53 protein-coding genes, 5 tRNA genes, 6 pseudogenes and 1 riboswitch (1 of these 65 running past the window's edge) are annotated in these 57,671 nt (G+C 39.4%); of the genes and pseudogenes, 31 read left to right on the top strand and 33 right to left on the bottom strand.

Annotated features, from left to right (window positions below; translation table 11 throughout):
* Positions 1-308 precede the first annotated feature (308 nt).
* Positions 309-1,487: a YbfB/YjiJ family MFS transporter gene (locus HLH14_RS10315; protein WP_067724168.1), complete on the top strand. Its 1,179-nt coding sequence runs from the start codon at positions 309-311 to the stop codon at positions 1,485-1,487.
* Positions 1,488-1,502: 15 nt separating this feature from the next.
* On the opposite strand, the gene HLH14_RS10320 is transcribed toward HLH14_RS10315, so the two are convergent.
* Together HLH14_RS10320 and icd are read right to left on the bottom strand one after the other, a co-directional pair.
* The gene (locus HLH14_RS10320) at positions 1,503-2,048 is read right to left on the bottom strand and encodes a M23 family metallopeptidase (RefSeq protein ID WP_067724210.1); all 546 of its coding nucleotides are present in this window, start codon (positions 2,046-2,048) and stop codon (positions 1,503-1,505) included.
* A gap of 155 nt (positions 2,049-2,203) precedes the next feature.
* The gene (icd, locus tag HLH14_RS10325; protein WP_067724167.1) at positions 2,204-3,457 is read right to left on the bottom strand and encodes an NADP-dependent isocitrate dehydrogenase; all 1,254 of its coding nucleotides are present in this window, start codon (positions 3,455-3,457) and stop codon (positions 2,204-2,206) included.
* 201 nt (positions 3,458-3,658) lie between these two features.
* Here icd and HLH14_RS10330 point away from each other — a divergent pair, with 201 nt between their 5' ends.
* Positions 3,659-4,483 (top strand): rRNA large subunit pseudouridine synthase E, encoded by an 825-nt coding sequence (locus tag HLH14_RS10330; protein WP_067724166.1) that lies wholly within the window; start codon positions 3,659-3,661, stop codon positions 4,481-4,483.
* A 133-nt stretch (positions 4,484-4,616) separates the two neighbouring features.
* On the opposite strand, the gene HLH14_RS10335 is transcribed toward HLH14_RS10330, so the two are convergent.
* Positions 4,617-6,848 (bottom strand): NADP-dependent isocitrate dehydrogenase, encoded by a 2,232-nt coding sequence (locus tag HLH14_RS10335; protein WP_171533037.1) that lies wholly within the window; start codon positions 6,846-6,848, stop codon positions 4,617-4,619.
* Between the two features lie 601 nt (positions 6,849-7,449).
* On the opposite strand from HLH14_RS10335, the pseudogene HLH14_RS10340 reads away from it, so the two are divergent.
* A pseudogene (locus tag HLH14_RS10340) lies at positions 7,450-7,575 on the top strand (hydroxyisourate hydrolase); the annotation flags it as partial.
* 473 nt (positions 7,576-8,048) lie between these two features.
* Here the strand turns inward: HLH14_RS10340 and HLH14_RS16320 are convergent.
* Positions 8,049-8,389, bottom strand: a pseudogene (locus tag HLH14_RS16320) (hypothetical protein); the annotation flags it as partial.
* Positions 8,390-8,454: 65 nt separating this feature from the next.
* Positions 8,455-10,158: a M61 family metallopeptidase gene (locus HLH14_RS10350; RefSeq protein WP_067724162.1), complete on the bottom strand. Its 1,704-nt coding sequence runs from the start codon at positions 10,156-10,158 to the stop codon at positions 8,455-8,457.
* A gap of 179 nt (positions 10,159-10,337) precedes the next feature.
* Between HLH14_RS10350 and HLH14_RS10355 the strand changes: the two genes are divergently transcribed.
* From HLH14_RS10355 to slyD, 3 genes are all read left to right on the top strand, one after another.
* Complete coding sequence (locus HLH14_RS10355) at positions 10,338-11,648, top strand: D-alanyl-D-alanine carboxypeptidase PBP6B (protein WP_067724161.1); 1,311 nt, start codon at positions 10,338-10,340, stop codon at positions 11,646-11,648.
* Positions 11,649-11,771: 123 nt separating this feature from the next.
* Positions 11,772-13,058 carry an NAD(P)/FAD-dependent oxidoreductase gene (locus tag HLH14_RS10360; RefSeq protein WP_067724160.1) on the top strand — a complete coding sequence of 429 codons (1,287 nt, stop codon included), beginning with the start codon at positions 11,772-11,774 and terminating at the stop codon, positions 13,056-13,058.
* 135 nt (positions 13,059-13,193) lie between these two features.
* Positions 13,194-13,676: a peptidylprolyl isomerase gene (gene slyD / locus HLH14_RS10365; protein ID WP_067724159.1), complete on the top strand. Its 483-nt coding sequence runs from the start codon at positions 13,194-13,196 to the stop codon at positions 13,674-13,676.
* Between the two features lie 120 nt (positions 13,677-13,796).
* Here the strand turns inward: slyD and HLH14_RS10370 are convergent, their stop codons facing one another.
* The 5 genes from HLH14_RS10370 to HLH14_RS10390 form a co-directional block, all read right to left on the bottom strand.
* Positions 13,797-14,495, bottom strand: a complete 699-nt coding sequence (locus HLH14_RS10370; RefSeq protein WP_067724158.1) for a Crp/Fnr family transcriptional regulator — start codon at positions 14,493-14,495, stop codon at positions 13,797-13,799.
* Positions 14,496-14,644: 149 nt separating this feature from the next.
* Positions 14,645-15,616, bottom strand: a complete 972-nt coding sequence (locus tag HLH14_RS10375; protein ID WP_081406220.1) for a TauD/TfdA dioxygenase family protein — start codon at positions 15,614-15,616, stop codon at positions 14,645-14,647.
* 244 nt (positions 15,617-15,860) lie between these two features.
* The gene (rnk, locus tag HLH14_RS10380) at positions 15,861-16,265 is read right to left on the bottom strand and encodes a nucleoside diphosphate kinase regulator (protein ID WP_067724157.1); all 405 of its coding nucleotides are present in this window, start codon (positions 16,263-16,265) and stop codon (positions 15,861-15,863) included.
* A gap of 167 nt (positions 16,266-16,432) precedes the next feature.
* Entirely contained in the window at positions 16,433-17,686 is a 1,254-nt protein-coding gene (glyA, locus tag HLH14_RS10385) for a serine hydroxymethyltransferase (RefSeq protein ID WP_067724156.1), read from the bottom strand.
* A gap of 255 nt (positions 17,687-17,941) precedes the next feature.
* Complete coding sequence (locus tag HLH14_RS10390; protein WP_067724155.1) at positions 17,942-19,168, bottom strand: alpha/beta hydrolase; 1,227 nt, start codon at positions 19,166-19,168, stop codon at positions 17,942-17,944.
* A 211-nt stretch (positions 19,169-19,379) separates the two neighbouring features.
* Here HLH14_RS10390 and HLH14_RS10395 point away from each other — a divergent pair, with 211 nt between their 5' ends.
* From HLH14_RS10395 to HLH14_RS10410, 4 genes are all read left to right on the top strand, one after another.
* A complete protein-coding gene (locus HLH14_RS10395) occupies positions 19,380-19,820 on the top strand; it encodes a hypothetical protein (RefSeq protein ID WP_067724154.1) in 441 nt (146 codons plus the stop codon).
* 95 nt (positions 19,821-19,915) lie between these two features.
* Positions 19,916-20,614, top strand: coding sequence for an exonuclease domain-containing protein (locus HLH14_RS10400; protein WP_067724153.1), 699 nt, complete (start codon positions 19,916-19,918; stop codon positions 20,612-20,614).
* Positions 20,615-20,701: 87 nt separating this feature from the next.
* Positions 20,702-21,343 (top strand): hypothetical protein, encoded by a 642-nt coding sequence (locus HLH14_RS10405; RefSeq protein WP_067724152.1) that lies wholly within the window; start codon positions 20,702-20,704, stop codon positions 21,341-21,343.
* A 213-nt stretch (positions 21,344-21,556) separates the two neighbouring features.
* Positions 21,557-21,907, top strand: coding sequence for a hypothetical protein (locus HLH14_RS10410; protein WP_067724151.1), 351 nt, complete (start codon positions 21,557-21,559; stop codon positions 21,905-21,907).
* A 183-nt stretch (positions 21,908-22,090) separates the two neighbouring features.
* Here the strand turns inward: HLH14_RS10410 and HLH14_RS10415 are convergent, their stop codons facing one another.
* Complete coding sequence (locus tag HLH14_RS10415; protein ID WP_067724150.1) at positions 22,091-22,309, bottom strand: hypothetical protein; 219 nt, start codon at positions 22,307-22,309, stop codon at positions 22,091-22,093.
* A gap of 552 nt (positions 22,310-22,861) precedes the next feature.
* On the opposite strand from HLH14_RS10415, the gene HLH14_RS10420 reads away from it, so the two are divergent.
* Positions 22,862-23,410, top strand: a complete 549-nt coding sequence (locus tag HLH14_RS10420; RefSeq protein WP_067724149.1) for a serine O-acetyltransferase — start codon at positions 22,862-22,864, stop codon at positions 23,408-23,410.
* A 245-nt stretch (positions 23,411-23,655) separates the two neighbouring features.
* Here the strand turns inward: HLH14_RS10420 and HLH14_RS10425 are convergent, their stop codons facing one another.
* From HLH14_RS10425 to HLH14_RS16200, 3 genes and pseudogenes are all read right to left on the bottom strand, one after another.
* The gene (locus tag HLH14_RS10425) at positions 23,656-25,281 is read right to left on the bottom strand and encodes a ShlB/FhaC/HecB family hemolysin secretion/activation protein (protein ID WP_228139733.1); all 1,626 of its coding nucleotides are present in this window, start codon (positions 25,279-25,281) and stop codon (positions 23,656-23,658) included.
* A gap of 346 nt (positions 25,282-25,627) precedes the next feature.
* Positions 25,628-26,773, bottom strand: a complete 1,146-nt coding sequence (locus HLH14_RS10430) for a two-partner secretion domain-containing protein (protein ID WP_328703814.1) — start codon at positions 26,771-26,773, stop codon at positions 25,628-25,630.
* A gap of 57 nt (positions 26,774-26,830) precedes the next feature.
* Positions 26,831-26,932, bottom strand: a pseudogene (locus HLH14_RS16200) (ESPR domain-containing protein); the annotation flags it as partial.
* 1,658 nt (positions 26,933-28,590) lie between these two features.
* On the opposite strand from HLH14_RS16200, the pseudogene HLH14_RS16250 reads away from it, so the two are divergent.
* Positions 28,591-28,758 (top strand): annotated as a pseudogene (locus HLH14_RS16250) (epoxyqueuosine reductase QueH); the annotation flags it as partial.
* Position 28,759: 1 nt separating this feature from the next.
* Here HLH14_RS16250 and HLH14_RS10435 read toward each other — a convergent pair.
* From HLH14_RS10435 to HLH14_RS10465, 7 genes and pseudogenes are all read right to left on the bottom strand, one after another.
* The gene (locus HLH14_RS10435) at positions 28,760-30,157 is read right to left on the bottom strand and encodes a methylenetetrahydrofolate reductase C-terminal domain-containing protein (RefSeq protein ID WP_067724146.1); all 1,398 of its coding nucleotides are present in this window, start codon (positions 30,155-30,157) and stop codon (positions 28,760-28,762) included.
* Positions 30,158-30,277: 120 nt separating this feature from the next.
* Entirely contained in the window at positions 30,278-31,411 is a 1,134-nt protein-coding gene (locus tag HLH14_RS10440) for a 5-methyltetrahydropteroyltriglutamate--homocysteine S-methyltransferase (protein WP_171533039.1), read from the bottom strand.
* Between the two features lie 232 nt (positions 31,412-31,643).
* Positions 31,644-32,474, bottom strand: a complete 831-nt coding sequence (locus tag HLH14_RS16205; RefSeq protein ID WP_171533040.1) for a YadA C-terminal domain-containing protein — start codon at positions 32,472-32,474, stop codon at positions 31,644-31,646.
* Positions 32,461-32,874, bottom strand: a complete 414-nt coding sequence (locus HLH14_RS10450) for a hypothetical protein (RefSeq protein WP_171533041.1) — start codon at positions 32,872-32,874, stop codon at positions 32,461-32,463. Before HLH14_RS10450 ends, HLH14_RS16205 begins: the two co-directional genes overlap by 14 nt.
* Before the next feature lie 90 nt (positions 32,875-32,964).
* A pseudogene (locus HLH14_RS16255) lies at positions 32,965-33,111 on the bottom strand (hypothetical protein); the annotation flags it as partial.
* Positions 33,112-33,237: 126 nt separating this feature from the next.
* Positions 33,238-33,388: riboswitch (cobalamin riboswitch) on the bottom strand.
* Between the two features lie 103 nt (positions 33,389-33,491).
* Complete coding sequence (locus HLH14_RS16260; RefSeq protein WP_171533081.1) at positions 33,492-33,707, bottom strand: Arm DNA-binding domain-containing protein; 216 nt, start codon at positions 33,705-33,707, stop codon at positions 33,492-33,494.
* A 235-nt stretch (positions 33,708-33,942) separates the two neighbouring features.
* Positions 33,943-34,018: transfer RNA gene (locus HLH14_RS10465), tRNA-Arg, on the bottom strand.
* Positions 34,019-34,196: 178 nt separating this feature from the next.
* On the opposite strand from HLH14_RS10465, the gene HLH14_RS10470 reads away from it, so the two are divergent.
* The 8 genes from HLH14_RS10470 to HLH14_RS10505 all read left to right on the top strand — a co-directional run bounded on the left by HLH14_RS10470 (position 34,197) and on the right by HLH14_RS10505 (position 42,828).
* Positions 34,197-35,132 (top strand): ABC transporter ATP-binding protein, encoded by a 936-nt coding sequence (locus HLH14_RS10470; protein WP_086192208.1) that lies wholly within the window; start codon positions 34,197-34,199, stop codon positions 35,130-35,132.
* Entirely contained in the window at positions 35,129-35,902 is a 774-nt protein-coding gene (locus tag HLH14_RS10475) for an ABC transporter permease (RefSeq protein WP_171533043.1), read from the top strand. The genes HLH14_RS10470 and HLH14_RS10475 overlap by 4 nt, the downstream gene beginning before the upstream one ends.
* Positions 35,902-36,717: an NADPH-dependent 7-cyano-7-deazaguanine reductase QueF gene (gene queF, locus HLH14_RS10480; protein ID WP_171533044.1), complete on the top strand. Its 816-nt coding sequence runs from the start codon at positions 35,902-35,904 to the stop codon at positions 36,715-36,717. The genes HLH14_RS10475 and queF overlap by 1 nt, the downstream gene beginning before the upstream one ends.
* Positions 36,718-36,743: 26 nt before the next feature.
* Positions 36,744-37,394, top strand: coding sequence for a hypothetical protein (locus HLH14_RS10485; RefSeq protein ID WP_131270095.1), 651 nt, complete (start codon positions 36,744-36,746; stop codon positions 37,392-37,394).
* A gap of 974 nt (positions 37,395-38,368) precedes the next feature.
* Positions 38,369-39,370, top strand: coding sequence for a lytic murein transglycosylase B (gene mltB, locus HLH14_RS10490; protein WP_171533045.1), 1,002 nt, complete (start codon positions 38,369-38,371; stop codon positions 39,368-39,370).
* A 286-nt stretch (positions 39,371-39,656) separates the two neighbouring features.
* Positions 39,657-40,265 carry a septal ring lytic transglycosylase RlpA family protein gene (locus HLH14_RS10495; RefSeq protein ID WP_067724135.1) on the top strand — a complete coding sequence of 203 codons (609 nt, stop codon included), beginning with the start codon at positions 39,657-39,659 and terminating at the stop codon, positions 40,263-40,265.
* 216 nt (positions 40,266-40,481) lie between these two features.
* On the top strand, positions 40,482-42,215 hold the full coding sequence (locus tag HLH14_RS10500; protein ID WP_378320637.1) for an amidohydrolase: 1,734 nt from the start codon (positions 40,482-40,484) through the stop codon (positions 42,213-42,215).
* A 157-nt stretch (positions 42,216-42,372) separates the two neighbouring features.
* Positions 42,373-42,828, top strand: coding sequence for an Mpo1 family 2-hydroxy fatty acid dioxygenase (locus HLH14_RS10505; protein ID WP_067724133.1), 456 nt, complete (start codon positions 42,373-42,375; stop codon positions 42,826-42,828).
* A 33-nt stretch (positions 42,829-42,861) separates the two neighbouring features.
* Here HLH14_RS10505 and HLH14_RS10510 read toward each other — a convergent pair whose 3' ends face one another.
* The 3 genes from HLH14_RS10510 to rpsB form a co-directional block, all read right to left on the bottom strand.
* Positions 42,862-43,395, bottom strand: coding sequence for a DUF3465 domain-containing protein (locus HLH14_RS10510; RefSeq protein WP_067724132.1), 534 nt, complete (start codon positions 43,393-43,395; stop codon positions 42,862-42,864).
* Between the two features lie 89 nt (positions 43,396-43,484).
* A complete protein-coding gene (gene tsf / locus HLH14_RS10515; protein ID WP_067724131.1) occupies positions 43,485-44,360 on the bottom strand; it encodes a translation elongation factor Ts in 876 nt (291 codons plus the stop codon).
* Positions 44,361-44,500: 140 nt separating this feature from the next.
* Positions 44,501-45,250 (bottom strand): 30S ribosomal protein S2, encoded by a 750-nt coding sequence (rpsB, locus tag HLH14_RS10520; protein ID WP_067724130.1) that lies wholly within the window; start codon positions 45,248-45,250, stop codon positions 44,501-44,503.
* A 209-nt stretch (positions 45,251-45,459) separates the two neighbouring features.
* Between rpsB and map the strand changes: the two genes are divergently transcribed.
* Positions 45,460-46,284, top strand: coding sequence for a type I methionyl aminopeptidase (map, locus tag HLH14_RS10525; RefSeq protein ID WP_067724129.1), 825 nt, complete (start codon positions 45,460-45,462; stop codon positions 46,282-46,284).
* Positions 46,285-46,592: 308 nt separating this feature from the next.
* Complete coding sequence (locus tag HLH14_RS10530) at positions 46,593-47,819, top strand: pyridoxal phosphate-dependent aminotransferase (protein WP_067724128.1); 1,227 nt, start codon at positions 46,593-46,595, stop codon at positions 47,817-47,819.
* Between the two features lie 84 nt (positions 47,820-47,903).
* On the opposite strand, the gene HLH14_RS10535 is transcribed toward HLH14_RS10530, so the two are convergent.
* Positions 47,904-48,746 (bottom strand): DMT family transporter, encoded by an 843-nt coding sequence (locus tag HLH14_RS10535; protein ID WP_067724127.1) that lies wholly within the window; start codon positions 48,744-48,746, stop codon positions 47,904-47,906.
* 152 nt (positions 48,747-48,898) lie between these two features.
* The gene (locus HLH14_RS10540; RefSeq protein ID WP_171533047.1) at positions 48,899-49,315 is read right to left on the bottom strand and encodes a GFA family protein; all 417 of its coding nucleotides are present in this window, start codon (positions 49,313-49,315) and stop codon (positions 48,899-48,901) included.
* Between the two features lie 160 nt (positions 49,316-49,475).
* Here HLH14_RS10540 and HLH14_RS10545 point away from each other — a divergent pair, with 160 nt between their 5' ends.
* On the top strand, positions 49,476-49,907 hold the full coding sequence (locus HLH14_RS10545) for a PaaI family thioesterase (protein ID WP_067724125.1): 432 nt from the start codon (positions 49,476-49,478) through the stop codon (positions 49,905-49,907).
* A gap of 81 nt (positions 49,908-49,988) precedes the next feature.
* On the opposite strand, the gene HLH14_RS10550 is transcribed toward HLH14_RS10545, so the two are convergent.
* On the bottom strand, positions 49,989-50,447 hold the full coding sequence (locus HLH14_RS10550; RefSeq protein ID WP_067724124.1) for a hypothetical protein: 459 nt from the start codon (positions 50,445-50,447) through the stop codon (positions 49,989-49,991).
* Between the two features lie 238 nt (positions 50,448-50,685).
* On the opposite strand from HLH14_RS10550, the gene HLH14_RS10555 reads away from it, so the two are divergent.
* Positions 50,686-50,761, top strand: a tRNA-Asn gene (locus HLH14_RS10555).
* A 277-nt stretch (positions 50,762-51,038) separates the two neighbouring features.
* Here HLH14_RS10555 and HLH14_RS10560 read toward each other — a convergent pair.
* A complete protein-coding gene (locus HLH14_RS10560) occupies positions 51,039-52,217 on the bottom strand; it encodes a trypsin-like peptidase domain-containing protein (RefSeq protein WP_067724209.1) in 1,179 nt (392 codons plus the stop codon).
* A 171-nt stretch (positions 52,218-52,388) separates the two neighbouring features.
* On the opposite strand from HLH14_RS10560, the gene HLH14_RS10565 reads away from it, so the two are divergent.
* The 7 genes from HLH14_RS10565 (at position 52,389) to HLH14_RS10595 (ending at position 55,429) form a co-directional block, all read left to right on the top strand.
* A complete protein-coding gene (locus HLH14_RS10565; RefSeq protein WP_171533048.1) occupies positions 52,389-53,147 on the top strand; it encodes a Nif3-like dinuclear metal center hexameric protein in 759 nt (252 codons plus the stop codon).
* 153 nt (positions 53,148-53,300) lie between these two features.
* Complete coding sequence (locus HLH14_RS10570; protein ID WP_171533049.1) at positions 53,301-53,927, top strand: superoxide dismutase; 627 nt, start codon at positions 53,301-53,303, stop codon at positions 53,925-53,927.
* Positions 53,928-54,085: 158 nt separating this feature from the next.
* Positions 54,086-54,161 (top strand) — tRNA-Asn (locus HLH14_RS10575).
* A 5-nt stretch (positions 54,162-54,166) separates the two neighbouring features.
* Positions 54,167-54,242, top strand: a tRNA-Asn gene (locus HLH14_RS10580).
* 256 nt (positions 54,243-54,498) lie between these two features.
* Positions 54,499-54,750 carry a hypothetical protein gene (locus HLH14_RS10585; RefSeq protein WP_228139732.1) on the top strand — a complete coding sequence of 84 codons (252 nt, stop codon included), beginning with the start codon at positions 54,499-54,501 and terminating at the stop codon, positions 54,748-54,750.
* 103 nt (positions 54,751-54,853) lie between these two features.
* Positions 54,854-54,929, top strand: a tRNA-Asn gene (locus tag HLH14_RS10590).
* Between the two features lie 56 nt (positions 54,930-54,985).
* The gene (locus tag HLH14_RS10595; protein WP_131270112.1) at positions 54,986-55,429 is read left to right on the top strand and encodes a DUF2726 domain-containing protein; all 444 of its coding nucleotides are present in this window, start codon (positions 54,986-54,988) and stop codon (positions 55,427-55,429) included.
* An 8-nt stretch (positions 55,430-55,437) separates the two neighbouring features.
* Here HLH14_RS10595 and HLH14_RS15975 read toward each other — a convergent pair.
* From HLH14_RS15975 to glnA, 5 genes and pseudogenes are all read right to left on the bottom strand, one after another.
* Positions 55,438-55,560: pseudogene (locus HLH14_RS15975) on the bottom strand (ABC transporter permease); the annotation flags it as partial.
* A gap of 176 nt (positions 55,561-55,736) precedes the next feature.
* Positions 55,737-56,615 (bottom strand): 4-hydroxybenzoate octaprenyltransferase, encoded by an 879-nt coding sequence (ubiA, locus tag HLH14_RS10600; RefSeq protein ID WP_171533050.1) that lies wholly within the window; start codon positions 56,613-56,615, stop codon positions 55,737-55,739.
* A 32-nt stretch (positions 56,616-56,647) separates the two neighbouring features.
* The gene (locus tag HLH14_RS10605; protein ID WP_171533051.1) at positions 56,648-57,148 is read right to left on the bottom strand and encodes a chorismate--pyruvate lyase family protein; all 501 of its coding nucleotides are present in this window, start codon (positions 57,146-57,148) and stop codon (positions 56,648-56,650) included.
* Positions 57,149-57,262: 114 nt separating this feature from the next.
* Positions 57,263-57,538, bottom strand: coding sequence for a hypothetical protein (locus HLH14_RS10610; RefSeq protein WP_171533052.1), 276 nt, complete (start codon positions 57,536-57,538; stop codon positions 57,263-57,265).
* Positions 57,539-57,625: 87 nt separating this feature from the next.
* A protein-coding gene (glnA, locus tag HLH14_RS10615; RefSeq protein ID WP_171255171.1) for a type I glutamate--ammonia ligase crosses the window boundary here: on the bottom strand, positions 57,626-57,671 show its 3' portion. It continues 1,370 nt past the right edge of the window; the window shows 46 of its 1,416 coding nt (coding positions 1,371-1,416); its start codon lies beyond the right edge, outside the window; it ends in the stop codon at positions 57,626-57,628.

Below are 57,671 nucleotides of genomic sequence, written 5' to 3' on the forward strand. Positions count from 1 at the left end.
GTTTGAATCGATGTATTTCATCCGCAGATTATGCACGAATGCTAAGAAATCCGGAGTGCAAATATTAACCAAAAAGAAGATCATTTTTTGATTTATGAAAGAGGTCTATTGTAGGCCTTTATTCAAAAAACTCAATTTGCAAAATAAAGGGGGAATATCATTCAATGTTATAAGAGCAGTCTTAAATATTACTTAATGACTCAAACATTGATTTTTTTGTAGCGTTTGTAAGTTCTGATCCTATTCATTGTTGGAGACTCATGCTATTTATTGAGATGAATCAATAATAAATAGCTGCGAGTACATGGATGTCCTCAAACAATATCAAGCTCAGTCTGTTTTTATGCCTCAGTATGTGCTTAGGGATTGGTATTTTACGTTTTTCTTATACCGCACTGTTACCCAGCACACGTGAAGCATTTGACTGGTCAATAGGTTTTGCCAGTCTTTTAGGCAGTGCAAATTTACTCGGTTATCTGATGGGCGCTTTTGCAGCCATGCGACTGCCTCAAAACAAAAGCATGACCCTATACATCCAGATTGCCGCAATCGCCGGCATGTTCAGTTTAATGTGCTGTGCTTTTGCAAATTTCCCTCAAGCTTGGTATATCTGCTGGCGTGTGATTTCAGGAATCAGCGGTGGTCTACTAATGATTCTATCGCCTAGTGTGGTTGCGCAGTGCTGTGATATTCAGGATCGCTTTAAAATTAATTTTATTGGCTTTAGCGGAATTGGTCTTGGGGTTTTATTGGCTACGCTTTTCTTGCCTTATCTGGATCAGATTTCGATCCAGACAGCCTGGCTTATTTTATGTGGATTTGCGCTGATTATTTGTGTTTGCTTAAGTGTTTTACTGCAACAATTTAAGCATCATTTGTCTGCGCAAACCGTTGTGACCTCCAGTAAAGTAACACTCAATACACTCTTTTATAGCGTGCTGACCGTTTATGCTTGCAGTGCATTTGCCTATATTCCGCATTCATTGTTTTGGATTGACTATCTCAGCTATGAACTGGGGCTGAATCTATTCTGGATCAACTTTAACTGGATTCTTTATGGCGTAGGTAGTGCTTTAGGGGCTTTTTCTGCTTATTCATTAGCCAAAAGATTCGGCAACCTGAATGCTCTTAAAATACTTTATAGTCTCTATATCATGGCTATTTTTATTGCGACTTTAAGTGCAAATCCAGTCCTGACTTTTGCTTCTTCCTTTTTTACCGGAATGCTCAATCCAGCAGTGGTCTTTCTGACTTCATATACCATTTTACAACTCTATGGTCTTGCCTATAAAAAGCTGTGGAGCATCGCAACACTCTGTTTTGCATCTGTGCAGCTGATTGGTGGATTAAGTTTTAGTACCCTGCAACATTTTGGCGTGACTTATCATCAACAGTTTATCTTGGCTGCGGTGGTTTTATTATTAGGAACTTTACAATTGGCTTGGTATACCCGCTCGGATCAATGTCACAGGATTAGAGAAATCTGATTTATTTTGATATTTTTAAGAATCTGGAACCAGATAAGGATAAGGGTTGATTGCACCTTGCCCTTCCACATAGATTCCATAATGTAAATGTGGCGGGGTATTTTTGGCGTTGCCGGTATTACCGACATAACCAATGACCTCACCTGCTTCTACCCAGTCGCCTTCTTGAATCTGATCAGCATAATCATCTAAATGTGCATAATAATGTCGGCTTAAATCCGGACCGATAATCCAGACCACTTTTCCACCTAAATTATTGGTTCCGACTCGAGTAACAATCCCTTGTGTTGCACTAAGTACAGGTGTTCCTTGCTTGGCGAAAATATCAATGCCTTCATGTTTCCGTCCTTCGCTACGGACTGCACCCCAAGTATCTTGTATTTGTCGAGGTTTAATATTTTCAACCGGCATTGCAAGCTGTGCAGGCATATCCATTTGTTGTAATTGCATATATAAAATGGGATAACGAATACCTGTGGCTTCACCCGAGGGTGGCGGATGACAGCCTGAAAGCAGCATGAATGCAATCATTAAACTCAGGCAGGAAATTTTTGTGAACATTTTTCGATGCTGATGCATTAATTTCAAGAATTAAAGTGATTGAATCAATTTCATCTTAAAATTTTAAATCCATTAAATAAAACATGCTTTGTGTAAAAACAAAAAAACCCGCAACGAGTGGCGGGTTTTTCAAACACAAGGTTTAAGTCTTAGACTTATTCCATGTTGTTGATGACTGCTTGACCAAATTCCGAACAACGTAACAAAGTCGCGTCAGGCATTAAACGCTCGAAATCATAAGTGACCGTTTTTGCAGTAATTGCACCAGAAACACCTTTAATGATCAAGTCGGCAGCTTCAGTCCAGCCCATGTCACGAAGCATCATTTCAGCAGAAAGGATAATTGAACCCGGGTTTACTTTGTCTTGACCTGCATATTTAGGCGCAGTACCGTGAGTGGCTTCGTACATCTGGATTGCACCACCGATGTTTGCACCAGGCGCGATCCCGATACCGCCCACTTCCGCTGCAAGCGCATCAGAAATGTAGTCACCGTTCAGGTTAAGCGTCGCGATAACTGAATATTCAGAAGGACGCATCAGGATTTGTTGCAAGAACGCATCAGCAATCACATCTTTAATAATGATGTCTTTGCCGTTTTTAGGATTCTTGATGGTCACCCATGGGCCACCGTCAAGAAGCTCACCACCAAAACGCTCAAGAGCGACTTCATAGCCCCATTCTTTGAACGCACCTTCGGTGTACTTCATGATGTTGCCTTTGTGAACTAAAGTCACGCTTGGCTTGTCATTGTCGATTGCAAATTGAATAGCTTTACGAACCAGACGTTGAGTCCCTTCTTTAGATACCGGTTTAATGCCAATACCACAGTTTTCTTCGAAACGGATTTTGGTTACACCCATTTCTTCTTTAAGGAATTTGATAACTTTTTTAGCTTCTGGTGAATCTGCTTTCCATTCAATCCCTGCATAGATATCTTCCGAGTTTTCACGAAAAATCACCATGTCAGTCAGTTCAGGATGATGAACTGGAGAAGGAACACCTTCAAACCAACGCACAGGACGCACACAGACGTAAAGGTCTAATTCTTGACGTAAAGCGACATTGAGAGAACGAATACCACCGCCAACAGGGGTGGTTAATGGACCTTTAATAGAAACGACAAACTCACGAAGAACTTCGAAAGTTTCTTCTGGCATATAAGTACCATAGATTTTATCTGCTTTTTCACCGCAGTAGACTTCCATCCACTCGATCGAACGTTTGCCAGCGTAAGCTTTTTGAACTGCAGCATCTACCACTGCTTTCATTGCTGGTGTAATATCCACACCAATACCGTCGCCTTCAATGAAAGGAATGATGGGATTGTTAGGAACATTCAGTGACAAGTCTGCATTTACGGTAATTTTGCTACCATCTACAGGCACTACAATCTTCTGATAACCCATTATACTTGTGCTCCCTATTGTTATTCTATCTGGCGAATCTAAAAAATAATTGCCAATATGCAATACTTTCAACTTATCTTAACGCATAATATTGTAATCCAATTTAAGTGTTTTTGAGATTTACAGGGGAAATAACGCCATTTCCCCATAAAATAAAACTCAACGTTCCAGTATTTATCATTATCAAAGTAGTTATTTTCTATGAAAATCGTCATTCTTAATAAACCTTATGACGTTCTCTCCCAGTTCCGTGCCGATGAGAAACATCAAACCATGGCTGATTTCACTCAAGACCCTGATCTTCGTATCGCCGGTCGTCTTGATTTAGATTCAGAAGGCTTAATGTTTTTAACCGATCATGGTGGTTTGAACCAGTTCATTACCAACCCTGCCAGCAAAAAGTTTAAAACTTATGTGGTACAGGTCGATGGTGACATCACCGAAGAAGCTTTAGAGCAACTTCGTAAAGGTGTTGAGCTTAAAGACGGCATCACACTGCCTGCTCAAGCCAAAAAAATTGATGAGCCGGACTGGTTATGGGAACGTACGCCACCTGTACGCTTCCGTGCTAGCGTTCCAACATCATGGGTAGAAATTCAAATTTGTGAAGGTCGTAACCGTCAGGTTCGTCGCATGACTTCTGCGGTAGGCTTTCCAACTTTACGTTTGATTCGCACTCAAATTGGTAGCATCAGCATTGTAAAACTGGGCTTACAACCTGGTGAGCAAGTCGAGATCGAACCTTTACTTTACCCAGACTTTAAAGATGTTCCTGCGGACAAACCGTATGAAGGTCGTTCTTTTGCGAAAAAGACCCCGACCAAGAAACAGCATTTCTCGGTGGCTAAAGATAAAGCACGTGAAGAAAAAGGCGAAGCACCATTCAAAGGCAAGAAAAAAGCCAGTGGTGGTACAACGCGTATCTGGCAAATGGATGATGCGGATAAACCACGTCGTAAAACCAATGGTACGACACGCCCGAATAATAAAGCACCTCGTGGTCGTGGGCGTAGTAGCGGTCGTTAAGACTTAGTTTAAATAAGTCCCTATTGGGGGAATGTTTGTGCCGTAGAAATTGCGGACGAAAAAAAGCCGGTGCATATGCACCGGCTTTTCTTTGCATCACCGGCTGAGTCGCCGGCTTTGCATTAAATTAAGCTTAAACAGAAGCAAGTGCTGCGTTTAATGTTGCGCTTGGACGCATCACAGCATTTACTTTCTCTTGATCAAGAGCGTAGTAACCGCCGATATCAACCGACTTACCTTGAACGGAAGCAAGTTCAGCAACGATTTTGTCTTCGTTTTCAGCCAATGCTTTAGCAAGCGGAGCGAACTTCTCTTTAAGCTCAGCATTTTCGTCTTGCTCAGCCAACGCTTCAGCCCAGTATTTCGCTAGGTAGAAGTGGCTGCCACGGTTATCAATCTCGCCAGTACGACGTGATGGTGACTTGTCATTGTCGAGCAATTTGCCAGTCGCTTGGTCTAATGTTTTAGCCAATAACTTCACAGCAGGATTGTCTTGTTTGATGCCCATTTCTTCTAGAGAAACAGCAAGCGCCATGAACTCACCCAGTGAATCCCAACGCAAGTGGTTTTCTTCAACCAACTGTTGTACGTGTTTAGGAGCAGAACCGCCTGCACCTGTTTCGTACATACCACCACCCGCCATTAACGGCACGATAGAAAGCATTTTCGCAGACGTACCCAACTCCATGATTGGGAATAAGTCTGTCAGGTAGTCACGTAAGATGTTACCTGTTACAGAGATTGTATCTAGACCACGAGCAACACGTTCAAGCGTATAACGCATAGCACGTACTTGAGACATGATTTGGATATCAAGACCAGTCGTGTCATGATCTTTCAAGTATTTTTCAACTTTCTTGATCAATTCATTTTCGTGTGGACGGTACGGGTCAAGCCAGAAGATTGCCGGCATGCCAGAGTTACGTGCGCGAGTTACCGCAAGTTTCACCCAGTCACGGATCGGTGCATCTTTCACCTGACACATACGCCAGATATCGCCTTCCTCAACGTTTTGCGACATCAACACTTCACCAGTTTCAAGATCAGTGATGTTGGCAATACCCGCTTCAGGAATTTCGAAAGTTTTGTCGTGTGAACCGTATTCTTCAGCTTTTTGCGCCATCAAGCCAACGTTAGGTACAGTACCCATCGTTTTTGGATCGAAGTTGCCATTCCACTTACAGAAATTGATCATTTCTTGGTAGATACGTGCGAAAGTCGATTCAGGCATTACAGCTTTACAGTCGTAAGGTTTGCCGTCAGCGCCCCACATTTTACCGCCACCACGAATCATTGCAGGCATAGAAGCATCTACAATAACGTCGTTTGGTGAATGGAAGTTGGTGATGCCTTTTGCTGAATCAACCATCGCAAGTGCTGGACGGTGTTCTTGACAAGCATGTAAATCAGCAATGATTTCTTCACGTACAGATGTTGGTAAAGTTTCCAGCTTCTCGTAAAGACTCGCCATACCATTATTGATGTTGACACCTAACTCATCAAATAACTTGCCATGCTTCTCAAATGCGTCTTTGTAGTAAATTTTCACACAGTGACCGAATACGATCGGGTGTGAAACTTTCATCATGGTTGCTTTAACGTGTAAAGAGAACAAAATGCCTGCTTCACGACAGTCTTCAAGTTCTTTCTCGTAGAAGTCGCAAAGTGCTTTTTTGCTCATGAACATTGAGTCGATGATTTCGCCATCTTTCAATGCAACTTTTGGTTTAAGAACAATGGTTTCGCCACTTTTTGTGATTAATTCCATTTTCACGTCACGCGCACGGTCAAGTGTCATTGACTTTTCGCCGTGGTAGAAGTCACCTTCATTCATGTGCGAAACGTGAGTTTGTGACCACTGTTTCCACTCGCTCATTGAATGCGGGTGTTTCTTAACGTAGTTTTTCACTGCAGCAGGCGCACGACGGTCAGAGTTACCTTCACGTAATACTGGGTTTACAGCAGAACCTAAGCACTTGCCATAACGAACCTTGATTGACTTTTCTTCTTCAGTGGTTGGGTTTTCCGGATAATCCGGGATTGCATAGCCTTTCGACTGAAGTTCTTTAATACACGCTGTTAGCTGACCAACAGAGGCACTGATATTTGGAAGTTTGATAATGTTGGTATCTGGATCTTGTGTAAGATGACCTAGCTCCGCGAGGATATCGGGAACTTTCTGCTCTTCATTTAGGTAGTCTGAAAATTCTGCGAGCACGCGAACGGCTACAGAGATGTCACTTTTGACAATCTCGATGCCGGCCGGCTTAGTAAAGGTCTCAATGATCGGCAGCAGCGAATAAGTCGCCAACAATGGCGCCTCGTCAGTCAGAGTGTAAATGATAGTTGACTTTCCACCAGCCATATATAGCCCCTTGCGTTGGATTGAGTTTTGAGAACCGAGCTTTTGGCCCAGCCCTGCGAACCGGTTTGCTTAAATAAAACATCGAAAGTATCGGTGCTCATTGCACCTCAGCTAAACAACAATATCTTTTCATTTTGCTGTTTGGCTGAAAATTCGTATATATCGGTGTTGTTCACCAATGTTTCTATTCTACTTGAAATTTCGACTTTTTTCGAATATGAGCAGTCTTAGCCGGTCTCTATGGCTACATTCACATACCTAATTACAGGGGCGATAATTCAGGACTCAAACAACACATAGCTAATATTTATCAATACTTTAGCTTATTTACACCCCGGATTACTGATCAAAATTCAAACTAATCAATTTACTGTTTTACAACCCAATTACTTAAAACATGTTGGGTATCATGCAAATAAATCATTCATAAAGGAATACGATGCAAATTTTGTCCCAATAAGTCGAAAAAGTTATCATTGTGAAGTCTGCGCTCCTCACTTAAGTTTTACTAAACTTTAAAGGCTTTCGAGCGGTAATTTTCAACGGAATATTGTGAGAGAATCCAAGATATAAATGTTGTCCTTAAAGCTCGATAAGGTGAAAAATAGGTGAATTGTTTAAAATAAAAAATCAGCATTCATATTTTCCTGAAGTTCCTGTTATTTTTATGATTGATGATAGTTTTGAGCATTATCATATTATACTACTATTAGTTAAGTGTTTATAATTATTAGATTTATCGGGTTAATTAAGCTTTCTGATTAATAAAAAGCTCACATCTGTGAGCTTTTTATTAAAGAATCTCTCAAAAGTGGTTTTAAAACTTTAATATCACCAGTTTTGTATCTATGAATTCTATATAAATAAGTATTTTCTGTTTCTAATCCATAAATATTTTGAAATTTAACCTTAAATCGAATTTCACATTCATTCTTCTTTTCTTGTAAAAAATCATTAATCAGCTTATCGCCCAACATATCTAAACATATCTAATGGAAGAGTAAATTTTATCTCTTCTTTGGCGGAAATACTTTTCACTTGTTGATAAATCTTTTCATCCATTGTCATCAATAGAACAAATCTGGATTCATTATTAGCAGAACGAATATAAAATACCAATGAACAAAGTTTTTCAGGATTACCTGTCAATAAATCGTTCACATGCTGAATATTCAATATTGGCGAATAGAGTTCAAGATAAGGCTTATGCGCATTATGAGTCATTTTAATTTGTTCTGACTGTAATGCAGCAAGCTTTCCTTGCTGCATTACACTTTCCTTCATTTCCTCAATCTGAAGCTGTAAAGCTCTTTCTTGTTGCTCTAATGCTTTGGTATTTTGTTCTAGCTGCTTCCCTTGTTGGACATAACCCAAAATCAACCAAAAGAAAGCCACAGGTGCGAATAACCTGCCAGAAAATCACCTAAAGAATTCAAATCCTTATTTGAAAAAGAAAATTCATTTATTGAACAAAAAAGATAAATTCCAACAAACCAAACAATAGTTGTGATGATTCCAATGATTAAACTTTTTTGATTCATATTCTTCTAATAAAAAAAACCGACGCCTAAGCATCGGTTTTACATGGTTTTTTATACTATGAAAATTAAGCTTTAAGCCACTTCTCTGCTTTCGCTTGATCTTCAACTTTCAATTCAACCGTGGTCAAATCAATTGCCCCCCCTTGAACTTCAAACTGAATAAATTCATCACGGCGGAATGCAAATACAGTGAAAGTACCTTCTTGTTTTGAATATATCTCAAGAAGTTTTTCAGACGCTTTTAAACCATCAATGGCAACAATCACATCATTGGCAGAAAGACCTGCTTTCGCCCCAGCACTGTCACGACGAACCTGCTGAATCACCACACCTTCAGGTTTATCTGCAACTTTGAGGCCGAATGGCAAAGCTTTTTCATTTTTCAATTTAAAACTTAGACCAAATTCAGGGAACAATTGATCCAGTGGCAATTCGTCTGTGGTATTGATCAAATGATTAATTTGCTCAAGCCAACTTTGACCCGTCAATTCCTGACATAAATCGAAGATGGTACGTTCATTCACCTGAATGCCCTTTTGCGCATTTTCATACAGCTTACGCATGAGTGCATCAAGGCTTGAACCTTTAAGACGCAATCCTAAATCCAGACACAGCGCTACCAAACAACCTTTGTTGTAATAGCTTGTACCTGCATTATTCGAGTTTTCATCCTGACGGTAGAATTTCACCCATGCATCAAAACTTGATTCCGCCACAGTTTGAATCGCATGACCTGGATTTTGCAGGTAACGATCAATCTGCACTTTTAATAAGGCAATATACGATTCTTGATTAATCACACCGCTACGCAGCAAAATCAGATCATCGTAATAAGAGGTAAAGCCTTCAAAGATCCAAAGAAGTGAGGTATAGCCTTCTCTGTTCAAATCATAATTAACAAAGTTTTCCGGACGAATAAATTTCACCAGCCAAGAGTGGAAATATTCGTGACTGCATAAACCCAAGAAACGTTGATAGTCTTTCGATGGTTCAACAGGTTCATCCACTTTTGGCAGGTCATCACGCGGCGTAATCAGGCTTGTGCTATTCGAATGCTCCAAACCACCATAACTATTGCCAGTTGCCATCGTCATGAAAGTGTAGTTTTCAAATGGTGCTGAACCAAACATTGAAATTTCTGTGCTACAGATTTTTTCAATGTCTTTCTGCATACGCTGTGCATTCATGGCGTGTTTGCCTGAAACTACGAACTCATGCGGAATACCATTGGCTTCAAAACTAAACCGGGTTTGATCTGCCAGTTCAAATGGCGAATCAATCAGCTGCGCATAATTTTGAGCTTTTAAGGTATAACGACCTTTAACCAAGCTCTTATTTTCCAAACCTGTAGCCAATTGGAAATGTTTCAGTTCTGGCGGCAAGAACACTTCAACTTCAATGGCTTTATCTTCCTGACCTTCTAGTCCCAAGCATGCACAGGCTGGATTCACATATAAACGTGTTTGATCAACATATGCACCGCGAACGGACAGGTCATAGGCATAAACATCATATTCAACTGTAATCAGTTCATGATCGGTATTGAATAAACGCCATTTGTTCTTTTCAAATTTTTGAATCTGTAAAATGCGGCCATCTTCATCATATGCTTTGACCGACTCAAGATGCTTTGAAAACTCGCGAATCAAATAGCTTCCCGGAATCCAGGTCGGTAAAGAAAGTACTTGGGTAGGATTTGCTAAAAAGCGAAGTGTCACGTGAACTAGATGCTGACGATAATCGTCAAATTCGATTTGATAATGCAACATAATGGGCAATACAAAATAAAAAAAGGTAACTTGGCAATTAGCTTAGCATTTTTTTACAAAGCAATGCGAACTGTCGCAATTGTCTGCAATTCTGACTAGCCATTGCTAAAAAAAAAGCATAGCATGCCCATGATTTTTTGCATTTTAAAGTCAACGGATTGGCAAATAAAGGAACATCATTGAAAGCTGTTATCTACATCCTCGCATCTCTTAGTTTATTGTGCTCCACGATAGTCAATGCTGCGTTACTGAACCTCGTCCCTGAAAGCGTTGAAGCTCCTGCATGGACCATTCTTGATACCCAATCCGGACAAGTGATTGCGGAGCACAATAGCCATGAGCAACGTGCACCGGCATCCATGACCAAAATGATGGTTGCGTATATCGCGCTCAAAGAAATTGAAGCGGGTCATTTAAAAAAGGATGAAATCATCACTGCAACACCGGTAGTCAAAATGGTGCAGTGGGATGAATCACAAATGTACCTGAAAGAAGGTGAACAGATCTCTGTTGATCAGCTGCTGGCAGGTTTGATCGTGATGTCAGCCAATGATGCTGCGGTGACTTTAGCGGAACGTATTTCAGGCACTGTTCCAGCTTTCATTGAACGCATGAATAAAGAAGCCAAAGCCTTAGGAATGAACGATACGCATTTTGCCAATGCACCCGGCATTACCATGCCAGATCATTTTTCATCTGCGCACGACATGGCACTTCTCGGTCAAGCACTCGCATTACAGACACCTGAATATTTACATTATTCAGTGATGCCGAGTTTCAGTTATAACCAGCGTTTTCACCGTGCAACTAACTTGGCGCTCAAATTTGACCCCACTGTTGATGGTTTAAAAACCGGTTTTACCAAGGCGGCAGGTTATAACCTGGCACTGACTGCACACCGTCCTACCGGTAATCCGGCACTTCCTGAACGTCGCCTTATTGTCGTGGTCATGGGCACAAAAAATGCTTTAAAACGTGCTGAAGTTGCCCACACTCTTCTGAACATGGCTTATACCTATACGCGCAATGAAGTGGCGATTAAGGACAAGCAGCTGATTGCTGAATTGCCGGTGATTAAATCCACTTTAAAAATGTTTAAACTGGAAACCAGCAAACCGCAAATTGTGACCACTTCTTTATATGACCAGCCTTATGCGATTGATCTGCAAACCTATGACACCGTGAATCAGCGCATTATGTTGAATACAGGCAATGGTACGATTCAGGTGATCGATCCATTACAAGAAACAAAAACCCACTTAAATGTAGAAATCAAAGAAAAATTCCTGACTGCCCCATTAGCTAAAGTGATGGAATTGGCAACGGTACAGGTTTATCAAAACAACCAGTTGATTCGAACCATTGCCATTGAAAATGATGTGCACATTGAAGAAGCCAATTTCTTCCAGAAAATCGCAATTTGGTTTAAACAGCTTTTTACTTTTTTCTCCAGTGATGACGTTGAAGTCAAAACTTATCCACTAGGCTAATTGCGTGACATTTCTTTAAGTTATGTAAGCTGTATAACAATCTAATCAAAAGCAATGAATTGAAGATGGCATATTGATGCCATCTTCTTTTTTTCGTCTTTAAAATAACAAATAGGTTTAAAAATGAGTAATCTACATAAAATTGTCATTGTGGGTGGTGGTGCAGGTGGTTTAGAGCTTGCGACTCAACTGGGCAATAGTTTAGGTAAAACCCATAAAGCGAAAATCACTTTAGTCGATCAAAAACTGACACATATCTGGAAACCGCTTTTACATGAAATTGCAGCGGGCACAATCAATCCGCATGCCGAAGAAACCAATTATTTCGCCCATGCATCAAAACATCATTATGAATTTGTCTTAGGCAGCTTGATTGATCTCGATCAAACCACCAAACAAATCATTCTTGAAACAGCGCAGTTATCTAGACCCGAGCAGACTCAAAAGAATCTTCGTTTGGATTACGACACACTGATTATTGCCGTGGGTTCAACATCGAATGACTTTAATACCGAAGGCGTAAAACAGCACTGTCATTTCCTCGATAATCGTAAACAGGCTGACCTGTTTCAGCAAGATTTACTGCATTTATATCTAGAAGCCCAAAACCATGAAACCGCACGCGCATTGAATATTGCGATTATTGGCGCAGGTGCAACAGGGATAGAACTTGCAGCTGAGCTGTTTCAAGCCAAGCAGACGTTCTTTAAATATGGCTTAAATAAAATTGACCCGAAAAATGTCAATATTACTGTCATTGAAGCGGCTGACCGTATCTTGCCTGCGCTTTCCGAAACCATCGCCAAGCATACCAGCCATCAATTAGCGCAATTTGGAATTCAGGTACTGACAAAGCATCGGGTTGCCAAAGTCGATGACGACAAAGTCTATTTTGCCGATGGAACATCGCTTGATGCAGAACTGAAAGTCTGGGCGGCAGGAATTAAAGCCCCTGCTGTGCTAGAAAAATTAACCGGCTTTGAAAAGGACAATCTTCACCGCCTCAAAGTCTATGCAACGCTGCAAACCCTATCCGATCCAAATATTTTTGTTTGTGGTGACTGTGCCCATTGCCAACCTACTGCTGACGAACCTGTACTTGGTCCACGCGCTCAAGTCGCCAGCCAACAAGCCAGTTTCCTGGTCGATGCAATGAAAGCTCGCATTCAAGGCAAACCACAACCGATGTTCAAATTTTCAGACAAAGGCTCACTGGTGTCATTAAGCCACAATAAAGCGGTTGGAGAATTGCTCGGGCAAGTGAATGTACAAGGTTTTATCGCGAAATCGATGTATATCTCTTTATATCGACTGCATCAGGCCGCTATTCATGGCTACACCCATGCAGGTCTTTTGACCGCTAAGGATTTTGTCACAAGAAAAACAGGTCCAAAGATAAAATTACATTGAAATTTTAAAAACCGTCCCTATTATTAAGAAAATGTCATTAAAAACGTAGAAAATGCAGATTTTTGATAAATATGATCTACAAAATCTGCTTTTCACTTTATGATGTCCCCTTTAAAAATTGAATGGATCAATAACATGACTGCTATTGCAAATGACCTCGTGGTTTCTTTCCACTACACGTTGACTAACGCAGAAGGCGAAACTCTCGACCAATCACAAGGTGAACCACTTGCATATTTGCACGGTGCAGGTAACATCATCCCAGGTTTAGAAAATGCTTTGGTAGGCAAAACTGTTGGTGATAAATTTACTGTAAACGTTCCTGCTGCTGAAGGTTATGGCGAATATAACCCAGAAATGGTTCAAGAAGTTCCTGCTCAAATGTTCCAAGGTGTGGACAACATCCAACCTGGTATGCAGTTCCAAGCTCAAACTGATGACGGCGTGCAAATCGTGACTGTTAAAGCAGTTGAAGGCGACACAATCGTTGTGGATGCTAACTTCCCGCTTGCTGGTCAAGATTTAACTTTTGAAGTTGAAATTGTAGAAATTCGTGAAGCTTCTGCTGAAGAATTAGAACACGGTCACGTACACGGCGCTGGTGGTCACCACCACTAAGATCGGTACAGATCAAAAAAGGCAAAGTTTTACTTTGCCTTTTTTATTGCCTGAAATTTTTTATACAGAATTCAATCACCCCAGAAAATCAGTTGGTTTAGACATTTTTTAGCAATACATCTACAACTGGCTGATTTGTTTTAAGCGCTGCATATCGATAATGCGAATCTGGCTATAATTCCACTCTACAATGCGTTGTTGTATAAAATATTGCAGTTGCTTATTTAAGGTTTGTCGGGACACATTGAGTAATTCGGCAAATTCCTGCTGGCTCATTTTGAATTGAATCGTTGAATGCACCTGAATTGTGGGTATTGCCTGCTGCCCTAAGATCATTAAATGTCGCGCAATTTTTTGATTAATACTCGCGGTTTGCAGATAGCGGTTTTTCTCCATCAAGCCATACATGCGCTCACTCAGTAATTGAATGATCTGCCACATGGCTTGTGGCTGCTGTTGTAAGTGTTCCAGAAAAACCTGCCCTGAAATCACGGCAACTTCGACTTGCTCTGCTGCATAAAAATCAAAATTCAGCGGTTTATGCTGTAAAAATGGTACCAGATTAAATACTGAATACATTTTCACATAATCACTGACTTTAAACTCACCATCACTGAGCAACCAGCCAATCTGCATCCGTCCAGACAACAGTACATAGATATCATCCAGTTTTTGCTGATAACGTAAAATCTGTTGTTGCGGTAAAAAACGTAGATATTTCACCTGCTGCAATAAAATTTGATGTGACTGTGCGTTGAATGCTGAAAAGACTGCATCCTCCTTGAAAATTTGCTGTAATTTTTCTGCACGACTGAGCATGTGAAAATGAGGATCTCATTAAAAATAAAAAACCTAGTACTCCAGATACTAGGTTGTTCATCTCTTTAGACCAACTAAGTTTTAACGCTATGTATATCTCGAATTCAGATCACTACGATTCTACACAGCGCCACCTTACAACTGAGTTATTAGGATACTTTTTCTAAAATTTGACCATTTTCAAAGGTAAAATTAGAAATGTCCTGTTTCACGACTTTCTTCAAGCTCACACTTGGACGACCATCTACACCAAACGGGATATCCCCTTCAATCGTGACACGGCGTACGACACGCAGATCGTCACCATAGTCATTAATCGCACGGTGTTGAGTTGCTCGGTTATCCCAAATTGCGACATCACCCACGCTCCAGCGCCAGCGCACAATGTTTTCTAAATTTACGGCATAGTCTTGGAATAAATCAAACAAGCGACGTGAATCTTGGGTGTTATAACCGACAAAGCGTTTAAAGAAGTGACCCAATAATAATGTTTTCTCACCACTTTCAGGATGCACACGCACCAACGGATGTTCAGTTTCATATTCAGTCGAATTGAATAGCGCACGATATTTTTCTGCATCGATTCGCGTGCTTGTCGTTACTTTAGAGGCATAGTCATAATCATTGCTATGCACTGCACGCAAGCTATCTGCCAATTTTTTGAGTTCTTTTGGTAGATCATTATAAGCAGATGTCGTATTCGCCCAAACCGTATCCCCGCCTGCTGCCGGTGCAACAATGCTGCGTAAAATGGAAGCCTTTGGATAATCTTCAATAAAACTGATGTCAGTATGCCAGGTATCCGCACGTCCACCACGTGAATCCAGCTCTAGCACATGCGCTGTTCCGCTTTTTACCGGAACCGTTGGATGATTCAATGGCTTTCCTAATAGTGCTGCAAAGCCTTCCTGTTCATCATCCGTTAGGTGCTGCTGATTTTTAAAGAAGATTGCCTTGTACTTGACTAAAGCATGGTTAATTTCATAGACCGTGTTCTGATCTAAAGTTGAAGAGAGTTTGATCCCTTCAATTTCCGCACCAATGCGACCGGTAATCGGTTTCACCTGAATATGTTGATATTGATAGTTTGGATCATATGGTTTGGTTTGAGTTTGGCTCATGGCTATTCCTTATATTTCAATTTTTATTGCAACGTTGTGTTGTTGAAATACAGTCTGCCCTTAAACCGTTCTAAACACTGTCAAACCTTTGACAGTGATCAGCACAATACCTGCTTAAGTTTTGAATATTCCTGATTTAGCGATTGAACTTTTAGGTATGCAGTTAGTGGTATAAGTAAAATATTTAAACTTAAAGTTACCCATTAAAAAAGCCCCTACATTTGGGGCTTTTTATTCAAAATGATTATAGATAATCGCCTTCACGTTCTGGCTGATACAACACTTTTTCAATCTTCACTTTCATTAAATGACCATCAGGCTGTGGCCACTCAATTTCCTGTCCTTCTGCCAGTCCCAAAATTGCTGCGCCTACCGGTGCAAGTACATTGACCTGTCCTTTTTCACCGCGAAAATCATGCGGATAAACCAAGGTAATATCCGTAGATTCGCGAGCAGGCGCAATAACAATACGCACACGCGCATTCATGGTCACCACATTTTCAGGAACATCTTGTGGAGCAACAACATCAGCACGCGCAAGCTCATCTTCAAGATGTTGCATCGTTGGACTCAGTTTAGATTGATGATCAAGCATGGTTTCTAAACGTTGAAGATCTTGTTGTGAAATAATAATTGTAGGTTTAGCCATTTACCTGATTCCTTTGAACGAAAGATGTCATTACAGCAATAGCAAAATGAGTTATATCTTTTATGGAGTATTATTCTGTTATAGCAGAAATATGATATTCGAAAAATATGACTTTTAATCATATATAAAAAAAGCCCCCTTGAGGGGGGCTTTCTCAAGTCGTTCACTTATTTTGCGTAAACAGGAAATTTAGCACAAACAGTTGCAACTTTTTCTTTAACCGTAGCGATTACCGCTTCGTCGCCTTTCGCATCCAAGATGTCTGCGATCCAGCCAGCAAGTTCACGTACTTCAGCTTCGCCGAAACCACGCGTTGTTACAGCTGGAGTACCAATACGGATACCAGAAGTCACGAACGGAGAACGCGGGTCATTTGGTACAGCATTTTTGTTCACAGTAATGTGAGCAGCACCTAACCAAGCATCCGCTTCTTTACCAGTCACGTCTTGTTTGATCAGTGACAATAAGAACAAGTGATTCTCAGTACCACCAGAAACGATATCGTAACCACGTGCGATTAATACTTCAGCCATTGCTTTAGCATTTACCACAACTTGTTTTTGATATTCTTTGTATTCAGGTGTCATTGCTTCTTTAAAGCAGATTGCTTTAGCCGCAATAGCGTGAACCAATGGACCGCCTTGGTTACCCGGGAATACTGCAGATTGAAGTTTTTTCTCAATCTCTTCGTTTGCTTTAGCCAGGATTAAACCTGAACGCGGGCCACGAAGTGTTTTATGCGTTGTAGTTGTTGTAACGTCAGCAATTTGTACTGGGCTTGGATAAACACCCGCAGCAACCAAACCAGCAACGTGAGCCATATCTACAAACAGGTAAGCGCCAACTTTGTCCGCGATTTCACGGAAACGCTGCCAATCAACGATTTGGCTATATGCAGAGAAACCAGCAACGATCATACGTGGCTTGTGTTCTACCGCTAAACGTTCAACTTCTTCGTAATCGATCTCGCCAGTTTCAACATTTAAGCCGTACTGAATCGCATTATATGTTTTACCAGAGAAGCTAACTTTTGCACCGTGAGTCAAGTGACCACCGTGAGCCAAGCTCATACCCAAAACTGTGTCGCCCGGGTTAAGAAGCGCTAGGTAAACAGCAGAGTTTGCTTGTGAACCAGCATGTGGCTGAACGTTAGCATAGTCAGCACCAAAGAGTTCTTTAGCACGGTCAATCGCCAATTGTTCGATGATGTCTACATATTCGCAACCGCCATAATAGCGTTTACCAGGGTAGCCTTCCGCATATTTGTTAGTGAGTTTTGAGCCTTGAGCTTCCATAACTGCTGGAGAGCAATAGTTTTCAGAAGCGATTAGCTCGATGTGCGCTTCTTGGCGCTCACCTTCAGCATCAATTGCTTTAGCTAATTCTGGGTCAAATTCAGAAATCGAGATATTGGCAAACATTAGCGAGGTCCTATAAATTAGGGCTTTTAAGCCGTGCTAAGATTGGCGCGTATTGTAGCATGAAGTTTATAAATATCGAGAATGAACTTTGTTCAGTTTTAAATAAAAATAGCTCATGTAAATATAAAACATGAGCTATTAAGGTCAAATCAAGTTATTGAATTGGCATTAAAGATTCAACATTACTTGTTCTTTATATATGCACTGTTAAATCTCAGCTTATTTCTAAACAGAAATTCATCAGAAAGTTAAGAGCTATTGTGCAAACAGAGTTTTAACATTGGTTACAAAGCTATTAGAGTTAGATGTATACACCGTAGTATGGTCCCAGTTTGCATTGGTTATATATTGAATTTTCGTTCCTTTAGCTTCTGCGCTTGCTTTTAGCAGATCAGTTGCTGCTTGAGGTACGGTTGGATCTTTTCCACCTTGATAAATAATAACCGGCTGACTCAATTTCACTGTGCCGGGTTGCGAGTCTTTGACTAAGAAGTTTTGAATCACGGGTATCGACATAAAATTATCTTGATTTCGCCCATAGCCATTCAATGAACCCAGATGTTCAGGTAATGAAACATAATCTGTCATCCCTTTAGCCAAGGCTGCCCCCACAGAGCCTGAACATTCTGTTTCTGCAATAGGAGCAATTTTTGCAGTGTCTGCTTTAAAGACCTCAGCATAACTGACCGAAATTTTATGTCTTTGCATTCCTGCAACAATCAAAGAAGTAAATGTATCTAAAGATGCCAAGACAGGTATTTGTATATTTGCAGGCTGATTTTTTACCGCATTTTCACCCCCTTGCAATATTGCGGCAAGGTTTGATGGCGGTGCAATAGCAATCGTTCCCTTATAATCAAGCTTTGCTCTTGAAGCATATTGTGCTGCACCCAATGCAGCATGCCCGCCCTGAGAATGGCCAATCGTCACCCATTGTGGAGCAGCTTTTTTACCTTGTCGATTTAAGTAATCACGTGTTGCCACTACAGCATCGGTAATAGAAAAGGCTTCACTCTTTAAATTTAGGAATGGATGATTACCAGGTGAGCCCAAACCTTCATAATCTGGAGCAACCACAACATAACCTTCTGCCAATAGTTTTTGCAGTAGGCCCTCAGTTCCCAGTAACCCTTGCTGGCTAGGTGCACATTTATCTGCCACACCCGTTGTACCATGCGCCCAGACTACAATAAGCCAACCATTTGCAGGCTGTACAGTTTTTGGAACAAATACTAAAGCCGTTGCTGTAACTTCCTTATTATCAACACCTAACATTTTATATGTCATCAACTGACTATCGGCAGCTACTTCAGGCATACCATCCTTGGTGTAGGCTGTCACATTCACTACAGGATTTTGAATATTATTTACAGGTATTCCACTATTCGGCCCATTGAAGACCCAATCATTATCGTCACTTCCACAAGCCGTTAAAAATATGACTGAGCTACTCATTAATACTGTTAGCAATGTTTTATTCATATTTACATTTCCCTATACATTTTTTATTGTGATGATTTAATTATCATGAAGATAAGAACTATTACCTTTATTCTTGATTTTGAACAAGGAAATTTTAGACCAAATCAACAATACAAAAAGTAATTAGATTTCATCCAATCTAAATGATTGATTTTTAAAGGACTGATTTTTATACTCTTACAAATATCTAACAATATGTAATCAGAAAAACATGCTTGCTTTTATTTGCCTTATTCTTGGTTTTCTATTGGGTTACGCTATACGAGGTTTAAAAAAAGACAAACCCGTTAACAAAGTTGTACGTCGCTATTCTGCACCGATGACCTATCAACAAAAACTCCACCTAAAAAGTCATCATCAAAATGATAGTGACCGCATTCGTGAATTGAATGAATTAAGCCGAAATCAAAGCGTATTTTTACGATTGCTTAAACAAACGTTTATAAATCATGAAATCGCCATTAAACAAAAACGTTTTATCATTTTAGATCGCGACTATATGCCATGTGCGATATTTGAATACTGTGATGGCACTCAAGCCATTAAATTGATGGATCATGAAGATGGGCTGCCTTTATATCTATATAAAGGTCTCATTTCGAGTGATGAATTAAAACAAGACTATTTAAACATCATCTCTGGGCAGAAATAAGAAAGAATCGCTCAAAGTCGCTGTTTTCGGTTTGTGTCAGTGCATTTGAAAGTGTTAAATTTATTCAAACTTCCGCTACAGTTATGGACCAGGTCATGCAAGCAATTATTCTCGATACAGAAACCCATACACTAAATGGACAGCCGATTGAGATTGCCTATGCACCGGTTCAAATCAATGAAGGTAAACTGACCCTCGATAAGACCCAAATTTTTGACCAGCTGTATAGTGTAGATGAACCCATTTCTTATGCGGCAATGGCGGTACATCATATTTTAGAGTCTGAGTTAGTCGATCAGCCCCACTATACGACCTTCACCCTGCCAAGCGATACCACTTACATTATTGGTCACAACATTGATTACGATATTCGCGCACTTGAAAAATGTGGTGTAGATTCTAAAAATATTAAAGCCATTTGTACCCTTGCCCTTGCCCGTTTAGTCTGGCCAGATGCTGAAGCACATAATATTTCTGCGCTCATTTATATGATTACCAAAGGCAGTGCAAAAGCCCGCGATATGATTAAAAAAGCACATCGTGCCGATATGGATATTATTTTAACCGCAAATATTTTGATGCATGAAATCCATCATCTGAAAATTCAAAGTATTGAAGAACTTTATCAAGCATCTGAAGATGCACGTATTCCACGTAGCATTAATTTTGGTAAACACCGTGGCACTGCCATTACTGATTTACCCGCAGACTATATGCAGTGGCTGCTTCGTCAAGAAGACCTAGACCCTTACCTACGTAAGGCAATCGAAAATGCAAAGATCGTGACCTTATAATCTTTTGATTTGTAATATTTTTACATATTATTGTCATTATTACTGAATACAATCTGCCTTAATTTATTTTGGAGAGTAAATTAAGGCATGTCTCAATATCATAAAACCGACTTAGGCATTGAAAGTTTAAAACAGCGTTCAATGGATTTGAATGCTCGCCAACGTAGACTTTTACTCCTCATTGGAACAGAAGATTTCAATCTCCTCAACGAACAATTTAAACATCGTATTGCACCGGTAGAATTACTCGAACAATTGGTTGAGATGGGTTTAATTGCTTGTTCTAACGTTGAGCAAATTCAAACAACAGTTTCTTCACCTGTGGTGAATAGTGAAATTGAAACCAGCCTCTCAACTCAAACCACCACAATACTTGCTGAGAAGTTTGCTGAACCGATTACGACTACTGCTGCTATCACACCCTCTATTTCAAGCATAGCTGAGCCTATTTCTCAGGTAACAAAATCACAAAATGAAATACAAATGATTATCGAAGCTTTAGACTTCGAAGAAGTAAAACAATTAATGACACATCTTCTACAACAAAACTGCGGGCTAATGGCAAAACAACTGACTACTCGGATTCAACAAACCCAAGATTTACGCAGTTTAAAACTGTGTCAGATGCAATGGATTACAGAATTACAAGAAAGTCGTATTCCCGCCGATGAGTTGAATCAATGTTTAAAGCAAATCAATTTCTCTCTACAAAAGCTAAATGCTTCATAAAATTTAAGAGGATTTTTCTGTTTGATGATTCATTTCAGGTCTTAGCTAGATGACTGTGTTGATCTTTTCTTATTATAAAACAATGATATTAAGATCATCGCAATCACATTATACGAAGCAAAAGCTAAAAGAATCCCTCTAAATACGACCTTTGCTCAATGGCGAATATCTTCCAAAACCCCCATATAGTAGGTATTTCAGGGGGAATTCATTATGACATCTCTACATTATTTAGAATTTCATTCAGCTGACAATCCCATGTACTTAAAAAAAGTAGGCAATTGGGTGCTGACATTTTTAAATTCTAAAGATGAATCGACCAACATCCAGCTTGCCATTACCAGTGTATTGCCTCGCCAAGTGAGTGAAAACCTGCAACCTGTTCGAGTCCTCATTCATAACACAGAAGTTGAGAATCGCTGGTTGATCCAGCAGATCGAATGTTATGACAGCGCACAAGGTAAAGATGAACAATTTAGCTGTAATGATGAAACTGGAATTAAAGTCATTCAAAGCATTATTCAAGAATTTGATAAATATGATGTCGAAGTAAATTTATTATAAATTTTAGCCCTTGGCTCACTTCGGTGGGCTTTTTTTATTTTAAATCATTGAGCGTTAATAACACTTAAGCAACTAGAAACCACTTATCTATACTTAGGCGCATTAAAAAACTCACCCTGTCGGTGAGTTTTTTAATATCTGATACTTTTATTTGAATAAACTCTATATTTAACCATATTTGCATTACTCAATAATGCGATAAATACTGTCTGAATTGCGACTCTCAAAAAGCAATTCAATACTGGGTTGAATCATTTCACCATCTACAACAATATGTTCAATTCTTTGAAATATTGATAGTTTATTCGACTCAGCATTCTCAGGAAGATCTCGAAGTAATGCATGTACTTCATGTACCTTACTAAACTGGTCTTTTACCTTCACCTCAATCATTTGAGTCATGGAGGCTCACTTCCTATTTGATTTAATGAACCTTTTTATAGCATATGTTCTGTCATAGACATTGCTTGGAGATGTTAGATTTTTTGGCAATGTAACTTTTTATAATCAGATACATGACATCTATTTTAAATTATGCAGACAAAAAGCTAGAGATAACTCAAAACAGTACCCTTTCCGCACTACACGCCTAGACTCGCTAAAATTTAAATCATAAAAAATCTTTTGGATTTAAAAATAAGAAAGCCCGCATTTCTGCGGGCTTTTATGTTGGAAGGCTAGTGCTGATTTCTTGTTCAACCCTAAGGTTGTAAACTCAACGAGCTGTCATTGATCCGTCCAACTACTTTGTAGCGTCATCTAAGACCTACTGTAGTTTTACTATAAGCGTATACAATTTTTCTGGCAAGTCCCGTTAACACTCTAAAGTAATTGGATAAAAAAAATACTATTGATAGTTTTCAATTTTAGTAGATCATTGCAGGCATCAGCCTATAGATCATTCTTCAGTTGAATCGAGTAAAATTGCACAGCATTTTTGACGAGCCTGACGCAATGTTAGTTCTATTGATTTTAAGCGACTTATATCGATATTGTGGCAACACAAAATTCAGTTCATTTATTAAAAACTACTTTTTTAATCGTGGCTTTAATTTCAGTTTTTGGCTTCGTTTAGCTGGCTCAAAATCGATTATTGCGAAATTTGCTTATCCGATTTTTTATTATAAAAATAAAAAATACGGTATCGATATTCATTGCACCACAAAAATCGGTTATGGACTCTATATCGGTCATGGCGGACCGCTTGTGATCAATCCCACCACGATTATTAGCAACAACGTCAATCTTTCACAATACATGACCATTGGTGCAAACGGTGGCAGTCAAGCAGCTGTAATTGGTGACAATGTTTATATTGGACCCAATGTCTGTGTGATTGACAATGTGCATATTGGAAACAATGTAACGATTGGTGCAGGTAGTGTGGTGACGAAAGATATTCCTGAAAATGCAACTGCAGTCGGCAACTATGCGAAAGTGATTAATTACAACAACGCAGGAAAATCAGTAAATAGACGCTGGCCTCTAAATTTAGCGCAATAAAAAGAGGACTTTTGCCCTCTTTTCTCAATATTTGGTGTACCCAGCAGGACTCGAACCCACGCCAAAAACCTTTATTTATAAACCTTTAATACATGTTGATAATTTCATGTATTCTCATTTATAAATATTCCTATATCATTTATCCATTATTTTACAATTTATTTAATCGAAATAGAAAAGCTCATATATCAAAAGTTTTAATCTGATTTTCACCGTATTATGACAGCATTTAAATAATACTGAGCTTAAAACGTTTTTCTTAAATTTAACCAGTACTGATTATTATCACGGTCACTCAATTGACTTGGGGTACTGCCAATTGGAAAACCCACTTCAGCATTGGCTTGAATATTCCAGACACTACTCCAGTTCAAACCCAGACCTGCACTACTAATTCGCGCGGTATTGTCACCCGTTACACCTATCCAAGGCTCAGCATTCAGGGTCACATCTGCTGTATCCACAAAGATTTTAGCCCCAATCTGATGTTTATCATTGCTAAAAAGTGACTGGCGAAGCTCTACTGTAGCAAAGTAACCTGATGAGCCGGAAAATTGGCTAGACTCATAGCCACGTACATTGAACGGTCCGCCACTTGAATATTGCTCCGCACTATCAAGATTATAAGGACTGTATTGACCATATATAGCAACATAGCCTTGCGTACCCTTGTTACCCAAGCTCTGTAAACGGGAAAGATTCAAACTGGCGGTATAAAAGTCACCTTGGGTATTGGCTGTTTGTGCATCTACACTAGCTGTATCTGCGTCTTTAAATTTCACACGACCATAGCTTGTAGAGGCACCTAATTGGGTTAATCCTCCACCTGCGAATTGGTCATAGTGAGAACTCTCTAAACGTGCGGTAATCAAATCAATATCTCGATGTCTGAAATTTTGATTCAACTTGATATCATCCTCAAGTTGTTTATGATCATATTGCAAAGTCACCAATACCTCTGAGGTATTACTCAATAAAGCAGGCTGTGAAATCCAGACACTACTTTGTGCCGCATTTCCTTCAACACCTAAAACTTTTAATTCCTTACCCAGCTCATAATCTAAATAGGAATAGCTGGCACCGAGTCGTGTGCCCATACCAGTAAAGGTAAATACATATCCCACTTTACCGTAATTCAAACGTTGCCCTGAAGTTAGCCCCTCAAAACTGAGTTCATCGCCTAAACCTGCCAGATTATTTAAAACAATACCTGCACTGAGTCTGGCTCGATTGGTATAAGGGCTGCCATAATTATCTGCACCGACATAACCACTTAGCATTGAATCATCTTGTACATCTACAGTAAGTTGACTACTGCCTGGGGTTTCCCCAGGGCCAAGCACATTAGAGCTATACACTCCACTCAGTCGATTGATTAACTTCAGTTGCTGTTCTAGAGTCTGGTTATCAATTTGCTCACCTTTTTTTAGCGGAGCTACTGTTGCATGGATTAACCAGTCTTGTGTACGGCTTTTATTATTTACAACAGTTTGCTCATAACGAGCTTCCAAAACAGCAATTCGGACTTTTCCATCCTCCAAGGTCTGTTCTGGCAAGTAGGCATAACTATAAATATAACCGTGATTGTAATAATACTGAGTGATGCGTTGCACAACAGCATTAAGCTGTGACAGGCTGATTCGGCGTCCTTCAACTTCTGCTACCAAAGCATGTAAGCCTGCGTTACTGAAGCGAGTATTTCCTTCAATACTTATTTGACTGATGTCAATCTGTACGTGTGAATCTTCAAGTGTAAATGGAGAGTCAAGATTTTCAATATCTACATCCGCCTGTGGAGCAGACAATTTCTCTCGTTGCTGTTGTTGTAATAATTGACCAGAATTTGGAATAACTTCTGCTTTTATGTTCATTGAACATATACTTATTGAAAGCGCAAGTAAGGTATATGGATATCTCATGAGTTAATGTCCGCCCATTAAAATTAGAATTTTTGGCATCCTTCACCACGGTTTATTACTTTTTTAGATTTAATTCTAAAGCTTATTGTATCCAAAATGGATACTCTCTATCTGAATCTGAAAGCTTATTTATCCAAAATGAATACCATGATTATCTAAACAATATCTCCTGAAATCTAATTAAGATTTTCAGGAGACATATGTCCTATAACTTAATCATTGTTATTTAGAATCCATCCCAGCATCAACTTTCACTGCTACCAGGATGAATTCACGATTTGTTCTGCCACCAAGTTCACTAGTCATTAGTTACTTGATTCTGGATTTCCATTACCAGTCCTGGATTGCCATTGCCATTACCAGATCCTGGATAGCCATTACCATTACCAGATCCTGGATAGCCATTACCATTACCATTACCAGATCCTGGATAGCCATTACCATTACCAGATCCTGGATAGCCATTGCCATTACCGGATCCTGGATAGCCATTGCCATTACCGGATCCTGGATAGCCATTACCATTACCAGATCCTGGATAGCCATTGCCATTACCGGATCCTGGATAGCCATTGCCATTACCAGATCCTGGATAGCCATTGCCATTACCAGATCCTGGATAGCCATTGCCATTACCCGGTCCTGTACTCACTAAGGTAATTCTACCTTGGTTATTCAGGCTAATTCTATTGGCTCGAATAACCCCACTATTGTTGACCACAGCTCTTCTTAGACGATTTTGCTCTAAGCCAGTTAAATATACAGAGCCATTATTAGCAACGATAGTTCCCCTATTATTAACCAAAGACTGTAATGCTCCTCGATCGATCTGATATCGGGTTAAACTACCGTTTTGCAGAGCCAAGGTCACTTGAGTAGCGCTGGTTAGAAGTGTTCTGCCATTAGGGGTACGAATGGTACCACTGTTGATGACCCGAGGGGCTATCAATGCGACTGTTCCACCTGACCGTGTAGTAATACTACCTTGGTTTTCTACCGTCGCTCTGCTATTGGCTGCACCACTTAAAGTATATCTTCCAGTTCGCAAGCTATTTTGCAGATTACGATCGTTAATATTCAGAGTGGAAGCCACAATCCCCCCCACATTCACCTGAGCTGTTCTAGAAAACACCACTCCGTTTGGATTCAATAAAAAGACCTGACCGTTAGAATTTAAACGCCCAGCGATTTCTGATGCATTTCTATCACGGACTTGGTTAACTGCGACTGAAGACCGGTTAGGCTGTCTAAAATTTACTGTAGCATTTCTACCAATATCAAAAGTATTCCACCTAGCACTCATATTTTGGCTTCTTTGATTGATATTTAAGGTATTGCCACTTCTAGCCACCTGGGCATTACCAGAGGTAATGTTACCGCCTGTAGGTAAGGCATTAGGTGCTGGGGCAGCCTGGATAGACAGGGGTAACAGGGCAGAACTCACGAATAACAAAGCAGCACCGATCTTCTGACCTAAGTGACTTTGATGGTCAGTGATAGAAGTAGAACTCTGGCTACTCTTCTGATGGCTTTTGGCTAGCTCTGATACAGCTTGCCAGCACGATAACTGCTTATTCCATATTCTTTTATAAATTTTATTCATTTTACACCTCCAACATATAAATAGGAGTAAGTAAATTCAATATCAAATATTACTACTCACTATGTCTTAAACCATGCTGACAAATCAACATGGGTCAAAATGAAAGGCTATTTTGATATCTTTCTTAAATAGAATATAAAATGGCATTATTAAAACCATTTTTATAGAATCCAAAACTATTATCCAAAAAATGAATAACCTTATTATTTTGATCATTCTATTCCTCTACTTAAAAACCCAGTCACAAGCTTAAAGAGTGAAAGCTAGTAACCACCAACAGTTATAATATTAAAAAATTAAAAAAACATGATAGATTAAATGATTTAATTATTACTTTTGTTAATTTCAAAATAACCATTTATTTTTTAAACATTTTTTTAAAAAATAAAGAGAAAAAATTTCATTATGAGAAATAAATAATAATAAAAGATCTTATTTTTTAGAGACTTGTTTATTTTACTGGGAATTTGAAGACCTTCATGCTGCAACTCATCGAGCTTATCAAAAAAATAAAAACCATTAAAAACAATATTTTGTAAAAAATTATCGATTCAACCAAAAGGATAAATATCTGATTTTTATATGTAAAAAAAAATAAAAATCAATAAATTTTCATTCGAAATATATAGTAATAAAGTGGATTAATAACAAAAAAAATAATCAATTATTAAAAAATAAAATTAAATAAAATATACATTCTTAATCTTATAAAAGAATAATACAATATAAAGAATAACTCACCAATAAACTAATACAAAAATTAATAACACTCTCACTTAAGACCAGTTAAAAATTATTTAAAAAAATAAAAACTCAATAACTTTTTTATTTTATTCATTATTTCTTAATTATCTAATTTTTTTAAAAACAATTTCAAATAATCTATTTTACTCCCTCATACAATATAGAACTTGAAAATTAATTTTTATACTCATCCAAAATGTCATTTTATAGAGTTTATGGAAAGGCTATGGCTTAAATTTCAGTGTTATTTAGAAAAACTGACTGCTGCTCTATAAAAATAGATGATGCAAAATAATATTTTTACTCGTTTTTTATTTGATATTTCAACTTAAATGTTTAGACTTGTTGGTAATGTAATTTATTCATACTATTACCTTTTGTACTTAAACCATTTACTTTTGTACTTAAACCTTTGATTGTAACTTTGGAATAATATTAGAGAAATAGAGAGTTTCTCTTCGCTATGATGTTTTGTAAATCGCATTCACGAGATACTCCTAGTCAGCTCCCCCTTCTCCAGTAATCTTAATAGAAATTATTTTCTAATTAAAAAACTGATTCATGATTTTGCAAAAGTAAGAGAAAAAGGTTACCCAAGTTTGAAACTTCAATTTTTATAAAGACTTCCTTGTGTCATTACTTAACTTGATGTTTTAGCCGATGATTCCTTAACTTGAATAGTTGGTTTAAACAGGATTCGGGTTACATGGAAAAAGTTTCATCTCACCTACCATATTTTCTAGCATTAAAACTCTACAATAATTGGTTTAAATTTTTTAAATATTCACTAGGTCTAAGTTCGAGCGCCCCCTACCTGAAGATCACGATAAATCCTCTTTCACACCTGCTGTGCACCCTGCTCAGGCGAAGTCATCATCTGTATCGCATAGCTATTAGAACTCTAACTGGCGTAGGCTGTACGTATGCTTGAAATTAGTAAAAAGGAAGAATTCTACCAGCAAGAATACTACGGCTATGTGTATTCGTTACTTAACACCAACCTTTAGCACATGAGCAATGGTCGTGACCGTATCAAATTGGTCGTAAAATTCTATTTCTATGCTATGGATGATGAAAACTGATTTAAACCGCTTTCTTCAAATACCAGTTTTTCCATGAACTGCTGCCACGCACTTCGATCGGCACAGTTGGAATTAAGTTGTCTTTTAAAATTTTCGTTTGATTCACGGCCTTGGCAAGACGTGCTTTAACTGAATGAATGCACTCCCGATCGCCAAATTCACAACGATCCAAGGTCGTTCCACCACAAGGACCATTGGCAAGTCCTTTGGGACAGGTTTCTGGGCAAATATATAGAGTATCGCCTAGTCGGCATTGGCCACAGCTTTCACAGCCCACCACCCCATGTTTGCTGACAAATTCAGTTTTTAACAGAGCTTTTGCTGCCAATGCACCATTCCAAAAACGTGACTGGAAAATAAAGCGTCCAACGCCTTTTGCGACTTTCGATTCAAACAGCGCATCATGCATGAGGTGCAATTGCTGATATTTCAAAATCTGAGTGGCGCTTGCAGGGCGTGAATAATAACTGAGTTCAGGATAAAACTCCTGACCTGTTTTCACTTGCCAAAGTGTATTCCACAGCAGCTCAAGTGCATCCAAATCGAGATGACGATATTCTTCAATATAACTTTCCAATAGCATTTGTTCTTCAGGCTTATGACATGCCGAAAGATGAATGCCCGCCAAACCTAAATGCTTGCAGATTAAAATTTGCAACGCACAGCGTAGATACACCCGATCCGTCAGCCCTGATTCTTTTTCTTCGCGTAGTACATTGAGCATATGTGAGGTAATCACGATGCCCGCGACTTGATGTTTCACCATGAAATTGGCGCGAGCCAAAGTCAAAGGCATGACACAGGCAAGTAATTTTTGAGGATAGCCATGTTGCGTTAAAAATGCTTTTACTTCTTTTAAAGCGGACAAGTCATAACCCAGTTGGGTAATGATGTAATCCGCGCCTGCTTTCATCTTTTTATACAGTTTGAAATACTGGGCATCGCGTTCTGCTTCTGCATATTTAAACGGATTAAATGCCACCCCGATACAAAAACCGCCACGTTGTTTTGCTGCCATAACAGCATTCACAGATTCCAGATAACGTGTTCTTTTCGTTATATCATCCTGACCATATTGATGACTTTTAAGCTTATCGCCTGTGAGTAATAATAAATTTTGCAGTCCAACGGCTTGGGCTTCATTTAAAAAATGCTCAAAATCAGCAATATCTCGCCCCTTACCAGCAAAGTGCAAAACTTTTTTGACAGATTTTGGATATGCTTGAGCCGCTAAAAGTGGTGCAAGATCATCATCACTGTGTACCCGATCCGCCAAGGTCATCAGCGCAGGAAAGCCTGCAAATTCAGTTTTTACCGGCAGGATCTCTTTCATTGAGCAGAGATATTCCACCAAAACACAAAACTGATTTTGAGTAAAACAAGTCGAAAGTTGAGACATAAAGGAGAAGTGATCCAAAGGATCAAACAGACTAAAACCCAATTATAGTGAAGATTCGTTGAAAGTGCATCTGATGCCACCCGATTTGGCAGCATCAGAAGATATACCTAAAAGTAGGACTTAACCCCAAACGTCCTGTGCAATCTCATTCATCAGCTTTAACTTTTTCCACTGCGTGTCATAGGAAATACGGTTGCCTTCTTCCATTGAAGCAAAACCACTTTGTGGACAAAGCCCCAATTGCTCAAGCGGTAGATACTCTGACGCTTGGTGAATTTTGGCAATTACTTGGGCTTTATCTTCAACCGTCTCAAGCTTGGTCGAAATCAAACCTAAAAAGACTTCAGCATTGGTGCCCTGTAATTTTGCCAAAGGCTCAAAGCTACCTGCGCGCTCGGTGTCAAATTCCAACAGGTAACGATCAATATTGTGTAATTTCTCAAAAATAAAACTCTCGATTGCCGCATAGCCACCTTGATACAACCAGCTCGATAAGAAATTACCGCGGTCAATGTGTAACGCAATGATGAGATCTTCAGGCTTGTTGGCTAATGCTATATTTAAGGTCTGAACGGCTAAATCGGCTAATTCATCAGGATTCATGCCCGATGCACGTTCTTTGGCACGTTGCTCTGCATCGCACAGATACGCCCAAAAGCCATCATTGATCTGAATATAGCGGCAACCTTGATTATATAAAGCTTGAATCGCTTTCTGATAAGCCTGTCCTAAATCCTCAACATATTCACCCAAACGATCGGCATAATGACGGTTATTGCGCAAATGCGGATACAACATCGTATTGGGGCTTGGCATGGTGAATTTTGCTGTGGCAAAACCATCAATCGCCTGATGTAAAAAACGATAATGCGCAAGGCTTGGATGATCTTCTGGAAAATCAATTTTTCCAGTCACACGAACATCATAAGCTTTAGTAATAACATCTTTAAACTGTAAGCCATCACGGGTTTTATAGCCTTGAATGCCTTCAAACTGTTCAAGAAAATCATAATGCCACCAACCACGGCGAAAGTCACCATCGGTCATAATGGTACAGTCATTGTCCAGCTGAATATCAATCAGGTTGTGAATTTCAGCATCTGCTACTTGGCGTAATGTTTCTTGATAAATCACACGATCAGCAAAATCATAGCGGGCTTTTTTCAGTTTTAATGGTCTTAAAAAGCTCCCGACATGCTCTACCTTGTTATTGGCGTATTGGTTTTTTGCTGCTTGGCTCGTGTTGCTCTTCATAAATGTCGTCATTTTCAATGTAGTGTGAATTGAATCGGACTATGTAGACAATGTCGAATTTATCTTTTGTAGCGCTGAATTAATGAATAGTGATATGCATCATGAGCTTATGTATTTTCGTGCCTGTTATTTAATATATTTACTGAAGTTAGCTCACTGTTAGGTGAATTTATTTCATGTTTTATCTCATAAAAAAGCCAGATGATCACTCATCTGGCTTTTCGTTTTGCAATTAGTTAAACGTCCAACCGAAACCAACATCACCTGATGCTTTGTCTTGGCTGTTATATGATGTGCCTACTTTTACCGATGCTTTACCTTGCATAAAGTTATGTACTACACCCATAGAGATTGCACTTTCACCGCCATTAAAGCCCATTGCCATACCCATCGAAGTACGACCAGCAACAGTTGGTTGTGGTAATAAAGCAATCGCACTTGCTATACCAGCATCCGCACGTTTACGATTTTCATCCATCTTTTTATTTAACTTATTCATACGATTGGTTACAGATGGCATAAAGTCAGACATGCTTTGTTGTAGACTCTCAATAGAAGCAGTATTTTCTTCGATCTGTGTGGTATGTCCAACAACAGTCTCCGATACGCCATCTAAGCGCTCATTGGTTTTGGCAATATTCGCTGTATTCGTTTTGATATCAGCTGCATTGGTATTAATATCAGCAGGATGCGTTTTTAACAGTTCATCAGCCACATCTAGACGTTTAGCTTGGGTATTTACCTGTTGCTGAGTAAGTGAACTCGCACCTGTTTCATTCAACTCTTTCGAAACTTTTTGTGCATCACTGTATAAAGTCGCGTATTGCTGTTTCAATGTTTGCAGCATGGTATTATCAACACCACCTGCCACATTCACTATACGGCGTGCAAATTCACTATTTTTTTGTGTAGAGCCAACAGAAACGACTCCACGTGTCACATCATCGTTGGTCACAGCTGTAAGATAAGCCACAGTATTGGCAGTATACTTTTCTGCTCGAGAATCAGTTCCTAGTGCAACAGATAAATCACCATTTGCAATGGTTCGGTTACCTACTGCCACACTGTCCTTTGCAACCGCAGAGATGCGCCAACAGAGACTGAATTTGCCCCTCTTGCACTTGAGTAGTTACCAATGGCAACAGATTCAGCGCCTGCAGATTCAGCATATAGCCTACTGCCACTGATCGTTTACCTGTTGATCGTGCAATACCGCCCATCACAATAGATTCTTCACCCGTGGCTTTGGTCGAGTTACCAATGGCAACGGTATCTTTACCTTTGGCTTCAGTGGTGCCATTACCCCCGATTGCAACAGCATTTTCACCAGTTGCTTTGGTGCGTAAACCCAATGCCACAGCACCTGTTCCACTCGCAACAGAATAATTACCAATTGCGGTTGCGGCACCTTGTGGACTGCCCACAATTGTTCCTGTTGCTTGAGCACCGCAGCCTAATGCCAAGTCACCCAGTACATTACCTTTTGCACCTTCACCGAGTGCAATTGAGCCACCTTTAGCTGAACTATTTTCACCAATGGCAATTGAGGCATTGATTTTGGCTTGAGCAGTATTACCAATGGCAATGGATTTTGCCGTTTCAGCAACAGCATGATCGCCCTGAACAATTTCAGCGGCAGATAAAAAAAAGGAGAGACAGCAATAAAAGAAGCAAGAAAAGTTTTTTTGAAATGACGCAATGACCTAACCGCACACCCCGTGCAAATGAATGGCGATGGATAATGCGCAGGCAAAATGCGGGTATGCCAAATCAAATTCGAACAGTCAAATGTAATCACAGCAACCCCATAAAATGCCCACCGCATTATGTTGGACTTGCTTCAGGCCGGTCTCTGGACTTAAGTTATAATAACTATTCACCGTTGCGGGGGCAGTGTTAGCTTCAAACCATTGTAGGTGGGAATGACTTCCCAATTTCACTTCTCGTAATGGAAGTACCTGTAGGTACGCGCAGCAGTAAGAGCAAGTTACAATTAAGTCAACTGAATCACAAAAAACAATTGAATATTAAAAATATTATCTAAGGCAAAATGTGCTTGTTCACGTACCCTTTAATTTTTCTAATGCTGGACGATATTTGATGAAATTAATTTTCTATACTCAGCTCGTTTTTCTCTTGCCTCTGCAATTGAAATTTCATAATAAGTACCAAAAAAAATACTATTACGTTTAACATTGATCAGTCTGATAAAGTCAAAACGCCAAAAAGCACAGCCCTTTTTATCAATAACAAAAAATAGACCCTTACCGTCAGCGAGTTTAGTTAAAGGGTTAATTTTGTATTTTTATGCTTATTAATCTCAGATTTGAAATGCTTATTCATTAGATTTATTACAAGCTTTGGTATTTTTTACGGTAACTCATTTTTAAGAATTTAGAATTACAGCAATACTTATCGTAAAAATTTACGATAACTTAGGAAATCACTCGAACGCCTTGGAACAATATTAAAAGTTAAACCCTTTATTATCAATATATTTGGGATTATTTAAGATACTACAGGAAGAAAAATGGTGCGCTCAGCGGGACTCGAACCCACGCCACAGGCTTCGGAGACCTGTACTCTATCCAGTTGAGCTATGAGCGCGCGTGCACATCATAACAAAAAAAACCATAAGGTAAAGCAACTATATAGAAGTCTTCATTTTTAGTGCTTAGACTTTAAACAATGTTCCATAATTGCAACATAGAATTCCTCCTTATTTACTTGGTTTATTAGCAAAGATCACTCACAATACTCATACTATTCACCATGTGAGAACTTCATGACTGATGCATTGACCTTGAGAGACGTATCTAAAACTTACCGAAATGGTTTTCAAGCACTGAAAGGTATCAACTTAACTGTACCTGAAGGTGAGTTTTATGCACTCCTCGGACCCAATGGCGCAGGTAAATCAACCACGATCAGTATCATTAGCTCACTCACCAAAAAAACATCAGGTACGGTTGAGATTTTCGGGCACAATTTAGATACGCATCCTTCCGAAGCCAAACAATGTTTAGGTGTCGTACCGCAAGAATTTAACTTCGGTCAATTTGAAAAAACCTTTGATATTTTAGTGACCCAAGCCGGTTATTACGGCATTCCAAAAAAAATTGCTGAACAACGGGCGGAGCAATATTTAGAAAAACTCGGTCTTTGGGATAAACGTGCTATTCAAGGCCGCATGCTTTCTGGCGGTATGAAACGTCGTTTAATGATTGCTCGTGCCATGATGCATCAACCTAAACTGCTGATTCTAGATGAACCGACTGCTGGCGTAGACATTGAACTACGTCGTTCAATGTGGGACTTCCTCACCGAAATGAATGAAAAAGGCACTTCCATTATTCTCACCACGCATTATTTAGAAGAAGCTGAAATGCTCTGTCGTCGGATCGCCATTATTGACCGCGGTGTGATTAAAGAAGATACCAGCATGAAATCTTTCTTAAATCAGCTGAGTGAAGAATCCTTTATTTTTGATTTGGTTGAACCGATTCAACCCGTCAATATTGACATTATTGGTGTGCGTTTTAATTTAATCGATCCTGTTACCTTAGCAGTGACTATGGACAAGGCACATACATTGAATGAACTGTTCCAACTTTTGGAAGCACAAGGTATTCAAGTGCGTAGCATGCGTAATAAATCGAATCGCCTAGAAGAACTGTTTGTGAAAATGGTTGAAAAAAATCTTGAAGGAGCTGCGCAATGAACTTTAATCAATTAAGTGTTGCGCTCTATACCCTGGTTCATAAAGAAGTGCGTCGCTTCATGCGCATTTGGCCACAAACGCTGTTACCACCTGCCATCACCATGAGTTTGTACTTCGTGATTTTTGGTAATCTGGTCGGTTCACGCATTGGTGAAATGGGCGGCTTTAGCTACATGCAGTTTATTGTGCCCGGCCTGATTATGATGGCAGTGATCACCAACAGCTATGCCAACGTATCTTCCAGTTTCTTTAGCGCAAAATTTCAAAAAAGCATTGAAGAACTGATTATGAGTCCTGTGCCACTGCATATGATTCTTTGGGGCTATGTGATTGGTGGTGTGTGCCGTGGAGTCTTGGTCGGTATTATTGTAACTGCCATGAGTCTGTTCTTTACCGACTTATATATCACCAACTGGTTTGTGACTATATATACCGTTTTAATTACCTCATTATTATTTTCACTCGGTGGGCTAATTAATGCGGTTTATGCGAAATCTTTTGACGATATTTCGATTATTCCAACTTTTGTACTGACTCCACTCACCTATTTAGGTGGTGTATTCTATGCCATTAGTGCTTTAAGTCCGTTTTGGCAAAATCTCTCTTTAATTAACCCGATCGTATATATGGTCAATGCCTTCCGTTTCGGCATTTTAGGTCATAGTGATGTCAATGTTTCAGTTTCATTGAGCGTCATTACCTTATGTTGCGTTGCGCTTTATGGCATAGCTTACTATTTACTTTCTCGTGGTTCAGGAATGCGTGAATAATGAGTGTAGAACATTCTCTATTAGGTAAAGACACCAATTATCCAACAGAATATCAACCCGATATTCTGTTTCCAATTTCACGTGCGCAAGCGCGTGAAAAATATGCCCATGTTGAAGGCATTCAACAAGGTAAAGACTGGTGGCATGTTTTTGAAATTTCCTGGTTAAATGCAGCTGGCATACCACAGGTTGCAATTGGTCGCATTACCTTACCGGCATCTTCGCCTAACCTTATCGAATCAAAATCATTAAAGCTCTACTTTAATAGTATGAACTTTAGCAAATTCGATTCAAAAGACGCTTTTATTGCGACGGTTGAGAAAGATTTATCCGCAGCGGCAGGTGCGCCGATTACCCTGACTTTATTTCAGGCAGATGATCTGGATATTTCTAAACCTGAAGGAATCTGTATTGATGATTTAAGCCCAGAACGCTTAGAGAACCATCCCGATGCAACTTTATTAAAATTAGATCCAGAAAATAGTGACGAAGTCGAAATTCAACTGTATTCACATTTACTACGCAGTAACTGTCCAGTTACTGGCCAGCCTGATTGGGGCACAGTTTTTATTCGATATCAGGGTAAAAAACCTTGTTATCGCAGTATTTTAGCTTATATTATTTCTTACCGTCAGCATAATGGTTTCCATGAACAATGCGTGGAACAGATGTTTGCCGACATCTGGCAAAACCTTGCTCCAGAAAAGTTGATGGTATATGCAACTTATACACGTCGTGGTGGATTAGACATCAACCCTTGCCGTGTATCGGATGCGACATGGATGCCTCGCCCCATTCGTTTGGCGCGACAATAAAATGAAGAACATTGAGGTTTTTTAACATGCCATTTTTTGGGTTTATTCCTTCTGAAGAATTATTAACCAGTATTCAAACAGCTCAGGAAAAGAAAAATTCCAGCGAACCGCTTTACCCTTTACGCGACAAAACAGCATTACTTATTAATGAAGAAATCATTGATAGTATTTTGACTGAACTTGTGCGTCGTTTTCCGGCCAGTGATAAACGTGATACTGCTGAAAAACTTGCGGGTTATATCAAATCAACTGTTGCTGTTTTATTGAAACAGTTGATGAGTAAATCTCCAAATGATGTGGTCAAGCAATCGATTGAGTTTTCTGAAAAAAGCTTATTTAAAGATGCGGAAGGTAACTTCCGTGTAGGCGAACTTTTGGATGCAAGTTTGGTGACCAATCTTAAGCATAGTTATGCGGAAATTAAAGCCGGCAATGAAGTCAATAAGGCGGCGCTCACTGAATCGTATAAGCAATTTGCTGAAGCGACCGTGCGTCATTTTATGAGTGACTTTAATAAGACCTTGGATTTAGGCATGATCAAGCGTAAGGCTGCGGATCTGGGTTCTGCTGCAGTGACTAAAGCAGTCCATATGGCAGTGGATAAAATCATTCCGAATTTGAATAAAGCCGAGCTTCTAGCACTTGCGGAATACCACGATACTTTATTTCATGTTTAAATTTCATGCTTGAGCATTTTTAAAATATCAAAACCTAGCCATGGCTAGGTTTTTTTATGGCAAGATTTCGCTCTCAACTAATAAGCAAAATGAATGAATCAATACCGCCTTTAAGGATATTCATCTTGATCAAGTATTACAGATTGGCTGTGTATTACCTTGATTTCAGAAACAGGACTTTCATTAGTTCCCTACTCCTTCCATTTTTATGTAAATAATTTTTATATAATAATTTCCATATAAAGTGATGAGGGAAATTAAATCCTGCCAAATCTTATTCTTTATACTCTTTTGTCCAGCCCTGAATTTTTATCCATGTCATCTTTATAGCAGTACTAATAAAGAAAAAGGTTAATAGATGAACTTGTATGATTTGCGTTTTGCAGGGCGATTTTCGAATTTTTAAATAATGATCAAGGACAATCAGTCCTCGCTATGTTTTTGCCTTTATATGGGCTTTTTTTTAGCTCGGGCACAAAAGGCTATAAGAGCACATTATTTTGCATCACCGCTAAATATCGGATGATTTGCTCGCAACAAGTCCCTGTTCAGCAGCGCAATATATTGTGATGTATTTTCAACCAAACACCGCTTGAGAAAGCACAATTGCTGCTAAATTTCTTACCCTAAGCCTAGATAGACCGTATCATTGCGAACGATAGAAAAGACCAGGCTTGATCAGCTAAAACAGGCAGATGATCTTTTATTATTTATTGTCCCTCAACTGACAATAGTAAAGCATAGCCAAGAAAACCGGTCTCAAATACGCGGATTTAAGCGCAGATCCACGATCTTTGTCTTTTTTTGTATACGTACTTGTTGATGCAGCGCTGGTCAATGTTATCTTAAGCCTTAATAGAAATTCTGTTACCTTTCATGCGATAGATTTTCAGTCATTCGGTCTGAAATGACAGTTTTTAGCGTCGTGATGTCAATTGATACACACTGATTATGTTTTTGGAACTTTGAGTAATATGTTAAATATCAACTTTTATAACAAAATTAAACGTCTTCCTTTACTTCTCGGTGCACTTTCCATCACCAGTTTCTGCCAAGCCAATGATTTTTATAATCATCCTGCATATAACAGCTTCAAGCAAAAAACCATGCAAACTTATGGCTTAAGTGCCGAACAAGTCGACTGGGCCATGAACGGCTCAAAAAACCTTCCCAATATTATTAATATCATGAACCGTCCAGGTGAAAGTAAGCCTTGGTACCAATATAAAACCAACTTTATGGCTGAAAGTACCATTCAACGCGGGGTGCGTTTTAAAAATCAATATGCCGACACTTTAAACCGTGCTGAACAACAGTTTGGTGTACCTCAATCGGTGATTTTAGGTGTTTTAGGTGTAGAAACAGGTTTCGGTACCAATAAAGGCAATTTTGTCACTCGTGATGCATTGGCAACTTTAGGTTTTGGTTATGAACGCCGGGCACAATATTTTCAAGATGAACTCTCTGCACTGATTGCATGGTCATATAAAGATGGTGTTCCAACCAACTCAGTGACAGGTTCTTATGCAGGTGCAATCGGCTACCCTCAATTTATGCCAAGTAACATTCCCAAGCTAGGCGTTGACTATGATGCTGACGGGCATATCGACCTTAGAAATTCAGCGGTAGATGCGATTGGTTCGATTGCCAATTATTTGTCCCAACATGGCTGGCAACGCAATCAACCGATTGGCTTTGCTGCACGCTATATAGGAAATAATCCAGAATCGATTATCGCCAAAGATTTAGAACAACCAACACCTTATGGAGTCTTAAAGAATCAAGGTGTTACACCGACAAATCCGATTGTGAAAATAGATGATCTCGATATGGTGAATGTTATTCAGCTTCAAGACAGCTATGCACCAATTTATTATTTGACTTACCCAAATTTTCAAGTGATTACGACTTATAACAAGAGCCGTATGTATGCCACCGCGGTATGGCAATTAGGTACTGAAATTGCCAGTCGCTAAGACTGGTTTTTACTCAAAACAACCAAAGTCAAGGTTTTTTTATGTAAAATAGCGCACAAAACGGACATTTTAAATAAAATGTTACAATATTGATTATTTTTTAACCGAAAAATGTTATATTTCTGTCCTTTTTGTAATATTTTCAATTAAAGAGTAGACAGCTTTAGCATGGCATGAATATTATCCATTTCGTCAAATGTAGTTGCAAAAGAGAATTAACAGACTGGATTGCTTATATTTCAAGCTTTTAAATGAAATTAAGTCAATGGTCTTTAGGAGTTTAATAATGCATTCATCGATTAAATATATTTTAGCTTTAAGTACCACTTTTGCCCTGAGTCAGTCTCAAGCGGAATTGGTTCAGTCATCATTTAATACAGATCATGACAACTCTCGTTTAGCCACGCGTGTGCTAAATAAAGACGCTCAAAAGTTCAATTCACACTTCTCAAATTTAAATAGTCTTTCAATCACTGAGCGTTCTGGCGATAAAATCCGTCGTCAAACCATTGCAGCAAAAATTGAAATTCCTGAAGACGAGCCTTCAGTGATTGAAAAGCTAAACACTGTTGCATCAAATACAGTTCGTAAATTTAGCCAAACTGGTGCAGCATCTTGGTACGGTCGCCAGTTTCATGGTCGTAAAACGGCAAGTGGTGAAACATTCGATATGAATGGACTCACTGCAGCTCACCGTAGCCTGCCATTGAACTGTTATATTCGCGTAACGAATAAAACCAATGGTAAGAGTGTAGTTGTGAAAGTGAATGATCGTGGTCCATTCCATGGCAACCGAGTTCTAGACTTGTCTTATGGCGCTGCGAAACAGTTAGGTATTACTAACGCAGGTACTGCGAAAGTAAATATTGAACGTGTTGATGGTCCAAATTCATAAGATAATGCTAGCCTCCTAATACATTTGACTTAAAAGCCACGTAAAGTGGCTTTTTTAATGTCTGAAAAAACTTTGTTTTAAGCATCCTCTTAGTGTTTAATAAATACAGCATATAAATAACAATAAGAGTTGAGGATGAACACATTGTTGAAAATCCAAAAGCGCCCTACACATAACTTGATAGCCAAATGCATCATTTCATCACTACCCCTCACTATGCTTGTTGCATGTTCAAATTTAACTACAGCACAACATAAACCTGTTCAAGAAAAAGCGTCAAATACATTATTGGTTTATGGCGGTCCCATTTTGACCATGGAGGGAATGCAACCCACTTATGTCGAAGCATTACTGATTCAAGCAGGTCATATCCAGTTTAGTGGAAAACTTGAACAAGCACGCAAAATTTCCCCTCGAGCACAGCAGCTCAATTTAGAACAACGTACAGTTATCCCGGGTATCATCGATGCACATAGTCATGTCAACAGTGTCGGCTTACAACAAACGGTTGCGAATCTCTACTCTCCCCCAGATGGAGCAGTGACTGATATCCACTCGCTAATTGTTGTCATGAAAAGCTGGCAGCAGCAAAATCCTGAATTTATTCAGGCTACATCCGGCTGGATTATGGGCAATGGTTATGACGATGCCCAATTAAAAGAAAAACGTCATCCAACGGCAACAGAACTGGATCAAATCTCTAAAGATCAGCCAGTCTTAATTTTGCATCAATCTGGACATCTAGCATCGGTCAATCATAAAGCTTTAGAAATACTCAACATCAATGCAAAAACACCCAATCCATCCGGTGGCGTGATTCGTCGGATGAACGACTCCATGGAGCCAAATGGTGTGCTTGAAGAAAGTGTTGTTTTTAGTGCCATGATGCAAGCTTTTAAAAATGTCCCACCTGATGTTATGGAGAAAATGGCGCTCAGGGCTATTCAGACTTATGTCCAAAATGGTTACACAACCGTTCAGGAAGGTCGTGCGGATGCTGGAACAAGTGAATTGTGGCGAAATTTAGCCAAACAAGGAAAATTACCGATTGATCTGGTGTCTTACCCCGACATTAATAATGAAAAAGAATACATGCTTAAACATGGCACGAGTCGCAACTATGATCATCATTTTCGCATAGGCGGCGTTAAAATGAGTTTGGATGGCTCACCTCAAGGCAAAACGGCTTGGCTAACTCAACCCTATTTAATTCCACCAGAAGGAAAACCAAAAACCTATTCAGGCTACCCTGCCTTTCCTGAAAACAAAACGGTACAAGATGCAATTAATTTAGCCTTTGAACACAAATGGCAAATACTGGCCCATGCCAATGGTGATGCTGCAATTGACCAATATTTAAATGATATTGATACCGCAACCAAGCACTATCCAAAATTAGACCGACGTAATGTCATTATTCATGCACAAACTATGCGTGAAGATCAGTTAGACAAAGCTAAATCTCTCGAACTCATTCCATCCTTCTTTTCATTACATACCTATTATTGGGGCGACTGGCACAGAGAAGAAACACTGGGCGTAGAACGGGCAAATCGTATTTCACCAACAGGTTCTGCTTTACGCAAAGGCATTTTGTTTACCGAACATCATGATGCCCCTGTTATTCCACCTCGTAGCATGATGACTCTGGATACCACTGTAAACCGTGTCACACGCAGTGGCAAAATACTGGGTGCTGAACAACGCGTCAGCCCTTATATTGCATTAAAGTCGCTCACAGACTGGGCTGCTTATCAATATTTTGAAGAAAATAGTAAAGGAACCCTAAGCAAAGGAAAACTGGCTGATTTTGTCATTTTAAGTGACAACCCACTCACTATCCCGAGTAGCAAAATTAAAGATATACAAATATTAGCCACCTACAAAGAAGGTCAACAGATTTATCAAAACCCAAAGCTAAAAGCCCTAGAACTAAAAACATCACCATAAAATTATGGTATCGCAAGTTCTTTAATGGGTTATTCAGCTAAATTAAACTGAATAACTAAAACCAATTACTGGATACTTTGACCCGCTCTTGGTTCTGGTTTATATTTTATTTAAATAAAAATAAGTCTATGGATCCTACATCCAGCTGGAGTGGATGATGAAAACGATAACCGAATGGTTAGATGAATATAGTGAGAGTCATCAAGACAAAACCAACAAAGCCATTCATTGGGTTTGTGTACCCGCCATTCTTTTTTCAATCGTTGGAATTCTTGCTCATTTCAGTGCCTTATTGACTGCCCTGATACTGGTCTTAACTTTTGTCTTTTATGCGCGCCTCGATCTGGTACTTGCTGTTGCAATGGCCGCTCTACTCGTGGTCATGGCGGGGCTTATTTTTATCTTACCTGTAGGTGTCGGATTTTATATCGCAATTTTTGTTTTGGTTTGGATTGGGCAATTTTATGGGCATAAAGTCGAAGGTAAAAAGCCTTCATTCTTTAAAGACCTCCAATTCCTCCTCATTGGCCCAGTATGGTATATGTATGCCTATCTAGGTAATTTGGATACCCAAATGGGAAAACGCCAAAAATCGCAAATGACAGCAATTTAGATACCATCATCATTTTAGCCTTTTGAAGAACCTTTATTGATAGGTTCTTCCTTTATACTTCAACCAACCGTTGGCATGACTTTTTTGCGGGTCATGATGAGTCCAGTGGATTACACCACCTTGATCACTGTATTCATATTCACCATAAAATTGGACAATTTCACCCTTTTCCAAGTCATCCAAGCGCGGGCTTAAGTCAATATTGTGAGCGACCAATACCGTTTGCCCATTACCCAATTGCAGAATAAATTTTTGATGACGTGAACCGTTATTATCATCACGTAAAATAGCTTGCACTCGCCCACTTGATTGGACTTGAATATCACTTTTTTGTTGTTGAAATGCCTGTTGAATTTTTTCATCATCATTTTGAGTTTTCAAATTTGATGACTTCGATTCTACAGCTGCTCTTTGATGTTCTGTTTTCGATAAAATTTCACTTTGTGGTTCTAAATCCGTGAGCGATTGATTTGAAGGATTCTGCTGTTCTTGTAAATCAATTCCAAAATATGCTGCTATTAAGACAATAATAACTGCACCAATCCCCAGATTGGTTTTATTTGCCATGTTATCGTTCCTCAAAATTTTATTGTATTCATAAAAAAAGCCCCAAATGGGGCTTTTTTTCACAAAATAGTTTTACCTAAAGGCAAAAATTATTTTGCAGCAGCTTGAGCAGCAGCAACTTCTTCAGCGAAGCTCATTTCTGCTTTCTTCTCAATACCTTCACCTACTTCGAAGCGAACGAATTGAGCAACTGTAGTACCAGTTGATTTAAGAACGTCAGCAACTTTCTTGTCGTTGTCGATTACGTACATTTGACGCTCAAGAACAACTTCGTTCAAGTATTTTTCAACTGAACCAGTCACCATTTTTTCAACGATGTTAGCTGGTTTACCAGATTCTAATGCTTTCGCTTCAGCAATTTCTTTTTCTTTAGCGATAAGATCAGCAGATACGCCTTCAGCATTTACAGCAACTGGGTTGAACGCAGCAACGTGCATTGCAATACCTTTACCAGTCGCAGCATCACCTGTGTAAGAAACAACAACACCGATTTTTAAACCGTGTTTGTAAACTGCAAGGTTTTCGCCTTCAACAATTTTCGCACGACGAACTTGGATGTTTTCACCGATTTTTTGAACAAGAGCAATACGCGCTTCTTCAACAGTTTGACCATCTTCAAGTTTCAATTCAGCAATTTTAGCAGCATCAGTTTCGTTTGCAGCAAGAGCAGCAGCAGCAACTTTAGCAGAGAAACCGGCAAAGTTTTCGTCTTTAGCAACGAAGTCAGTTTGGCAGTTCACTTCTAAAAGAAGTGCTTTGTTGCCTTCTTGAGCAATCGTGATCGCGCCATCAGCAGCAATGTTACCCGCTTTTTTAGCTGCTTTTGCTTGACCAGATTTACGAAGGTTATCAATCGCTAATTCAACATCACCATTCGATTCTGTTAATGCTTTTTTGCATTCCATCATTGCAAGACCAGTACGGTCACGTAATTCTTTTACCATGCTCGCAGTAACTGCAGTCATGTTGTTCTCCTAAATACGGTAGAAAAATGAATCTGTTCAACAAAAACGGCCCAAAGTGTTCTCTGGGCCGTTCTGCTTTCTTGACGCTTAATTTGCCACCATTACATGTCGCAAAAATGACAACCTTGCGTCAAAACGCATTAAGCCTCTGGAGCTTCTTTAACTTCTTCAGCTTTCGCTTGAGCGTTTGCTTGTGATTGAGCGTACTCTTTACCAGCAAGAATCGCATCAGCCATAGCAGAAGCATAAAGTGTAACAGCACGGATTGCATCGTCATTACCCGGGATAACGTAGTCTACGTTGTCTGGGTTAGAGTTTGTATCAACGATACCGATTACAGGAATACCAAGGTTTTTAGCTTCTTTAATCGCGATTGATTCGTGGTCAACGTCGATTACGAATAATGCGTCAGGTAAACCACCCATGTTTTTAACGCCGCCTAAAGCACGTTCAAGTTTTTCCATCTCGCGAGTACGCTCTAAAGCTTCACGTTTAGTAAGCTTAAGGAAAGTACCGTCTTGAGATTGAGTTTGAAGGTCTTTTAAACGGTTGATTGATTGACGAAGAGTTTTCCAGTTCGTCAACATACCACCTAACCAACGGTGATCAACATATGGTTGACCAGCGCGTTGCGCTTGTTCACGGATGATGTTAGATGCAGCACGTTTAGTACCAACGAACAATACTTTGTTCTTTTTGCTAGCAAGATTGTTAACAAAGTTCAAAGCATCATTTAACGCAGGAACAGTATGTTCAAGGTTGATGATGTGAATTTTGTTACGCGCACCAAAGATGTATTCACGCATCTTTGGATTCCAGAAACGAGTTTGGTGACCAAAGTGCGCGCCAGCTTGAAGAAGGTCGCGCATGCTTACGTTGTAATCTGCCATTTTCTATACCTTAAAGTTTGGGTTAGGCCTCCATATATCCGCATTCTCCACTCTTTGCAGAGCACCCAGAGAAATGTGTCGATATATGTGCGGATTTTATTGCCCCATCGCACAAAGCCCGTGAAATATATTCACGAAAAAGCATTTGATAAAATGGGCGGCTATTTATACCATAGTCACATACAAATTTCCAAAAGTTTTTAGAGATCATGAACAGTACTTATAAAGCGCCAAGTCGACTCATTAAAACCCCTGACGAAATTGAAAAAATGCGTGTGGCGGGACGACTGGCAGCAGAAGTCTTGGATATGATCAAACCGCATATTGTTCCGGGTGTGACGACCCTTGAGCTTGATACGATTTGTCATGACTATATTGTCAACAAACAAGATGCCATTCCTGCATGTTTAGGTTACGGTGCAGCGCCCGGTCGTCCTGCATTCCAGCATGTGATTTGTACCTCTGTAAACCACGTGGTATGTCACGGTATTCCATCGGATAGCAAAAAATTGAAAAAAGGTGACATTTTAAATATTGATGTCACTGTAATTAAAGACGGCTACCATGGTGATACCAACATGATGTACATCGTCGGTGGTGAAACCTCCATTTTGGCTGACCGCCTGTGTAAAGTTGCTCAAGAGGCAATGTACCGTGGCATGGCAACGGTTAAACCCGGTTCGACCATTGGTGACATCGGTAATGCCATTCAAAAATATGTTGAATCTGAACGCTTTAGCGTAGTACGTGAATATTGTGGTCATGGTATTGGCACTGTGTTCCATGACGAACCTCAAGTCCTTCATTACGGTCAACCGAATACCGGCATGGTTCTGGAAGAAGGGATGACTTTCACCATCGAACCTATGGTGAACGCTGGTGTTTGGCAAACTAAATTATTAGGTGACAAATGGACTGTTGTGACTAAAGATCATAAGTTATCTGCACAATATGAACACACTCTTTTAGTAACCAAAACTGGTGTTGAAGTACTCACTGCGCGCCCTGAAGAAGACTTATCTCGTTTCATGTAATTATTCTATTTAAATTGCATCTTAAAAATGGCTACTTCAATGTAGCCATTTTTATGTTTAAACTTTTTTTATTTCATCCAGTCGCGTTATTTAGGTTAAAGCTTTTTCTAAACTTTCAATTTTTTGAGTTATTTTCTATTCTTATAAAAACATAAAATCGTATCCATTAAAGCCAAAACTATTAAAACAATTATTCATAAAAATATATTTTTTACATATCGTATATTTCTTGCACCCCTTTCTCCTGTTTTTTAGGCTAAGATAGTGTGCTTTTTTATTTTTTAATCCCTATAAGAAGGAATACTGCCGTGGACGTACGTCTCTCTGATCGTGTCAATGCCATCAAACCGTCCCCTACACTTGCTGTTACCAATAAAGCTGCTGAACTTAAAGCTGCTGGTAAAAACGTAATTGGTTTGGGTGCAGGTGAACCAGATTTTGATACCCCGCAACACATCAAAGATGCAGCAATTACTGCGATTAACAACGGTTTTACCAAATATACCGCTGTTGACGGTACTCCAGGTCTTAAAAAAGCGATTATCGCGAAATTTAAACGCGACAATAATCTTGACTATGCAGCAAACCAGATCCTGGTTTCTTGCGGTGGTAAACAATCATTCTTTAACTTGGCCCTTGCCTTGTTAAACAAAGGCGATGAAGTGATCATCCCTGCGCCATACTGGGTAAGCTATCCAGACATGGTGATCATCGCTGAAGGTGTTCCAGTTGTTGTTAAATGTGGTGAAGAACAACGTTTCAAAATCACTCCAGCTCAATTAGAAGCAGCAATCACTAACAAAACTCGCTTAGTGGTTCTTAACAGCCCATCTAACCCGACTGGCATGATCTACACTAAAGCTGAATTAGAAGCTTTGGCTGAAGTGCTTCGTAAATACCCAGAAGTGTTGGTTGCTTCAGATGACATGTACGAACCAATCCGTTGGGATGATGAGTTCTACAACATCGCAACTGTTGCTCCAGACCTTTACGACCGCGTAATTGTACTTAACGGTGTGTCTAAAGCTTATGCAATGACTGGCTGGCGTATTGGCTATGCAGCGGGTCCTGCTAAATTGATTGGCGCAATGAAGAAAATCCAGTCTCAATCAACTTCAAACCCAACTTCTATTTCACAAGTTGCTGCTGAAGCTGCATTGAATGGTCCTCAAGACGTTCTTGAGCCAATGATTGAAGCTTTCAAACGTCGTCACGATTTAGTTGTAAAAGGCTTGAACGACATCAAAGGTATTACTTGCTTACCTGCTGATGGCGCATTCTATGCATACGCAAACATCCGTCCATTGATTCGTGCGAAAGGCTTAAAATCTTGCACAGAATTCTCTGCATGGTTATTGGAAGAAACTGGTGTTGCCGTTGTTCCTGGTGATGCATTCGGCTTAGGCGGTTACATGCGTATTTCTTATGCAACTGCTGACGAAGTACTTGTAGATGCATTAGCGCGTATCAAAAAAGCTGCTGATTCAATCGAAGGCGTTGACGCTGCGATTGCTTCAATTGCTGCTGAAAAATAATCTGCTTTTTAAATAAGATTTAAAAAACCCGCGTTTATCGCGGGTTTTTTAATAACAAAGTTTTATATCCAATATAAGAAAGACTTAGTGATTGCCTTTAACGCTATGTTTGCCTGTATAAATAACCAAAAAAATTCCCAGCAAGACAATCACGGTAGATAAAACAATCCTTAGCCCGATTGTTTCACCAATAAAAAGTGAACCACCCAAAATAGCTAAGCACGGCACACTCAATTGCACAGCGCTGGCGGTCACACGGTCTATATGCTTCACTATGGCATACCACAGCACATAAGCACCGCTAGATGCTAAACCGCCTGACAGCACTGCTAAAAGTACACCTTGAGGCTTTGCAAAGCTTTGTGTATAAAATGCAACATAAGCTAGCAATACAAAAGGAATCGCCATCACAAAATTTGCCAGCGTACTTGCCAATGGGTTTTGCATATTCTTACCCGCGATGCTGTACATAGCCCAACCTATTCCTGAAAGCACCATAATTGCCACATAAACTAAATTTGGTGCAGTTGCACCCGGCAGCAGGAGAATGAAAATACCAAGAATTGCGATACCCAACCCTGCACCACGCTGAATATTGATTTTTTCACCATGACATAAGCCATAGCCGACCATACTCAACTGTACTGTGCCAAATAAAAGCAATGCCCCTACACCCGCATCAATATGCAAATAGGCCATTGAAAAGGCCACAATATACAGCGCAAGGGAAAAACCGTTTTTAATATTCCATTGTATTTTGGCTTTTTGTACAGAAAATATGTAGAGCAGCAACAAAACAGCTGCGCCACTACATACCCGAATCAAGCTAAAACTCATAGGATCAATCTGCTGTTCGGCCAGCGCCAGACGACATAAAACCGAATTGGCGGCAAAAGCTAGCATTGCAATGCAGATTTTAAGCAGCATGGTTGGACATCCTTATTCAACGATCTGCTTTAGATATATCGAATATATATAAGTAAATCCACTTATTAAATCTATAGCTTAAATCTACAAACTTTCCTGATTCAATTCATCAAAAATACAAACGAGTAAACACTCTTCATATTCATCAATTATTATTTTTCTTCTTGGTCTCTAGAAAATATCGCAATCACTTCAGCTTCTGTCATTTTTTTAGTTTGATTGTTAAATGAATAGAATGCTGGTTGATTATCTACATAAATCTCTAAATTGAAATTCAGATCCTCTGGTAATTGCTCTAGAGAAAATACATTAATATTGGCAAATGTATGGTCTTTGGTTCGCCAAAAAATTAGGGTACCACACGCATTACAGAACCCTCGTTCACCCCAATCTGAAGAACGAAAGACCGATAAATGCTGTGGGTCTATAAAATCTATATCCTGTATATCTACAGTCATCAATGGTCCTCCAGTCTGGCGGCGGCACATGGAGCAATGACAAGCGCAAACCTCATGGTTCTTCAGTTGTACCTCAAATTGAGTCGCACCGCATAAACATCTCACTTTCATCTTTATTCCTAATTTTTATCATTATTTTTAATATTTATACTTTAACCGTAAGCAAAAGACTCAGTACACTTCGATAATACAATTTTAAATTGATGATTTAATATCCACCCATCTAGAATTTAAGTTCCAATCTAAAATTTAAACACAACAAGGACAGGCAATGAATATCAAGAATCTTTCAGGCCTACAAATTATGCAAGAGATGTGTAATGGCAACATTCCAATGCCGTCGATGGCCACAACCATTCCCATGTCAGCAAGCGAAGTTGAACTTGGGTATGTGACTTTCATTGTGAAAGCAGATGATCGCCATCTCAATCCTATGGGTAGTGTGCATGGTGGCTTTGCTGCAACGGTCTTAGATTCAGTCACTGGCTGTGCTGTGTTTTCCATGCTAGAAGCAGGCCTAAGCTATACGACCATCGACCTAAATGTCAAAATGTGCCGCCCTGTTCCCCTCAATACCAAGCTTAAAGCTGTGGCTAAAACCATCAATATTAGTAAAAGCTTAGGCATTGCTGAAGGTCAGCTGATTGATGATGAAGGCAAGCTATACGCCCATGCCACTGCAACTTGTATGATTATTCGTTAATACAAAAAATGCTGGATTTGGAGCATGTTGACTCAACTGAGCTTAAGTTAAGTTACTTAAGCTCTTAGCATTTGATCATCATTAAACAGCCGATTTAAGTGATTTCGTTAACTCTGGGAAAGGCACTTCTGGACGTGACGTCGCTTTATAAATACATAAATATTTAAACACGCTATCGAGTGATACAGAGAGTTTCTTCTGTTCCGATATCGACCATACTTTAGAATTATTGCGTCCAGATAAGGCGCTGCCATTCAGTTGATACAAATACAGATCATGATCACGTTGCAAAGGTTGCTTACGACCATTTGAATAGCTTTCTAGTAACAATTGACAAGGGGAATTAATCAACCATTTATCACTAAACCAAAGCTGCAATAAGTCACCCAGATATAAGGCTTGAGTACCGACAGGCCACACTTGGATATAAGCATCTTCAACCGCAGTCTGATAGCGCTCAGGATCTTGAATGATAGAAAGGTAGTTGTCTTGATAAAAAGATAAATTTGAAAAGATTTCGGCAATCGTCAGCGTATGCATTCGCTTTCTCCTGTTTAGCCATTTTAGTGCTGGCAAGTTGGTTTAAATCCACACTGTTTGAACTTTCACTCAAACGCTCTGTTATGCATTTAATCTAACAAGCCGATTTTGGCTGTGCAAGTTTTTTTAACGTTTTTGATTTATTTGTCTAAATAAAAAGCATACAGCACAAAAATTAAGGAATCATGACACTTTTAGCTTGACCCCCCACAAAATCTCCTTATAATCGCATGCAGATTCTCCAATAGCTCAGTCGGTAGAGCGACGGACTGTTAATCCGCAGGTCCCTGGTTCGAGCCCAGGTTGGAGAGCCAAATACGAAAAAGCCCGCAGCATTAAAGCGGGCTTTTTTTTGCCTAAATAATCTATAACCATTTAAATCATCATAAAAAAATTATCCTGATTTCCTTTTTTTTAGATCAAATCTGCAAATATCTACTAGATATCAAGTTACTCTGTTCATAGCCATAAATTTATTGAGATATAAAAATTCGTAGTGAAATAATGAGGAAGCAATAAAAAAAGCGCATCGAAATGCGCTTTTAATCCATTCACCCTATCTAAACATGGATGAATCTAAAGATTTTTCTATTACTGAGGTAAAGGAATATATTGTGAATTATTATTCTGTGCTTTACGTTCAGTCACCACCACATTCAGGGTTAATGGTTTATCATCTCGAACCACTTCAACTTTGATCGTGCTATTCGGGGCTTGCAACGCAACATAATTAATCAAATGCGATGCAGAAGTAATAGTGTCACCATTTACCTGAATAATTTTATCGCCTTTCTTGATTCCAGCCTTGGCTGCAGGACCTTGAGGAAGCACGTCTGCAACCACAACACCTGTTTGCTTAGGTTCAAGAATATTTTCCTGTTGCACTGGCATTAGGCTGATACCCAACCAGCCACGAACCACGCGACCATCTTTTAAAATTGAATTCAGGATTTGCTGACAGACCTTCGCCGGGATGGCAAAGCCAATACCTAATGAACCACCTGATTGAGAGAAAATAGCCGTGTTCACACCAATCAAATTACCCGCAACATCAATCAGCGCACCACCCGAGTTACCCGGATTAATGGCAGCATCCGTTTGAATGAAGTCTTCATAAGTGTTGATACCCAAATCCGAACGATTGGTGGCAGAAATAATCCCTTGGGTGACAGTTTGCCCCACACCAAATGGATTACCAATGGCAAGAACAACATCCCCCACTTCATTAGCACTAAGTTTAAAAGGTAAAACCGGCAACTTGTCGAGTTCAATCTTAATCACAGCAAGATCAGAATCGGGATCTGTACCAATAATTTTTGCTACAGCACGACGCCCATCATTCAATCCCACTACAATTTGATCAGCCTGTGCAATCACATGATTATTGGTCAAGATATAACCATCCGAACGAACAATAACACCAGAGCCTAGGCTATTTTCATTTTGCTCCTGCCCGAATTGATCTGGTACTTCATCACCAAAAAATTCACGAAATGCAGGATCATTTAACAAAGGATGTTCAGCTTTTTTCACTTTCTGGGTGGTAAAAATATTTACCACCGCAGGAGCAGCAACTTTAACCGCAGCATTGTAAGATTCAATACCGCCTGTTCTCGTGGTACTGACTAAAGGCTCTACTTTCTCTACCGGCATTTTCACACCATCAGCCGCAACAGGTGCTTTAGGCTGTTGATATTGTTGCCATGCAAGAAAACCTAGCGTGACCAAAATGAGTAAAACCCAAGGTAACCATGTAAATGTGCGACGCACGTTAATTTCCTCTAACAATATTTTAATTCGTTGATGACTAAGTAATTTATGCGCCATTGTAAAATGAAATACAGCAGGAAACATAAAAATAGTGCAAGAGTTTTGTCATGCTTTAGTTACAATTCAAAATATGTTTTGATGATGTTAAATATTTAGGCTTTTGAGAAATTTATGGCAAAGCTCAACGAAATTATTCAGTGGTGCAACCAAACCCTGAAATCACACGAATTTAAAGACTATGCACCAAATGGTCTGCAAATTGAAGGCAAACCCGATGTAAATAAAATCTTGTGTGCAGTAACTGCATCACAAGATGCAATTGAAGCAGCCATTGAACAAGGTGCTGATTTGCTATTGGTTCATCACGGCTACTTCTGGAAGGGCGAACCCTACCCGATTACCGGCATGCGCGGCAAACGGATAAAAAGCTTAATCCAACATGATATTTCATTGGTGGGTTATCACTTACCTTTAGATAGTCACCCTACTTTAGGTAATAATGCGGCGATTGCGGATATTTTAGCATTAGAAAATATTGAAGCTTTAGATCCAAGCGAACGTAATCCGATTGGTAATATTGGTTATTTAAAACAACCCGTATCTGCTGAAGATTTTAAACTGTATGTGTCGCAGCGTTTAGATTTTAATGCCATTCATCTTCCTGCTGATAAAACATCAATCCAAAAAATCGGTTTCTGTACCGGTGGTGCGCAGGATTTTATCGGCAAATCGGCTGAACAAAATTGTGATGCTTATATTTCTGGTGAAGTCAGTGAGCGTACCTATTATGAAGCCAAAGAATTGAATGTGCATTATTACGCTTGCGGACATCATGCCACCGAGCGTTATGGCGTACAACGCCTTGCAAAAGCTATTTCAGAACAGTTCGATATTGAGTATAGTTACTTCGAATTAAACAATCCGATTTAATTTAAATTTTACGGTTTGACATTTTCTTTATACGTATAAATTCAGGCTTTATTCTGTATTGTTATTTATAAGCAATGCGCAATTTAGGCAAAGAATCCATTACAATAAGGCCACTTAATGTCAAAACCCAGCAAAACGCAAGGAATTGAAAACATGACAACGATTACTTTACCGGCACTTCCATACGGTTATGAAGATCTTGCTCCACACATTAGCAAAGAAACTTTAGAATACCATCATGACAAACACCACAACACTTACGTTGTAAACTTGAATAACCTGATCAAGGGTACTGACCTTGAAGGTAAAACATTAGAAGAAATCATTAAAGCTTCTGCTGGTGATGCTGCTAAAGTTGGCGTATTCAACAATGCTGCTCAAGTTTGGAACCATACATTCTACTGGAACTGTATGGCTAAAAACGGCGGCGGTAAAGCGACTGGTACTTTAGCTGCTAAAATTGATGAAGCTTTCGGTTCTTACGAAAAATTTGCTGAAGAATTTGCTGCTGCTGCAACAACTCAATTCGGTTCAGGTTGGGCTTGGTTGGTTGCTGACGAAGTAAATGGCAACCTTTCAATTCTTAAAACTTCAAATGCTGACACTCCACTTGCTCACGGTAAAGTTGCAGTGTTGACGATTGACGTTTGGGAACATGCTTATTACATCGACTACCGTAATGCACGCCCTGCTTACATCAAAACTTTCCTAGAAAGCTTGGTAAACTGGGATTATGCAAATGCTAAATATGCTGGCCAAGAAGCTGGCGTTGAAAAATAAGATTTAAAATAAATTTTATTTTTTGCATAAAAAACCACCCTTTATGGGTGGTTTTTTTATTTTTAGGGCATATCTGCATAATTATAAGGCAAATGATTCATTTCTTTATATTTACGTGTTGACGACTTGGGTTTTCATCCCTAAAATGCGCATCAGATTCTCCAATAGCTCAGTCGGTAGAGCGACGGACTGTTAATCCGCAGGTCCCTGGTTCGAGCCCAGGTTGGAGAGCCATCTATTCTTCCATAGCTCAGTTGGTAGAGCGACGGACTGTTAATCCGCAGGTCCCTGGTTCGAGCCCAGGTGGAAGAGCCAAGATTCTAAAAAGCCCACTCACCATGAAGTGGGCTTTTTTTTATCTGCCAAATTTCCATTTACTTCTCATGCGACAGATACTTTTAATCTGTTATCTTTCATCAGCACGCTTGATTTAAATCCTAGATCATTCCCCTATCTATTGTTCGCTTATTAAAATTTAGTTATGGTAATTCTAATAAAAATATTTTAATAAGCCACTATGAATGCAACCTGGTTAAAATCTCTCATTTTCTGGATTATTTTGATTGTTGTCATGTTCGCAGTGTTTCAATGTAGTCAAAATTCTGAAAATAAAAAGCAGGCTTCCGCGCTCATGTATGAACGCTTATTTCATTGCACCCGTAATTTACCCCAAAAGAACCCAGAGGTTTTAAAACACATTCAACAACAGCTCAAGCCTGAGCTTACCCAAGCCGAGCTGATGCAATTGATCAACGAATGCCGTAAAGCACACCCCTTACAAAGTAAAGAAAATTATATAGACCTCATAAAATCACTTAAATAATAAGCAATAAGTTTATTTTTAAAACATTCAATTCATTTTCATGGTTTTTTTAAGCATAAGCCCTTGACCCCTTCAGCTTAGATACATAGAATGCGTATCAGATTCTCCAATAGCTCAGTCGGTAGAGCGACGGACTGTTAATCCGCAGGTCCCTGGTTCGAGCCCAGGTTGGAGAGCCAAATTCTAAAAACCCACTCTACTTGAGTGGGTTTTTTCTTATCTGTAGATTCGTATCGTGTTTAATTCCAGTTCATCTACCTTTCTTGTGATTGGTATCATTGCCAGTCTTGCATTGATCATCCTGTGTGCTCAGCAATATTTCAAAACCAAAAAAAAGTTTTATCCCAAACGTGTCATTACGCCTTATGAATGCAGAATGTACGTTCGTTTAAAAGAAGCCTTTCCTCAATATCATGTCTTGGCACAAGTTGCTTTTAGTGCGTTAATTACCAGTCATAATCTTAAAATTCGCAATCAGTTCAATCGCAAAGTCACCGACTTCGTTTTACTTAATGAATCGCTACAAGTTTTAGTGATTATTGAGCTAGATGACCCAACCCATTTATACAAAGTTGAAGAAGATAAATTTCGCGATCACATGCTGCATGAAGCGGGATATCGCGTATTACGCTACACTGAAATTCCAAATGTCAGACAACTGCATAAAGACATTCTTTAAAAAATCATTTACGAAAGTCTATTTCTAAATAGCCAAGCAGCTAAAGGTAGCGTAATCAACGCTAAAACAATTAGTGCAATGAAATCCAGTTTAATCTGAGAAAAACTCGCACCCTCCAAATACAGCTCACGATGCTTGTGATGAACGTGATAATTTGCACAACTCCTTGTTATTCGAATTTTATGCGTACTTTTTATTTTGCGTCGTGCCATCACCACGACATTCTAATTAAGCATAAAAAAAGCATCTGGCTAAATATAATTTAGTAGATGCTTTTTATAAAATTAGCTTTCAGACCGACTCAGCATTAAAGCAATGCAATAAAGATTCCAGCAAAAATAATCAGCCCCACCCAACGGTTATGACGAAATGCCCAAAAGCAGAGTTGCGGATTTCTGTCTCTGGTTTTTGTCCACTGATAAATAAAGTCAGCCGCCACCACGAGCAAAGCCATTAAACCAAAAGGTACAAGTAAAGCCTCTCGGAACAAAGCTGCACCTATCAGCAACACACTTGCTGCCTGTAATAGCGAGATGATTTCAATGTCGTATTTTCCAAATAAAATTGCAGTTGATTTCACCCCGATTTTTAAATCGTATTCGCGGTCGGTAATCGCATATTGCGTATCGTAGGCCACTGTCCACGCTAAATTACCAAAGTATAAAAGCCAACAGGTCAGATCAGGTGTTTGCCCAACTGCGGTATATGCCATTGGAATGGACCATGAAAATGCAGCACCTAAAAATACTTGCGGCAAGTGGGTATAGCGCTTCATAAATGGATATATAAAGGCTAAAAACAACGCCCCAAATGACCAGTAGAAGGTTTCTATCGGCAAGAAAAACAACAGACAGGCACTTGCAGCAACAAGAATTAAAAATACCCAGATGGCTTCTATCGGCTTAATTACACCCGTCGCTAAAGGCCGATCTTTGGTTCTGGCAACAGCGCCATCTACTTTACGATCCGCAAAGTCATTTATGGCACAGCCCGCGGCACGCATAAAAACCACACCCAAGATCATCAACAACAGTATTTTTAAGTTGGGTACGCCTTTGGCTGCAATCCACAATGCCCACATGGTTGGCCAAAACACCAACTCTGTGCCAATCGGCTTATCAAAACGACATAAATAGTAATACGCTGCTAAACGCTCACGCCATGTAGTTTGTTGCGCAATGTCCATGACTGTCCTTAACCAGGTTTCTGTTAAATATTTTATTGTGAAGTATTTTGCTGAATAAACTGTTCAAAAGCAGGCAAAAAAGTCTCTTGAACAATAAATTTACAACCATGCCAAGTATAGCAACTTTGCCGTGTCCAGCCATCTTCGAGCAGAATCACACGGCGCTCGCAATGTGGATTGGTGCGTTGAAACAAGAACCAGCCAATCGGCTTTTTGCCAATATGCTGAAAGATACGTGCATGAGATTGCAGACTTAAAATTGGAAAGATACTTTTCGCTTTGACCCAAGGCTCCGCTTCGCAGCCATATAAATAGCTTTCACGCACCCATGAGGTATGCTGATGTGGCATATTCATCCACTGGCTGTCGGCAAAGTTTAGACGCAAAAAACGCTCTTGGATGGGCTGTACTTTAAATAGTCCACCCGCCAAATCTGTCAGTTGCTGCGTAAGTGAACCCGATGCATACAACCATTCACGTAATTCAGCAGGAATCTGTTTATCCTGTCGTTTACATGCTCGCTTGTTTTGCATAAATCCACTGCTCGTTTAGGTTGATTGATTTTAATCTCATGTATACATCATTTTAGCAATAACCGATGTTAACTCAGCCATCACCGTTTCCCTATCATATCCAATCAAATGCGATTAGCAATTATCTGTTTTGGCAATCACTTCAAATTTGCCCTGCACTGTCTTGATTAAAATCATCCCTTCGGCACTCAAATAAAAACTTTGTGGATAGTCGAAATCGAGTGCCATTTCTGGATTTTTTAATGCCACAAATTCTGCTTGTTTATAGTCTTCCACAGTGCGTCCCACTTCTACATAGGTCACGGCAGAAAAGTTCATTTTAAAACCTTGCTCATGATCTTTAGGATCAATCCATGGATAAAAGCTGGTGTGTTTTTTACGTTGCGCCATAATATTTACAATAATGAGTTTCAAAAACAATGATACAAAAAAACCCGCTACATGAGCGGGTTTTTAAAGCTTAAATTCGCGAAAGAATTATAGGCTGTAGTACATATCAAACTCAACTGGGTGAGTAGTCGTG

Origin of the sequence: Acinetobacter terrae, assembly GCF_013004375.1 — a bacterium.
GTDB lineage: Bacteria > Pseudomonadota > Gammaproteobacteria > Pseudomonadales > Moraxellaceae > Acinetobacter > Acinetobacter terrae.

Excerpts from the sequence above, each read along its gene's own strand:
- HLH14_RS10360 (WP_067724160.1), top strand. The coding sequence starts at position 11,772 with ATGAGTAATCTACATAAAATTGTCATTGTGGGTGGTGGTGCAGGTGGT.
- queF (WP_171533044.1), top strand. The coding sequence starts at position 35,902 with ATGAGTGTAGAACATTCTCTATTAGGTAAAGACACCAATTATCCAACA.
- HLH14_RS10320 (WP_067724210.1), bottom strand. The coding sequence starts at position 2,048 with ATGTTCACAAAAATTTCCTGCCTGAGTTTAATGATTGCATTCATGCTG.
- HLH14_RS10415 (WP_067724150.1), bottom strand. The coding sequence starts at position 22,309 with ATGACTCAAATGATTGAGGTGAAGGTAAAAGACCAGTTTAGTAAGGTA.
- HLH14_RS10505 (WP_067724133.1), top strand. The coding sequence starts at position 42,373 with ATGAAAACGATAACCGAATGGTTAGATGAATATAGTGAGAGTCATCAA.
- HLH14_RS10585 (WP_228139732.1), top strand. The coding sequence starts at position 54,499 with ATGTTCGCAGTGTTTCAATGTAGTCAAAATTCTGAAAATAAAAAGCAG.
- HLH14_RS10570 (WP_171533049.1), top strand. The coding sequence starts at position 53,301 with ATGACAACGATTACTTTACCGGCACTTCCATACGGTTATGAAGATCTT.
- ubiA (WP_171533050.1), bottom strand. The coding sequence starts at position 56,615 with ATGGACATTGCGCAACAAACTACATGGCGTGAGCGTTTAGCAGCGTAT.
- tsf (WP_067724131.1), bottom strand. The coding sequence starts at position 44,360 with ATGACTGCAGTTACTGCGAGCATGGTAAAAGAATTACGTGACCGTACT.
- icd (WP_067724167.1), bottom strand. The coding sequence starts at position 3,457 with ATGGGTTATCAGAAGATTGTAGTGCCTGTAGATGGTAGCAAAATTACC.
- HLH14_RS10395 (WP_067724154.1), top strand. The coding sequence starts at position 19,380 with ATGCTTGCTTTTATTTGCCTTATTCTTGGTTTTCTATTGGGTTACGCT.
- HLH14_RS10610 (WP_171533052.1), bottom strand. The coding sequence starts at position 57,538 with ATGGCGCAACGTAAAAAACACACCAGCTTTTATCCATGGATTGATCCT.
- HLH14_RS10370 (WP_067724158.1), bottom strand. The coding sequence starts at position 14,495 with ATGCTCAGTCGTGCAGAAAAATTACAGCAAATTTTCAAGGAGGATGCA.
- HLH14_RS10315 (WP_067724168.1), top strand. The coding sequence starts at position 309 with ATGTCCTCAAACAATATCAAGCTCAGTCTGTTTTTATGCCTCAGTATG.
- map (WP_067724129.1), top strand. The coding sequence starts at position 45,460 with ATGAACAGTACTTATAAAGCGCCAAGTCGACTCATTAAAACCCCTGAC.
- HLH14_RS10440 (WP_171533039.1), bottom strand. The coding sequence starts at position 31,411 with ATGAAGAGCAACACGAGCCAAGCAGCAAAAAACCAATACGCCAATAAC.
- HLH14_RS10330 (WP_067724166.1), top strand. The coding sequence starts at position 3,659 with ATGAAAATCGTCATTCTTAATAAACCTTATGACGTTCTCTCCCAGTTC.
- HLH14_RS10565 (WP_171533048.1), top strand. The coding sequence starts at position 52,389 with ATGGCAAAGCTCAACGAAATTATTCAGTGGTGCAACCAAACCCTGAAA.
- HLH14_RS10435 (WP_067724146.1), bottom strand. The coding sequence starts at position 30,157 with ATGTCTCAACTTTCGACTTGTTTTACTCAAAATCAGTTTTGTGTTTTG.
- HLH14_RS10540 (WP_171533047.1), bottom strand. The coding sequence starts at position 49,315 with ATGAAAGTGAGATGTTTATGCGGTGCGACTCAATTTGAGGTACAACTG.
- HLH14_RS10475 (WP_171533043.1), top strand. The coding sequence starts at position 35,129 with ATGAACTTTAATCAATTAAGTGTTGCGCTCTATACCCTGGTTCATAAA.
- HLH14_RS10545 (WP_067724125.1), top strand. The coding sequence starts at position 49,476 with ATGAATATCAAGAATCTTTCAGGCCTACAAATTATGCAAGAGATGTGT.
- HLH14_RS10510 (WP_067724132.1), bottom strand. The coding sequence starts at position 43,395 with ATGGCAAATAAAACCAATCTGGGGATTGGTGCAGTTATTATTGTCTTA.
- HLH14_RS10485 (WP_131270095.1), top strand. The coding sequence starts at position 36,744 with ATGCCATTTTTTGGGTTTATTCCTTCTGAAGAATTATTAACCAGTATT.
- rpsB (WP_067724130.1), bottom strand. The coding sequence starts at position 45,250 with ATGGCAGATTACAACGTAAGCATGCGCGACCTTCTTCAAGCTGGCGCG.
- slyD (WP_067724159.1), top strand. The coding sequence starts at position 13,194 with ATGACTGCTATTGCAAATGACCTCGTGGTTTCTTTCCACTACACGTTG.
- HLH14_RS10470 (WP_086192208.1), top strand. The coding sequence starts at position 34,197 with ATGACTGATGCATTGACCTTGAGAGACGTATCTAAAACTTACCGAAAT.
- HLH14_RS10410 (WP_067724151.1), top strand. The coding sequence starts at position 21,557 with ATGACATCTCTACATTATTTAGAATTTCATTCAGCTGACAATCCCATG.
- HLH14_RS10605 (WP_171533051.1), bottom strand. The coding sequence starts at position 57,148 with ATGCAAAACAAGCGAGCATGTAAACGACAGGATAAACAGATTCCTGCT.
- HLH14_RS10350 (WP_067724162.1), bottom strand. The coding sequence starts at position 10,158 with ATGTTGCATTATCAAATCGAATTTGACGATTATCGTCAGCATCTAGTT.
- HLH14_RS10500 (WP_378320637.1), top strand. The coding sequence starts at position 40,482 with ATGCTTGTTGCATGTTCAAATTTAACTACAGCACAACATAAACCTGTT.
- HLH14_RS10425 (WP_228139733.1), bottom strand. The coding sequence starts at position 25,281 with ATGAACATAAAAGCAGAAGTTATTCCAAATTCTGGTCAATTATTACAA.
- HLH14_RS10420 (WP_067724149.1), top strand. The coding sequence starts at position 22,862 with ATGTTAGTTCTATTGATTTTAAGCGACTTATATCGATATTGTGGCAAC.
- HLH14_RS10550 (WP_067724124.1), bottom strand. The coding sequence starts at position 50,447 with ATGCATACGCTGACGATTGCCGAAATCTTTTCAAATTTATCTTTTTAT.
- HLH14_RS10405 (WP_067724152.1), top strand. The coding sequence starts at position 20,702 with ATGTCTCAATATCATAAAACCGACTTAGGCATTGAAAGTTTAAAACAG.
- HLH14_RS10375 (WP_081406220.1), bottom strand. The coding sequence starts at position 15,616 with ATGAGCCAAACTCAAACCAAACCATATGATCCAAACTATCAATATCAA.
- glyA (WP_067724156.1), bottom strand. The coding sequence starts at position 17,686 with ATGTTTGCCAATATCTCGATTTCTGAATTTGACCCAGAATTAGCTAAA.
- HLH14_RS10390 (WP_067724155.1), bottom strand. The coding sequence starts at position 19,168 with ATGAATAAAACATTGCTAACAGTATTAATGAGTAGCTCAGTCATATTT.
- HLH14_RS10495 (WP_067724135.1), top strand. The coding sequence starts at position 39,657 with ATGCATTCATCGATTAAATATATTTTAGCTTTAAGTACCACTTTTGCC.
- rnk (WP_067724157.1), bottom strand. The coding sequence starts at position 16,265 with ATGGCTAAACCTACAATTATTATTTCACAACAAGATCTTCAACGTTTA.
- HLH14_RS10335 (WP_171533037.1), bottom strand. The coding sequence starts at position 6,848 with ATGGCTGGTGGAAAGTCAACTATCATTTACACTCTGACTGACGAGGCG.
- HLH14_RS10400 (WP_067724153.1), top strand. The coding sequence starts at position 19,916 with ATGCAAGCAATTATTCTCGATACAGAAACCCATACACTAAATGGACAG.
- HLH14_RS10535 (WP_067724127.1), bottom strand. The coding sequence starts at position 48,746 with ATGCTGCTTAAAATCTGCATTGCAATGCTAGCTTTTGCCGCCAATTCG.
- mltB (WP_171533045.1), top strand. The coding sequence starts at position 38,369 with ATGTTAAATATCAACTTTTATAACAAAATTAAACGTCTTCCTTTACTT.